Here is a 57,671-nt window from a genome sequence, read left to right on the forward strand (position 1 = left end):
TGGTTTCGTAGTAGTACATACCAATCAAACCGAATAAGAGAAGAATTACAGCAAATATTAAAAGAATGGGTTGGAATTTTTCTGGGTGCGTAAAGGCGTAGAGGCTGAGTGCTCCGAATATGTAGAGGTAGATGCTCCAGACCCAGGGTTCGGTGCGGGGGAGCCTTTTGACGAGGGCCCCGCTGCGTTTGTCCCGGGCGCGACGTATCTCGTCCCGAATAATATAGAGAGCTACGAGGATAGGGCCGATGATGAAGATGATAAAGGCGAGCATCTAACGGACAGCCTTTCTTATGCTTGATCATGTAATACTGCTTATTGGTAAGAACGTTAGGAGGGTTTACTTAAAAAGAGTGTAGCTTTTAAGTAAACCCTCCCCAGTCATAAGACTGTGTTAGCGTCCTGGGTTGACGTTCCTGAAGTCTTGAACCTGATCCTCAACTTGACGCCCTTTAAGATTGTCCTGGGCATTAGTATCTGCCTTTTTGCCTACGGAGGCTATGTCTTTGAGAGAACCTTGGGCGTTCTTCTGTGCTTCCTCCGACCAGGTTTTCCCCCAATCTTGATGGTAATTTTCATCCCCAGCATGGGTGATCTCGTTCTGTGCCACGGTTGCAACAGGTTTAACGGCGGTATTCACTGCACGGGTCCCAGCTTCGTCTACTACAGCTTTCTGAATGCCGCGAGAGACATGAATCTTGTCAAGACGCGTATGATATGTAGACTCATATCGTGCACCCCGATTTGCATACCCGGCTTTAAAGTAAGGCTTATCGGTGACCTTAGCCTTAAACCCAGCGGTTCCTGCACCTGTGGCGAGGCCACTTACAGTACCAGTGCCAAAGCTCAGAGCCGCTTCTACAGGGTTCCAATTTTTGGTATCTTTGGTGTAATTCAACGCGTTCGAGACGCCACCCGATAGACCACTATCCAAGATCTCTCCGGTGTATTTTTTAAATCCTTCCTTGCCAGCACCAAATTTGCTGAATCCAAGATTTTTGGATTTCATGATATTTACTTTGTCGAGGGCAAACCTGTTCCCCATCTTATCGGCTATTTTTTGCCCGTAGGGTCCGAGTTTCTTGGCAACACCTTGTATGGGTTTAAGGAACATCTTTCCCGAGCTAAAGACCTTACCGGCAGCACCACCGGCAAGACCTATAAGACCTCCCCAAAAAGCGCCACTACCGGCAGATCCCCAATCGAAGTTACCGTTTTCATCCAGCATACCTTCGGCGAACCCAGAAACAGCGCTACCTAGTGCAGCCACGCCTAGGGCTACTAGGGGACCGCCCGGGACGAACACGCTTGCAATCGCTACGGCGGTACCCACCCATGAAATCGCGGTCTTGAGAACCTGAAGGTCTTGCTTTTTAGAGTAGTCGCTGTATTCCTCTTGGCTCATAGGCCGTGTTCCCCAGGGGTCGATCATGCCTACAGGATCATGACCCAGGAAGGAGTACGAGTCCGCGAACCAGCCTGCACCCACGATGGGCGGTAGCGGGTCTTGGGAGAGGAATTTCTTCGACGAGGGGTCAAACACTCGTGCGCCCATCAGTGCGAGCCCGCCCACCGCGAGCGTGCCGGAACCGGTGAAGGACACACCTTCTGGCAGCCCTACACTGGTAAGCAGCGCGGACGCACCCGAAATGCCAGGAGCGCCGAGCGCACTGGGCAGACCCGGGATCTGTGACGCAGCAGCACCGGTAGCGCTTATGGTTCCTAAGCCGGGGGCGCTTAGAGCACCAAAACCGACCCCGGTGTTGGGTACCCCGGGGACGCTCCAGGGGTCAAACCCGCCCGGTACTGCCGCCTGGGAGAACCCGCCGTCAGCCCCTGCAGCCGGGATGCTTCCGGCCCCCAGCAGATGCGGGGCGGAAGAGGTCGGATCCCACAGCAGCGGCACCGTCACTTGATCGTTACCAGTGATCGCGGTGGCAACCCCGGTAGTATCGGCGTGCACCCGAAGACGTGAGCACAGCTCTGGAACCTCGGCACCGCGAGCGTCGGTAGTTGTATCGCTGACGGTAGTCAGAGCACCGGTGATACCCCAGGTATAGGTGCGTTCTTGGATAACACCATCCGAGGTTATGCTCTTCTGCCTGGTACGCTGCCCGGCGGCGTTATAGGTATAGGACACTTCGGTACTCACCCACGCGGCAGAAGCACCCTCAGGTGTGTGGGGCCGTTCAATCGTGGTGCAGTGCAGCAGCTGGTTGAGCCCGTTATAGATGAACTGACGCTCACCAAGCAGAACCCTGTCTGTGGCCTCATCCTCGGCGGTGTTGTGGTGGTAAAGGCGCTCGGCAACCATGAGCCCTCCCTCATACACCCAGGTGAGTTCATACCCGTCAGCGCGAGCACCGGTCAGCTGTCCGGCCTCGTCGTAGGAGTACATCACCAACCCGGTCGTCGTGGAATCAAGCCCGATAATCCGGCCGGTGTGGTCCCGGATCACCTGCACACCCTCAGCAGTGTTTTCATCGCCCTGCTCGCTGGTGTGTTCATAGGAGGACACCAATCCGTCCTGATCGAAATCCCAGGTCGAGATCGTCTCGCCGATCTGAGCACGTACCAGGTGCCCCATCATATCGTAGGAGAACTCCCCAATGACCGATTCGCGCTCACGCACGCCAGGGTCAGCGATCGAGGCGGTGTTGATTGAGCGGATCGGGCGTCCGGAACCATCAAGCACCCACTGGGAAGACCCGTAGGGGGTGAGCATCATCGTGCGGAACCCATCGGCATCATACGCATAGGTGAGCGTATACGAGCCTGTACTGGTGAAGGTATCCAGGGCCGCAGCCGTACCAGGCTCACTGGTATTTTCGGTCCCATCGATCTGGCGGGTGTACTCGATCAGGTTTCCGGTGGCATCAAAGACACGACGGTACGTCACCGGGGCATCCCCGGTGTGATCCTTCATCCACGTGATCGTCGATCCCGGCAGCGCGGGTGTACCCGTGCCGTACTCAGCAGCTAAGGAGCCGTCGATGAGCGTGCGGGTCAGATCCCCCGTGCGGGCATCGTACTCGAAGGAACGGGTACGCACCCCGTCATCTTCGGACAGCAGGCGCCCGGCGGCATCCCACGTATAGGTGGTGCGAATAGCCGGAGTCGTAACGGTGCTATCCGGGTGAGGCTTCTTTGCAACCTCAAGGATGCGCCCGGCGGCATCGTACTCGTACTCGGTGATAGCCCCGGTCGGATCCGTCACCGAGGTCAGTAGCCCGTCCGCGTCGTAGGCGAAGAATGTCCTATTTCCCAACCCGTCGGTAACCCGCACCAGCTGACCGAGCTCATTATAGGCGTAGCGGCGGGTACCAAAAGTGGAATCCTGCACCCGCACCAGCTGGTTGCACGCATCCCACGCATAGGTGGCAACGCGGCGGCCTGCTTGAACTTTAATCAGTCGTCCGGCGGCGTCATAGGTCATCTTTTCCACAAGCCCGTCGGGAGTGTGCCGCTCGATCACCTGCGAGGCAGCATCATACACTAGCGTCGTTACAGCCCACCGGGTTGGTTCCTCCCACGAGGGCGCCCCGGTGACGGGATCGGTCACCCGCACAGGCTCGTTAAGTCCCACACGCTCAGAGGACAGCCTTCCGCAAGTGTCGTAGGTGTAGTCGGTAAACCGGCCCGCAGCACTAATGATGCGGGTGACACGTCCGGCGGCATCACGCACATACTGCGTGAGTCCACCATTGGCGTCCAGGGCTTCAACGATATTCCCAGCAGCATCATACGTAAACATCTGCCGACCTGTTGGCTGTGAGGGGGCACCGGCAGTCTCAGCGGCGGCGATAGCCTCAGCAGAGGAGGATACCCCGTGCGGGATGCCCGTCCCGGCAGTACCGGCAATCCCCGCACCGGCAGCACCGGCACCCGTAGACGCCTTAGACGTATCGTGTGAGGAGGATGCAGACTTCGTGGAGGCACCGTCCTGCTGGCTGATTTCGGTCACGCGCCCGAGCACATCAACTTTGAAGAACGCCGACGAGAAAAGACCTTCACCAGTACCGGTAACGGACTCAACACCCTCATGCCGTTCGATTGACCGATGCGAAATAACTCCCGTCGCGTCGGTAACCTGAGTAATTTCCCCGGCGCGATCGTATTCAAACCGCGTGATAGCACCGGTAGGATCGGTCAGACCGACCAACTGGGACAGGCCATCCCACGAGTACTCCCACACCCGGTTCCCGGCGGTGATCATCTTCACCAGGTTCCCGAAAGTATCGTACTCATGCCGGGTTGTGCCCCCGACAGCATTCGTGACGGTCGCGATATCCCCACCGGCGGTATAGGTGAATGCGGTGGTATTTCCTGCCGGGTCGGTAACGGCCTCAGGCAGAGCACCGACCGAGGTATCACGGGATTGGGCGCCCTGCCGCTGTGCACGCACCATATATGGCGCACCGTCGCCGACCGGCTGCTGCGGGTAGGTGAGCGTCCACCGTGCCCCCAGCGGGTTCGTGAAACTTGTCAGAACACCAGCGGCATTGTATTCAAGCGTGGTGGTAGCCCCCAGCGGGTTCGAGACGCTTGTGACCTGCCCGGCGGCATCGCGCGTGAAACGGATTGCCTCACCGGCAGGGTTGAGCATCGCCACAATATCGTGGTGTTCATCGTACTCAAAAGCCGTAAACACGCCGGTCGGATCGGTAATCTTCAGGATATCGCCTTCAGGGGAATACTCCCACGTTGTGGCTTCCCCGGCACCATCGAGAACAGCTACCGGGTTCGGATTCACTACTAAGGTGCTTTCCTCGTAGTGGTACGAGTTCACCGGCATGGGATCGCTGAGGTTTTTCACATCCCGAGCATCACGCACACTTACCGAGAGCAGCCGATCCTGCTCATCCCAGGTGTACGTGTAATCGGCACCCTCGGGGGTACGCTCACGCTTAATATGGCCACGCGCATCGGAGGTGCGCACCAGGCGCGATCCGTCACGCTCGGTAATGCTGATCCGGTTGCTGAACCGGTCATAGCTCATCGACATGCGCGTACCGTCAGTCGCCGTGATGCTTACCAGGCGACCTTTCGAGTCGGAGACCCACAGGTTCTCATTCTCACCGGTACCGGCATCGGCAATAATCGTGGTTAGCGAGGGAGTATACGTATAGGAAATATCCCGCCCGTACTCGCTGATCTGACCGATCACACGACCGGAATCATCATAGGTGTTCGTGACCTCAAGATCGCCGCGCGCGTTAATCACCCGGTGAATCAAACCCCGCTCAGTATGCGTATACGTACGCGTTCCGGTACCGGTCGTTACTCCGGTGAGCAAACCAGATACCTGCACCGAGGCACTGGATTCAGCAGCTTCGGTATAGGAATAGGCAACGTTCTGCACCGGCTCTCCGGCACGCTCACCAATGGTGTTGTATGTGAATGCCGCCGCCGGGCGCACACCACCGGTTTCCTCGGCAGGCTCATAGTTCACATGAATACCGCGATGCGCCACCGGATGCACCAGATCCGTCACGGTACCATCCTCAGCCAGAATAAACACTGTCAGGCTGCTCAGGTGCCCCTGTCGGAGCGCCACCGGCGCACCAGAGGGGGCATAGAAATACGCTTCGTGTTGGTTGTTGTGAGCCATCCACACAAACGGAATCTCAGGAACCACAGCAGAACCACCCGTGACTTTAGCCTGTTCATAGGCCCGCATCTGCGCATCGCGCACCCGGGTAAACAGTTCATCTGTGGCGGGAACCTTCGTCAGCCACCACGGCTCCCGGGCGGCGCGGGCGAACCCTTCGCCTTCCCGATCAAAGAACACCGCGCGCCCGTCAGGCATAAACCACGAGGCCTGCTCGTCCCCAAAGCTCAGACGGGTATCCAAGGTCGAGAACCAGCCAAGCCCGAACACGCCCGACGGCACCTCATCCGCATGGGTGACCGCCAGACTGTTGTACATACGCGTCAGAGATAGCGTAGGCTCACTCACCGTCCCGGTGAAGACCAGATCAGTTTCCGGTTCGATAAAGTTACCCGTTGCCACGTTGACCGGGTCATTCGCAAACCCGGACGAAGGAACTGCTCCTGTGAGCTCAGAGGCAGTTGCATCAATATGCTGGATTTCAGGCGGTCCATTCCAACCACGATTTTGAAGTGTGAGATCTAAGAAAGCATCCGATGCTGTCACGACCGTGTCACCAGCGCTGCTATCAGCATCGCGAAAGGCTTGAGCTACCTGAGTAAGCCACGCCGTGAGATTTCCACTTTGAGTGTTCAGTGCTTGAAGCCCGGTTGTTGCTGGACGGATATCGAGTGTGCCATATTTACATCCTGCTTCGAAGCCTGACAAAGCAGAAACGATACTGTTGTAATCATTTTCATGAGTCGTAGTATCTGTGTTGCACATGGTGACATAGCTATCAACATCATTGGGTTTGGCAGATGAAGTCCCGTCTCCCCCAGAGGAGGCTACCGGTGCTGGTGCAGCTACAGAAGATGGTTCACTTGGTTTAGGAACATCGGGGTCTGAATGTTTAAGACCTCCGCCCCAGAGTTCATCCCATTTCTTTTGAATCCACCATTTCTTATCCCATTCGCGAGCTGCGGCACGGTTTTTGTTTTCGGCCTCTGCGCATGATTTAAGGTAATCAACAAGACCTGCTGCGTGATTGAGCATTGCCGCAATATTAATAGCGTTGACAGTGAGGTTATTGCGACCATTTTTGGCATCGTCAGCGTAGCGACCCTTAAAATCGTTCCATAGGTCATTGTTCTGCGTGTTACGGCTCCCCGCGGTGCTGCTAGCAGAAGCTCCATAGGAGGACGTTAGATTATTAGCCGCACTTCGTAGAGCTTGGCTAAGCGCATCAGAGGCAGCGTTGTCGTAGGGAACATCCTCCATCGCATGTACATCGGATGTTTCAGCAGCGCACTGTTGGCAACCACTATTGTCAACAAGCCCCGGTGCTTCACCCGGGTCAACTTGTCCTCCCTGAGCTCCGGTCGTCTCTACAGGAGAACCCGAATCGCCGTTTTCAGCATATGATGTAGTTGCGCCATCTTCCTCAGCGGACGAACCTGAGGTGTCAGCTCCGTCAATTTCTCCCTCGGAAGTAACTGGTGATGCGCTTCCAGAGCTTTGAGTAGGAGAGTTTCCTTCTTCTGCATCACTAGAATCAGCAGAACCACCACCGTTATACACGGCTCCGCTTGAAGCTGGAGGAGCCGCAGAATCAGTGTTTGTATGATGATTCCCTACGATGGGGGCTGCTTGTGAAGTCGTACCTTCCCCTGAAGATGAGTTTTCGGACTCACCACCCGCGAGAGTCCCACTTTGAACAGAACTTCCAGTGCCAGAAGAATCTGTATCGCTTGAACCATAATAATCTTGGACAGGCGCACCATTACCAGCACTACTCTGTGGAATATCATGGCTGTGATCGGCAACAATAGGTGAAGATTGTGACGATGTAATACCACTCCCATCACTGGAGAGCGGGCTACTTACCATCGAGGATGCGCTGGAACTCGCTTGTGGAGTGGGAAATTCATGATGGTCTTGGTTTTGCCATGCCTCATGCTGAGATAGATCAACCTTGTCGTGGTCGGGGTGGAAAGACCCGTACTGTGAGGTAGCTCCATCAACATTCTCAGATGCAGGAATTCCCTGTGCATCAGAAGAAGTAGCAGAATCTGGGTTTGGGAATGCGTGATTATTTGCTGTGTCCGAAGGCGAAGGATGTCCACGATGGTTATCACCAACGATAGATGAAGACTGCGATGCCTCTTGAGATGGGTGGTGAGGGTTGTTAGAAGAAAAGCGACCTTGGACGGAATGAGATTCAGGGGTAGGTGTGGGCATGGCAAAACCTTGTAGTAGAAAAAGCTTTAAATATCGGTGAGCACCATGAGATGTGTAGGCACATAACATGAAATCAATAAGATTTATATACGTGCCTATATAGATTCTCTAATAAGTTCTCTAGGGATAGAAAACTTCCCCCAAAGAATTGCTGTTACATAGCGGTAATCTTTGAGGGAAGTCTGAACTGGTAAAGCAGCGAAACCTTACGCTGCCCCACCACCGGCCTGGGAGATATCGCTATGGATAGTCTGGGAGTGTGCCTTAACTTCATTGATAGCGGCGGTAGCATCAGTAAGACGCTTGTGCACGGAAGGCCAAATTTCGTTGCGGAACTGCTCGGCATGGGGGCCGTCCCAGACGTTAGGATCTGCAAGAATCTGTGCCTGCTGGTTTAGGCTATTGATCTGGTCAGTCAGACCGCCATCGGTGATAGAGCCAATCTGGGTGTTGGCGTCTTTCGCTTCCTGGGTGACCTTAATAGTGCTGCTCATAGCAGTTCCTTTCAGTGATTGGTGCTCTATCGTCGGTAACAGAGCTACATGTGTAGTCTAGATTTAGATTCTGTGAACGGTCAAGATTGACGCGGACCGTTATCAAATCTTTACTTTTCTAGGAAACTTTTCTTCCCTTGTGCAGAAAGGGTTTAAGGCTGGAGTGGCTAGAATATACCTGATAAAAATCGGTGTTCATGAGAAATGGCAGCTAAAGAATTTAGATTTCCTAAAACCTGGGTTTGTGTCGTGATGTTACGAAAATATACGGATATATCGTAATTCGTGTGTGTAAAATAGCGAGCGAGAATATAAATTTATAAACAATACAACCAAAATAAAATACTTATACAGTTGGGCACTATAAGGCGTACTTGAGGAATGTGCAGTTGAACTCTCCGGGGCTGATCTTGGTAAATCGGATGGAAAAGCTGAGTATCCCTAGATGCGCGGGGATAACCTCGGCTGTTGGTAGTAGCTTGCATCTGTAGGTCACCTAAGGCTTTTGCACGGCCACACCCTCCTTTTCGGGACGGGCTATCGTGTCGGCTATGAAAAGCATCATGTAATGAAGGGGTATTGAGTATGGGTCCTGCGTTTTATGGTCTGCTCAGCGGATTTCTGGTGAACATCATGCCCGGGGCCAAACGTAAACAAGGACTAGAAACCCTGAATGTGGAACAGCATCGCCCGCCGATTGCCTATATCATCAGCTACGGGATACTCTTCATCGCGTTCATTGGACTCCCTATCTACTTTTGGATCAGATATGGGCTTACTGTAGAGGCTTACATCATTTCTGTGGTGATGGTCAGTCCTGCTGGTTTTATTTTTGTGGCTCATTGTCATAACTATTACCACTGTTTCACGGAAACTGGGATACGCTGGCGTAACTGGCGACGGAAAGTCCGGTACTTTGACTACCACAGCATCTACAAAGTCTCCTATGAACAGACGAGTAAGAACGGGTGGGTGAAGATCAGAAGTACCCAACTGCCCAAGCACATCAAGTTGGGGTTTGATACGAATCAGTTTGATGCCACGATTCTTTATGCTCAGTTGCAGTATCGTGTGGAGACTGGGGTTTGGGTGCAGGTGTGGGAGGATGAACGATTCCAGCAAATCCTCTCTGGTAGGCCGGGGGTACGGTTTTTACAGGATCATGCTTGGGTTAAACCCCTCGAATTCCCCCGTGAGAATGGGTAGGGTTCTTTGGGGTCTAGAGGAAGGTGGGCCTTGATGCCTCCTGCATTAATGGGGTCATTAGTTGGAGTGCTGAAAGAGTGGTTCCAAAGATGCCTAAGGGTGTTAGGAGAGGCATATGAAATACTCTGATGATACGGGCAATGAAAACATCAACGATCCTTCTGTCATGGATCGTTCTAGCGCACGTCAGTACCTTGTGTTTGGGTTGCTGTTAGGAATACCGTCGTGTGTGGCAGCCCTTTTAGGGCTTGTACTTTTGATAGCGGATACCAAGAATAACTTGGTCAGTAGTCTTTCCATGATAGGAGTTGGTGCTTTTAACACTGCGCTTGCTGTTTTACTGTTTTTGAGCGGTTATAAGGCTCTCAAGCCTCAGGAGGAGAAATAGTCCTGGTTTCTGATTCTCTGCAGATCGCGACGATTAAGGTGCAGAATTATGATTATAGTCAGTTGTTTACTCCCACAATACTGCGGTAGAAGCTCTAGGAGTTGTCATGGCACAGCAAGGTACCCAACGTACTAAAAGGCGGAAAGGGATGGTTAGCACTGTTTTATTAATTATTGCAGCCTTTTTACTTTTGTTTCTTCCGGGATATTTGGCACGTATTTTTGGTGATGATAGTGAGGGGAAGTACAAGTACTGCACGGTCGAGAAAGCCTGGGCAGAGTACCGTGCTGGCGGTGATCTCTCAGGCAATACCGACTATACCCGGGTAGGGTGGGTTGAGACTCGGGAGTGTGGAAAATTGGCGCTTTCAGAGTCCCCGAATAAGGATCAATCAATGGATGATTATATGGCCTCCATTGAACCGGGAGGGTATTACAAGGTGTACTTGAAGAATGTGCAGCTTGGTTCTCCGGGGCTGACATCGGTGACTCGGTTAGAAAAAGCGGAGCGCCCCTCGTAAAGGGGTAGGTTTGCCGGGTTCTAGGAGAAAGGTAGGTTGTGGTGCCTCCTGCGTTGATTGGGTTGTTGGCTGGTCTTTTCGTTCGGAATGTTCCCTCGCTGAAACGTACGATGGGTCAGCCCGTGCTCGGGGTCAAACAGCACCGACCTCGGATAGCCTATATCGCTGGCTATGCTCTGTTGGTAGTAACGCTAGTCCTTACCCCTATATTTTGTGGGGTCATGTTTGGTGATTTAGGCGCTTGCTTTATTATCATGTTTGTTCTTGGCGGACCCCTGGTAATTCCGTTTGTGAATCATTGTCATGCGTTTTATATCCAGCAAACCGAAATCGGAGTCTACTGGAGGAACTGGCGGTGGAAAACCCGGTATATGCCATATGAGAGTATAAGCGATATCCTGTTGCAGAATAATGGGAAGAACGGGTACCTGAGGGTACGCAGCCGCAATATCAAGCGAGTGCGGCTGAGTTTTGATCCGTGGCAGTTTGATGCCTCTATCTTATTTGCGATGGTTTTGTCTCGGGTGGAGCATAAGGAGTGGCCGCGGGATCTGACTCCTGAGCGGGTTGAGGAGTTGGTGTCTGGGTTTGGGTCGTATGAGAAGATGTTTGGGCGTATTGAGCGGTTGTGTTATGAGAGGAAACTCAAACTAGACTAACTGAGTTAGCGCCTATGACCCCGTTTTGTTTGGGGCGAGGTGGCAGATATTAATTGTGCGGGCACTCCGGTCTTGTCTCGGAGCGCCCGCATATGTCATGTACGATGAGATCCGGTGTGGGTTTTCGTAGGAAGGTAAAATCAGCCCTGATAGGTTCCGTCAGAAATATATCTCTGTGATAGCTCCCGTTTAGTAGATAATTTTTAAGTAGGGTTTTACATGATATGGGTTATATCAGGATAGAAAGATAGGTAAAATATCATGCTTGATAAGATTCTTATCGGTGCAGCAGCTGGGGCAGCTACCCAGGCGATGCCTGGTGTGAATAATCAAACAGGAACCCTGTCTCTAAATAGAATACAGGGCAGGCCCACCCTTCTTGGTGTATTCGGGTGGGCGGGTATAGCTTTATCCCTTGTCATCCTGCCGTTGTATTTTGATATCACCACAAAGTTTGATATTGCAAATCATGTTATTAGCCTTTTTGTGGGCATAATACCTGCTATTGCTCTTATTAATTATTATATTTTCTTTATATGCTACCAGAAAGATCGTATAATTTGGAGAAATTGGAGGGGCAAGAAGCGTTTTATTCGGTATGACAGTATCAAATATTTTAGTTTTGCAGATACTAATAAAGGAGGATGGGTACGCTTCAAAAGCTACGAGCATCGTGTGCTGTTTCGGTATCTAGTTTTTAAGTTTTCCCATGCTCAGTTTGATAGTGATGTTCTGTACGGACATATTATGTACAGGTCAAAGTGTGGACGATGGCCTATGTCATGGGAAGAACTCGAAGAAAGCGGATTTCTTGCGCCTGGGGTTGCTTGTGATTATGTGCGGTCACAGTTATATTTCAAATTCTAAAAAAATCTATGTGCAAAAAGGCAGTGGGAAAGGAGATAGATTATACCCGCGGCATATATAAATACATATGGTAATATTTATAATAGAATAAAAAAATTAAGAAGGTGATTACACAATGATAAAACTATTAAAGTCAAATCTTTCATGGTTCCGACAGAAATATATTATTGTGCTTGTGCCGTTGGGATTTTTATTATTTTTTGGTATATATTTTGGGGTTTCGGCTCACAATAAGAATAATCCAATCATTAAGGAATGCACTGTTACCAAAACCGAGGTCAAAAGACATGATTCGGTATCAGCCAACTCTCCAGAAACCACGTATAGCCTGTATATAGACTCATCGAACTGCCCTCAGATGGTATGGTCCGATATTGGTGAGAAAGACGCAAACTATTATCATAATCTACTAAAGGAAGGGAAGAGCTATAAATTTGGGCTTCCCAGGATTGTCCTTTTTCCTGGTACTGAAAATAGTATTGTGAGGATCTATGTCAACAGGTCTTAGAGATTTATGAGATGTAAGAATATTAAAGAAACACTGCTAACATGCATCATTGTTGTCGTTGCTGTAAGCTTTTATGCGTTTTTATATTTTCTTTCACGTAATGATAGTGCAGGGACTTACAAGTACTGCACCCTCGAGCATGTTGATGTGCACGATCGGGGTGGTCTGGTCTCGGGGAATACGGATTATAAGCGTGTAGCAGATTTTAAGACAAAAGAGTGCGGGAATTTACATATGTCGGATTCTCCTGATCCAAAGAAGTCTATGGACGAGTATGCGGGATCTTTGGAGGTCGGCGGGTACTATAAGGTGACACTGCTGGATTTTCAGGTTTTTAACTCTGGGTCTACGTCTGTGACGAAGTTTGAGAAGGCAGAACGTCCTTCATAAAAAGGGAGCAGGGATTTGAGGGAAGGTAGGTTGTGGTGCCTCCTGCGTTGATTGGGTTGTTAGCGGGTCTTTTCATCCGGAATGTACCCTCGCTGAAACGTACGATGAGCCAACCCGTGCTCGGGGTCAGACAGTACCGCCCTAAGCTTGCTTTTATAGCTGGTTATGTACTTCTAGTGGGAGGATTAGTTGCAGCACCTATATATGTAACCATCAAGTATGGTGACCCCATGGCTTCTTTTATTCTTGCGTTTGTTATTTGTGGTCCTTTGATGATTCCGTTTGTGAATCATTGTCATGCGTTTTATATCCAGCAAACCGTCTCGGGAGTCTACTGGCGTAATTGGCGGTGGAAGATTCGGTATATGCCGTATGAGAGTATCAGCGAAATCCTGCTGCAAAGTAATGGGAAGAACGGGTACCTGAGGGTACGCAGCCGCAATATCAAGCGAGTGCGGCTGAGTTTTGATCCGTGGCAGTTTGATGCCTCTATCTTATTTGCGATGGTTTTGTCTCGGGTGGAGCACAAGGAGTGGCCACAAAACCTGAACGCCCAGCGGGTTGAGGAGTTGGTGGTTGGTTTTGGGTCGTATGAGAAGATGTTTGGGTGTATTGAGCGGTTGGCGTATGAGAGAAAACTCAAACTAGATTAACTGAGTTAGCGCCTATGACCCCGTTTTGCTTGGGAAGAGCTCAAAGAAAGCGGGGTCCTTGCCCCTGGGGTTGGTCGTGATTATGTGCGGTCACAGTTGTATTTCAAATTCTAATCAGGGAGTTTTTGTGAGCCTCATTGATCTTACAGATATACTATCGGCAATACCAGACCTTATTGGCGATATCATATCCAGCCCAAGCAGTAAAAAGCGTAAACGCTCTGCCATTGCAAAGAATATCGAAAATATTCCTGGTGATAATATTAAAAAATTTGCAAAATCCATCATACCCAAGAAACGACGATCTTCCTTAATTTTATTCATAGCGGGAGCAGGTTTATCCTTGCTTTCTCTCACAATATTTATATTTACAATCTACTTATATTTTGAAGATAAAACCCTGGACTCTACAGATATAGCAGGATTAATCATGTATCCCATCCTTATAGCATGCGGTATTGTAGGAATGCGAGTTGGAGGCTGGCCCTATACGCATTTCAGGCTGCAAGGGTTCACCTACAGAGATAAACCGTTTAAGAGCACCCACTTACAATACGATGAAATACTGGGATACACTTACGTTCAAGAACCCAAAGAGAAAATAACCTTATATCACAAAAATAATAGTGTGACACTATCTATCGGCAGTCAAGATTTTTCATATCTGATGAGCCAGATAATCTTCCGTCAGACTCATGGAAGGTGGGCCGTGATGAACGCGCGGGAAGACCTGCGAGAGGTTATATACGCTATGGACGACAGTATTTATGCACCGTGGCTCATCAACCATCCCAAAGCTATGTTTTCCTGAGCATCCAGGAATACTGTCCAGAGGTGAGTGCCCACAGATTCATTGAGTATCTATGGAAACCTACGTTTACCCAAGTGAGAGTACTGTTCTTCTGAAAACCTGCTAGTTACACGCAGAAACTATACTGATACGTGTAACTATTGCGCACCTTCCACCCCTAAAAGGTATCTCTGATGGACCTTGAGACCAGAATCTATGAATACAGCCTCATGATCGGAGGGGCACTACTCACGGTATTATTTCTCCTTTGCACCATATTCTGCACCTTTATGGGTCCAGGGATAGGCTGGGGTGCGTTGATGTTTGTGAGTATGCTAATCAGCATCGGGGTGTTCTATATTGGTTGGGATACCGGCCGATCTCCCCGTTCGGATAACCAAGAACCTGAAGACCAAGAAATCACTGACGTAGAGCATCGTCAGGAATCATAACCAGCGTGAGGGGTGTGTTCGTGTATTCTGCACGAGCACACCCCTTCTTGCTTTATTTATGCCCTGATGAGGCCACCAAAGCTCTTTGAAAGTACATGATGAGCATATAAGGAAAAGGTACAGTTGAAAAGATGTATCAGCAGATATGGCGGGTTAGAAAGAGGGCTATGAGATGGAAAACGGTATTTTAGGCGGTCTGCTTGGCGGCCTACTCGTCGGAGCTATGCCCGGCATCCAACGTAAAGGTTCACATGTCTCCGTCGGGGTGAGGCAACACCGCCCACGCTTTGTCCTCTACCTCGGATGGGGAATTTTTCTCTTCTTCCTAATTCCATTCCCCATATTTCTAGATATTATGTACGGTTTCGATATCGGGATGCATATTTTTGTATTTATAGTAGGTTGCCCTCTGGGCTTGGTTGCAATCATTAACTATTACATGCTCTATATCCGGTTTGATGAGCACTCGGTCACTTGGCGTAACTCCCTCGGACGCACCTATACCGCACCGTATACCTCGATTGACAGGCTCACGTATCTAGATAACAACCGCAACGGGTGGATTCGTATTATTTTTCGGGATCAGGGCAAGCGTAAGCGGCTGAGTTTTGATCCGGGGCAGTTCGACGGCACGGTGATTTTTGGTCATATTTTGTATAAGGTGCGTACGGGGGAGTGGGCCTCTTCGGTGCAGCAGTTGTCGGAGTCTGGGTTTTTAGAGGGGCGGGAGTCGTTTGAGGCGTTACGAGAGATCCGATTCGTGCGCAACTTACAAGCCTCAGCACCTCATACCGCGTAATCCCCAGGCGCATCAGCAAAACCTGCAATCTCCCCGCACCCGCACCCGTGGAACATAGCTCGCCCTAAATGGGTTCTTCCGGTGTATACACTCTATAATAAATAGGCAATAATCACCGACTGAAAGATAACAACATGCTGACTACTTCTGTATCCCGCCGCGGTGCTCTAGGCATCTTGGGTCTTGGCTCTGCCGCGTTCTTGGCGGCGTGCTCCTCCTCTAACTCGAACGGCAACGGCGGAGATTCCGGCACATCGGCTTCCTCGACGAGCACCCGCAGCGACTACAGCGGCGAGGCTAAAATCGACAAGTTCGATACCTCAGCTGGCACCTACGAGCCCGCAACTCGCGAGACTCCCGCTAAGAATGTTCCCAAGCCTATCAAGCCTGAGAATATGAACGAAAACTCCGTCGCGGGTCTGTACTCTTCGATCGCATTCATCGGCGCGGCTTTGCAGTACGCACTGCAGACCGGTGATGCATCTTTGATCAAGGAAAGCGGCTTGAGCGATGAAGATAAAGAAGAATTCATTACGGCTGACTTTTTGAAGCAAATTGAAGAAGGAAAGAACTGGGTGGAAGACCCCAAGGTCGTGATAACCCTTGTGGATGCGCAGCCCAAGCAAGAAAACGGCACCTACACCTGGGCATCAACAATCAAAATGACTCCCGGAAGTTTCGTTGTCGTTGATGGGAAAGCGCAGGATGCTCCTGCAGAGTCTCCGGCTCGGAAAGTTACTTTCAAGGGAACCTACTCCAATAACAAGTGGAGTATCACGGGTAGTAATGACACCAGCGGTTCCGGCAGCTCCGCATCCCACGATACCCAGGACAGCTAATCACTAGCTCCGCATATAGAGCGGTGTCCCCTGGAATTTCTATATGTTCCAGGGAACACCGCTTTTTGCATTAGGCTTTCAGAACCATATCGCAGGAACCAGCGGCAACCCGCGCTACCGCAAAGATTCAGTACCTAACGCACCCGTGTGAGAAGCTTTCTTGCCTTACCACAGGCTTGCGAAATCGAGCACCATACGCCCGTTGATCTTGCCTGCGTTCATCTCCTCGAAGATCTGCGGGGCCTCATCAACCTTGCGCAGCTGCACTACGGGAACTACTAGCCCGTCTGCGCCGAACTGGAAGGCTTCGGCAAGATCCTGACGGGTGCCGACCAACGAGCCGAGCACGCGAATACCGTCAAGAACGATCTTTGTAATAGACAGTTCCATCTTCTCGGGCGGAAGACCCACAGCCACCACGCTACCCCCGGCACGCACGCTCTCAACCGCCTGGTTAAAAGCAACCCTCGATACTGCGGTCACCACGGCGGCTTGCGCCCCGCCGTCAGTTACCTCACGAACCTTCGCCGGTACATCCTCAACTTCACGACCGTTAATCGTGACATCGGCACCGGTTTCGGCGGCAAGCTGAAGCTTGTCATCGTTAATATCGACGGCAATAACCTTGGCACCGAAAACCTTCTTGGCGTACTGCACCGCCAGGTTGCCCAGCCCGCCAGCGCCGTAGGCGACCAGCCACTGACCGGGGCGTACCTGCGATTCCTTAATCGCCTTATAGGTGGTCACGCCCGCACAGGTAATCGAACTTGCCTGCGCCGCATCCAAACCTTCGGGGACCTTCACGGCATAGTCTGCCGTGACAAGGGCATACTCACTCATGGCACCGTCCACGGTGTAGCCCGCATTCTTGACGGTACGGCATAGGGTCTCCCTGCCGGAGGTGCAGTATTCGCAGTGCCCGCATCCCTGGAAGAACCATGCAATAGAAACACGGTCACCGGGCTTAAGAGATTCAACGCCTTCACCAACTTCGGTGACAATACCAATACCCTCATGCCCCAGGATACGCCCCGGAACCTCACCGAAATCGCCAGCCGCAACGTGCAGGTCGGTGTGGCAGACGCCGGAGTACTCTAGCTTCACGAGCGCCTGACCGTGCCCCACCTCGGGCACGGGAACATCGGTGACATTTATCGAGCCATCAACAACGTCAGGGACAACTACAGCCTTCATGGGAACCTCCCGTGTACTAGCTCACTATCAATGTTCGTTTAATCGTAAAGCTCGTATAGAGACTTTTCTACAGTCCGGTGATATATTCAACCGCTAATACGGAATGGTACTCATGAGCGATTTTATGCCGTGCCGCAGCGTCTCTCTAGGGAGTCCACATAGAGAGCAAATAGATAACGAAATGATGAAGACGTGTCCAGGAGTCCAAGGTTCAACAAAGCTCTAAGATACAATCGACATAATGTCTCTGGTATGGAGCAACAAACTGGGAAGTTGAGGCTTATCTTCCGCCCCTGACTGCGCAGTTTTGGGCAAAAAGATGTGCTGAGACCCGGAACCTCGCTCGTAACCGCATCCCTTGAGAGCACCGATGAAAGGGCAAACATGCCAACCCGTTTACCCCACCATATCTCCCGCCGCGCTGCCTTGGGTGTGCTGGGCGCAGGATCTGCCGCCGTCGTTGTCGGATGCGCTCCCGCCGTCAAACCTGCGGACCTCGGGCAGGGGAGCTCGTCCTCCGCGAGCTCATCGTCGTCAAGCGCTTCATCCTCCAGCTCATCATCGAGTGCATCTACTCTGCCCGGCAACTCGAAAAACACGGGCGAGGTAAAACTCGAAAAGTACGACACTTCCGCTGGCGAGCACCAGCCCGCAACCCGTACCGAGAAGCCGAAGAACGTTCCCAAACCCCTGCTCTCTGATAAAGCCAAAGAGAAAACCATAGACGGACTTTATGAAAACATCGCCTATATCGCGGCTTCTATGCAGTACCTCTTCCAGACTGGCGATATGGAGCCTTTCGAGAAATGCGCTCTGGTGTCATCCGAAAAGTCGAGTCTGTCCAGTAACACCAGTGCTTCAGAGATGCTCAAAATGATCAAAGAGGGGAATGCCTGGCTGGACAACCCGACCGTTGTGTTCTCGCTGAACACCTCAACCCCGAGCAGCAGCGGCAGCTCTTACTCGTGGGGCGGTACGATGAAGATGAATATGGGTTCCTTCGTCGTCGTGAACTCCATGAGTAAAGATGTGGAGTCCAGCAAACAACACGTTGATACGGATATTACCTTCGAGGCCCTCTATTCGGGCAGTTCGTGGACTATTCGCAGCAGCGGGGGTGCTGCTGGAAGCGGCGGATTCTCCATCTAAAACATTGTTGTTTTTGGAGAGGTCGGGGTTCTGAACCTCACTAGATTTATGCCTTGTTCGCTCTGAATAAGGCACATATGAAAGGAAAAAAAGAATACTATGTCATCGTTGATCGTGACTCGCCGTAACGCAGCGTTGGGCGTGCTGGGTGCTGGCACAGCGGCCGCGCTCGCAGCATGTTCTTCGTCGAACTCAAACTCAAACTCCAGCGGCGGCTCGTCAAGCTCCAGTAAGTCGGAACCCGCTAAGGATTACAAGGGCGAGGTCAAGTTCGACAGCTTCGATACGTCGGCAGGGGAGTACGTGCCCGCGACCCGCACCGAGCCCGCGAAGAACGTTCCTGTTCCGAAGCTGCCGGAGAACGCTAACGAAAAGTCCGTCGAGGCTTTCTACACGCATATTGGTTACTACGCTGCATGCATGCAGTATCTTATTGCTACGGGTGATGATACTCCCTTCCGTAACGGATCTTTTGGAGAGGCTGAAATTCAGGCATTTTCGAAGAATTCTGACATGCAAAAACTTCTACCCATTATTAAAAGTGGGGAGAGGTGGTTCGGTAATCCTAAAGTAATTTGCACTTTGGGAACTTCTCAGCCTGAAATCACTGGTGACCGTTATAAATGGTCTGTTCAGATGAAGATGGATCTAGGCGAATTTGTAGCATCTCCTGAAGGCTCCGTTGACCTGCCCGCTAACGAGCGAGTCACCACAGAGAACGCTAACATTAGAGGTACCTACGCCGATAATAAGTGGAATATCGTTAGCACCAACTAGTCGAATACGACACTATTGACTTGATGGTTTAAAGCCCCGCAAGATCGTAGAAATCTTGCGGGGCTTTTTGTATTCGCAAGAAAATAGGGAACACTGATGTGCAGCGCTGAAATACCCCGGCGCGGCGCATCGCGCGAAAAAACTACCGTATTCTAAGACCCTAGAACGGCAGATATGCGAGCTCCCGCAGCCCCGATACACTAGAGTAGAGAGAAACACCCATGGCGGGTTCATGCGCTCGCCACCCGTGCTTCCCGCAGCCGCCTGCCCGCGGCGTTACGGAAGCACCGAAAGGACCACCATGCCACCTCATGATGTAACCCGCCGCGCCGCCCTAGGCGTCGTCGGCGCTGGCTCTGTCATTGCTCTTGCCGGATGCGCTGCCTCCGTGAGACCCGTCGATGCCGCCGCTAGCGGCTCCTCAAGCTCTTCATCGTCCGCGTCAAGCTCATCGTCCTCATCCTCTGCATCGGCATCACCCTCGGAGAGCATAAAAGACTACGGTACTACTATCAAAAACGATAAGTACGATACGTCGGCTGGCGCGTATGAACCCGCAACGCGTGAACATCCAGCAAAGAATATCCCTAAACCTGTTTTAGATGATAAAGCTAAAGAGAACTCAGCAGATGGCTTCTACGCTAATCTAGTCTTTATGGCAGGTGCATTGCAGTACCTTTTTGAGACGGGAAGCGACGAAATGATCAATAAGTCTGCATTGGCACAAAGTGAAAAGGATGGTTTCTTAAAAAATGATCAATCCTCTTTCGATAGGATCAAAGATGGTGAGATTTGGTTTGGTAACCCTCAAGTAACGTTTGCCATGCGCTCTCCCCGTCCCTCAAAAGCAAGCGGTGGCGGCTACAATTGGGGCGGTATGATGGTCATCGATTTAGGAGAGTTTCGTGCCTTCCCTGATGGAACTAGCGAGGACTACACCGATGAAAAACAACGTAAGACAGAAACATCGGTGTATTTTCAGGGTAAGTATTCTGATGGTGCCTGGCAGATCAAAACATTCTAGGCGTCAGTAATTGAATGAATAATTGTGCTTTTCAGAGCATATAGCTGGTCCCGCGCACATCGTATTGATGCATGCGGAACCTTTGTGTATAAGCAAGATTTATCTGCTCACAGGATAAAGCCTACTTTTTACCCTCAGTATTCATCGCTTGTTCTACAGGCGCATTGTGAAGATTGGAGGCTTTGGGCAGAGACTTATCCAACCGATTTGCTCGTCGGGAGGAAATAATTGAACCGGCGATGAATACGATACCGGAAAGACCAATTACGAAATCGGGGATATCCCACTTGAGGGTTGCTAGGAGCATGAGCGCGAGAACACCGATAGCCCAGTGCGCGCCGTGATCCAGGTAGCGCAGCTCCTGGAGGGTTCCCTTTTCGACCAGGTAAATGGTCATCGACCGCACGAAGAGCGCGCCCACACCCAAGCCGAGCGCAATAATAATCGGGTCTGAGGTTACCGCAAATGCGCCGAGAACACCGTCGAAACTGAAGGAAGCATCCAGCACCTCAAGGAAGAGGAACATCGAGAACGCGGCCTTGCCGGTCAGCATGGTGACTTCTGCTAGAGACTCTTCTCGTTCTTCATTGCGGGCCTCCATAAATGTTGCAAGACCGTTGGTCGCCAGGAATGTGAGCATACCTAGAAGACCAGAGATAAGAATGCTGTACTGTTCATGATGCTCAGCGCCAAAAAGCTGAGAAGCCGTCACTAAGAGAACCCCGGAAACCAAGACCGGCATGGAATCGAAGTGCCCGGCTTTAGCGAGCGGTTTTTCGATCACGGAGAGCCAGTGAACCTCTTTACCCGCCTCGAACAGGAAGGACAGGAAGAGCATCAATAAGAACATGCCGCCGAAGGAGGCAATGGTGTGGTGCGCGGATTCCAGAATAAACCCGTAGGTTCCGGGCGTATGCGGGTCGCCGCGTTCCATCGCAAGGTTCCAGGCTTCGATCGGGCTTACATGACCCGCAAGGCACACGATCAGGAACGGGAAGATGAGTCGCATACCAAAAACAGCGACCAGCACGCCGACTGTCAAGAAGATATTGCGCCATGCGTGCGACATTTTATTCAGATATTTTGCGTTCACACCCGCGTTATCGAATGAGAACACGATCTCAAGGACAATCAGAATAACGGCGGAGACCAAACCTGATACACCACCATAAACGGCGGCTGCGGCAAGTGCCACCAGGGTAATCAAGAGATCGTATTTGAAGAATTTTAGTAAAGCCATGAGGGCAGAAGGCTCTCCTTTGTGATGAACCATGTCAGGAACCATCTATTCTTGACATCAAGCCAGCGAATGCGGCTTCCCCGCGCATATTGCGGAAAGCGCCATGCTCCCATCTATAGTACTTAGCGGCATTCTATGTGCGCGCCTCGCACAAGGCGATATCGCATAGAGGGAAATTGCGGGTTTACCTAGAACTGCACAGGACTTATGAGTATACAAGAATGCGTACGTGTGAACCAGCAACTCTATAGAGAAAGCGTATCGAGCGAAATCTCACAGAGCGCATACCGCTGAAATCTGCTATAAACCTCTACTTAAGGTGGATAATGAAGGGACTTCCCGTATTTTGATGCCGCGCGAAAGGGGATTCACGGTGGAATATGTGCTAACACGTCGTTCCGCGCTGGGTGCTGCGGGTGCCGGTGCGGTGCTTTTTACGGTTGCTTCATGCTCGAATGAACGCAGTGACTATGCCGGAGAAGTCAAGCTCGAAAAATATGATAATTCTGCCGGCAGTTTTGAAGCCGCCACACGAGACACCCCTCCCAAGAACGTCCCCAAACCTATCAAACCTGAGAATGCAGATGAAAAGTCCGTTGCCGGATTTTACGCGAGCCTAGCCTATATCGCCGCCGCTATGCAGTATATGTTCGCCACCGGTGACACCGGTCCCTACGATGACAGCGCGCTCACCGAGGACGAGAAACACTATGTTCATAATTCCTCAAATGAGCAAATACTGGCGCGCATGAGGGAGGGACAAAACTGGTATGAGAACCCGCGCGTCACTATCTCCCTGAATACCGCGCAGCCCGCGATGGAAGGTGATACATATACGTGGGAAGGGAAGTTTTCTATGGAGTTCGGGAACTACCGTGCCGATCGTGGGCAGGTAAACGACCTAACGGAACGGCAAAAAAGCAATACCGAAGACATGGTTTTCAAAGGAACATATACCAACGGGCGCTGGAGCATTGAAACTCGGTCAAAGACCGTAGCCTCACAGAGCTCCACAGCTACACCATAGCGTTGTACCGTGCTTGGAAGGGATGCGCTCGGTGCTGGTTCTTGGGTGTGTGCAGGGATGATGAGAAAAATATAACAGCTTATGATGACGTCATATAACGCATGTTCGCACGGGTTAACGGCACAATAGTAAGGTACCCAGCCACATCACAGGGGTTTTAATCGTTGACGATTAAGACGCCGAAAGGAATGAAATATGTCAGAAAGATCCTATGATTTTTCGCGCCGAACCGCTCTTGCGGCAGCCGGTGCGGTGGGCTCGGCGATGGTGCTGAGCGCCTGCGCCCCGAAGGTGAGAGGAATCGCATCCGAGCAGCAGAGTGCGGGGGCAACCGCATCCAGCTCTAGTTCCAGCTCTCCATCTAGTTCCAGTTCAAGTTCTTCATCTAGTTCCAGCAATTATGCAGGCGAGGTTCGCTTCACGAGTTTCGATACCTCGGCGGGCGCCTATGAGCCTGCCACGAAGGAGCACCCGTCAAAGAACGTGCCTAAACCGACGAAACCCTCAGATATAAACGACAAGTCGGTGGCAGGGTTCTATGCGGCGATTGGCTATACGACGGCAGCCATGCAGTACGCCATGGAAACACTGGACTTTAGCCTTGTAGCGGATGCGTTTCCACCAGAATACAAAGATGTCCTGGAATCTAAATTTAACCAGCTGAAACAACAAACCACGAGCAGTAAATCATGGTTTGGCGGCCCCAAATTTAAGGCGACTCTCAAGAGCCCGGAACCGACGATGAACGGTACGAGTGCCACTTGGGAGGGAACAATATCGTTTTCGCTGGGTACCTTTTACGGGCCGAGTGGAGTAAGCCGAGAGTCTGAGACAGAGACATCAGATACCCTCTACCGCGGAACCTATACGGAAGGGCGCTGGTGGGTTATCTACGGCAGCTCCTCGGGTTCGTCAGGATCTGGATCGTCTCAAGAATTTTCACTCTAGAAACACCACACAGATATTCGGGCTAAGAAGTCCGCACCATGAAAGGAAAAAGAATGTCCGCTCTACATGTCTCACGTCGCACCGCGTTTGGTCTGGCGGGTGCAGCCTCTGCGACCGTGGCGCTTGCCGCGTGCTCTGGAAGCGTTAGCGGAGTCAGCTCCCCGAGCGAGCGCACCGACTTTAGCGGCGAGATCAAGTTCGATAGTTTTGACACCTCTGCGGGAGAATACAAGCCCGCGACCAAGGATCATCCCGCCGAAAATGTGCCGAAGCCGAAGAAGCCGGATAACGCTAACGATAAGTCGGCGGCAGGTTTTTACTCGTCTATTGGCTACCTTTTCGCATCCGTGCAGTACTTCCTCGAGTCTTTTGACCCCGAGCCCATGATGGAGGTTATTGCAGACAATACCGGGCAGAAGGTGCCTGCAGCACAGTTTGAGCAGCTCAAGCAGATGGGCGCCGGGGGAATCGTGTGGTTTTATGACATAAAAATTACCGGCAGCCTCAAGACCCCGCAGCCGAAGATAGACGGCGACACCTACACCTGGGATGGAAGCGTTACCATGAAAGCTGGTGGTATGGGCGGCCGCGGGGGAATGGGCCGGGAACTGAACCAGGAACAGAGTCAAGACGTTACGTTCAAGGGAATTTATAAGGACGGCAAATGGATGATTACGGACCCAAATCAGGATTCGGCCGCCTCCGGTAGTCCTAGTTCGTCAAGCTCCAGCAGCTCCGGTTCGCTGTTTGGCATCTAGCGAAATTTTACGGCGAGAGTATTCTTTTCTCGTTATCGTGATGGATAGCGGGTATATGCATATGCTGTACCTCCGATGATCGATACCGCCCGAGTGTTAGGGCTTGGGTTCCGAAAGGACTAGCATGTCTTCATTGAATATCTCTCGCCGTTCCGCGCTTGGGTTCCTTGGTGCCGGTTCTGCGGCGGTGGTTCTTGCTGCCTGTTCAGGGGCAAATAATGCCGGCGGGTCAGGTTCCTCCGCATCCGGTGGCCAAGACCAAAAGGACTACAGCGGTGAGGTGAAATTCGACAACTACGACACCTCTGCGGGTAAGTACGAGCCCGGCACCAAGGAACAGCCCCCGAAGAACTTCCCCAAGCCCCTCAAACCAGAGCAGATGGGTGAGAAATCCGTTGCTGGTTTCTATGCGGCTATCGGGTACATGGTTGCGGCATGGCAGTATTTTAATAACGCCAATGATCCTGCCCCATTTATGGAAGTTGCTCTCGATCCTCAGGGGAATAAGCTCCCTGCCGATCAGGTTCAGCAAGCTGTTGAAGAACGGAAAAAGCAAAAAACCTGGGCTGAGGACCATAAGCTGACTGCTATTCTGGATTCCCCGCAACCCAAGACTGACGGTGACACCTATACCTGGAACGGAAAGATGAAGGCTACCAACGGCTCCTTCGTCGTGATAGGTGGTCAGGCAATGGATATCCCCGAAGAGCAGCGGACAGAAGAAGTGCCTGCGGTCTTCAAAGGAATCTATAAAGACGGTACCTGGTGGTTGTCCTATCCTCAACAAAACAGCGGAGGTTCTTCAGACGCTCAGGGTGGCTCCCAGAATCAGCAGCAGGGACAGAACCAGGGGCAAACCCCGCAGCAGCAGGCTCCGCAGGAAGGAGCCGGGGAAGGCACATCCGGCAGCGGCGGGGCACAGTAGCAATACCGCACAAGCTTGTCTAGGAGAACCGAGTGTAGGTTCCTACTTAAAGAAAACCCGCAGGAAGCACGATGTTCTTGCGGGTTTTCCGCGCTCTTAGCTGAATCTTTGTTCAGGGAACACTTAAACCTCGCATGAATTTCTACATCATGTACACAATGGGAATACATCCAACCACAGTTTGCGCCTTGATGCACGGGTAAAAGGCGCTGAAAGGACACCATTTCGATGCCCTCCCACACCTCCCGTCGTTTTCCCCGCCGTTCCGCGCTCGCGTTGTTGGGCATAGGCTCAGCGGGATTTATTGCCTCCTGCCTATCAAGAAACCAAGGATCTGCCACAAACTCTGACGAAACCCGCACCGACTTTGCGGGTGAGGTCAAATTCGATACATATGATGAATCTGCAGGAGCCTTTAAACCCGCAACTCGTGATCATCCGGCTCAGAACGTGCCTGTGCCCGTCAGACCCGAGCATATGAACGATAAATCTGTGCAGGGGCTTTACAATACGATCGCCTATATTTCCGCCGCCCTCCAATATATGAACGCCACCGGCAACACCCGACTTTATGACGAAAGCGCCGCCGCAGAACCGGGACATAGCGTCATGCGCGGCGAAAAAGACGAAAAAGCGTTCTCTTTAATGCGTGAAGGGCGCGTCTGGTTCGATAACCCCGCAGCAACAGTAACCCTCAAAACCTCCGAACCGACTATCAAGGGCGATACCTACACCTGGGAAGGAAAGACCACCCTCGATTACGGAACCTTTCAGGTGGGCGAGAAAGAGACCGTGAACCTTTCTCTCGCGAAACGGTACGAAGTTGCCCAGACCACCTTCACCGCGGTGCATCGTGACGGCCGCTGGTGGTGTAAGGTGAGCGTTCCCGAAAAGATCGTGGGAGCCCCCGAAAGAACTGATCTTTTCTCGCATTTTAGGATGCGTGTAGAAGACCTAACCCCCACGCCTGTGCCTACACCGGAGGCAAAGAAATAAAGGCGCTGAGGGTTTTCACGATTACGAATGCGCGTACCAGCAAATATTCAGCGGGGCGACCTCAACCTGAGAATATGCAGAAATACCTGCGGCAATCCCAAGCATAAATCATGACGCATGGCAGGATAGTTAAAGGTAAACCAACCACAAGGAGCGCTCATGCTCTCTGCCCTAAACACGGATATCTTCATTATTATCCGGGCATAAGCAAGGCGTCGAAAGGAATACTATGAATATCCCAGCGCATTATCTGACCCGCCGTTCCGCTCTTGGGGTGATCGGCGCCGGTTCTGCGGCGGCTGCTCTTGCCGCGTGCTCGACCAGTAGTTCTAATGGCGGCGGCGGTTCTGATTCGTCGAAGCGTGACGATTACAGTGGCGAGGTCAAGTTCGAGAAGTTTGATACTTCCGCCGGGAACTATGAACCTGCAACCCGTGAGCATCCGGCGAAGAACGTTCCGAAACCTATTAAGCCGGATAACCTGAATGATAAATCGGTGGAGGGCTTCTATCAGAATATCGCCTTTATTATTGCTAGTTTCCAGTATTTCTATATGACGGCAGACGGCAGTGCTCTTATGGAAAGCAACCTTAAAGGCAAAGAACACGTCTCAAAGCTTGAAGAACAGGTGAAATCTTCTGGGGTACCGGATAAGTCTTGGTCTGAAGACCCCACTATCAAAGCTTCTCTTGATACTCCGCAGCCCAAGATTGAAGGCGACACCTATACATGGGAAGGAAAGGTATCAATAAATATGGGTAGCTTTACGGTTGAAAACGGTCAGGTGACGGATATCCCCGAGAAATCGCGGCATCAGGAATGGTTGCAAACCTTTACAGGTACCTATAAAGATGGTGTCTGGGAAATTGACCTTGGAATGAGCAGCTCCGCAAGCCCCAGCGCCAGCGGTGGCGCATCCACCGGTTCCGGCAGCGGCGGAGGACTCGGGTTCTAAACCTCTTTCGGGCTGAACCGCATCGGACGTAAATATAGGACAAGCCCGCAGAAACACGTGCGTTTCTGCGGGCTTAATCTATGTCTGCGGGGCTTGTATGTGGCAGGAGTGTCATAATTACCTGTACTGCGGCTCTACTCCGGGATAATAGAGGATGCGCCCCTCAGGTAACATCACTCCCCGAACGAAAATACCGGTAACGACGCCGTATTTTCCGCTTCCATGAGAAAGGTACCCGCCCATGACTTCCTCATCCATATCTCGCAGAGCCGCCCTCGGCGTGCTAGGTGCCGGTTCCGCGCTTGCCTTCGCCGGATGCGCCTCCCGCGTGCAGCCGCTCTCGGCGGACGCCTCCGCAAGCTACCGTGCCGACTATTCGGGTGAGATCACGTTCAACAGCTACGACACCTCCGCAGGAGAATACGTGCGCGCAACCCGTACCCAACGCGCGAAGAATGTGCCGAAACCGGTGAAAACCGCCATGATGACTGAGAAAAGTTCCGCCGGGCTGTACTCTCTGTTTGGATTTCTTGGGGCAGCCTTCACCTACGGAATTATGACCAACGATTTCTCTCCCTTCAAAGAAATTACCTTTGTGGGAGGAATAAACGGAGCCGAAGCCTTTGAGGAAAGCAGCGTGAAGGAGCTTGAAAATATGTGGTTTGAAGACCCTAAAATGACGTTTACGCTCAAAGATCCGACTCCCACCCAGAACGGTGACGTCTACATATGGGCGGCAACGACCACATTCTCAACAGGTAATTTTGTAGTGTATGAGGGCACTGCGGTAGATATTCCCAGCGAGGCAAAGAAAGACGTTCACGACGGAGAGTTTAAGGCGCGATATAACAACGGACGCTGGTTGCTGATCGATATTCCCACCAATACCGACTTGTCTTCTAGCTTTGGCTCAGCGGGTAACTTGAGTGCCTAATTCCAGGGATAGTACTGGCCGGGAGTATCCGGGATAATAGTGTTAGAACAATAGTCGCCATCGATGAAAGGTCTTTTTTTATGGCACAGTCGTTTGTATCCCGCAGAACCGCCCTAGGCATGTTGGGCGCAGGTTCCGCGCTCGCTTTTGTCGGATGCGCATCCAACGCCGGCAGCGTGAAACCGCTCCCGACGGATGCTACGGCAAGCTACCGCAGCGATTTCAGTGGCGAAGCGAAGATTGACGAATACGATACCTCGGCGGGGGAGTATCGTAAGGCGACCCGCACCGAACGCGCGAAGAATGTGCCCAAACCCATCAAACCTAAGAACGCCGACGAAAACTCGGTGGCAGGGCTGTATTCCAGTATCGCGTTCTATACTGCGGCGACCCAGTACATGATGGAGAGCGGTGACGACAGCCTGATCGAGCAGACCGCGCTGAATGATACAGATAAAAGCTCCGTTAAGTCGTCCTCGTACCAGTTTTCAACGATCTGGTTTGAAGACCCCAAGGTGACGGTCAACCTCACCACACCGAAGCCCAAGGAATCCGGCGGGGAATACACCTGGCCTTCCCGATTCACCATAGGGTTGGGCAGCTTTATCGCCACCTCAGGAAGGGATGCTGATGTTCCCTCAAGCTCCCGCAGCACCACGATCGACGTCGATATAACAGGGAAGTATGAAAACGGGCACTGGGTTATTGGCGGGTTTGCCGCAGCCTTCCGCAGCCAGGTAGGTTCAGGCTCTAGCAGCAGTAGTGGATCGAGCATCTAGCCTTCTGCTCTGAGGTTTTGCGGAACATGGTGAGGTACAGCAGAGCGTACTATCTCATCCCGGCGACGGCGCTTTCACGCATAGGCACCGTCGCCTACACCATTGTGGTGACCTGGTATATCAGCCAGCACGCCGGTCAGCAGATGGTTGGGGTGATGAATGCGTGTAGCGGTGCGGGCATATTCCTCGCCAGCATTCTTGGATTTGTTGTCATTGACAGGTTTAAGAAAAAGTCTCTGCTGATTTTCTACGATATTTTTAATAGCCTCTGCTGCCTATGCGCTCTTATTCTTTTATTGTCAGCACACGGAGAATTTATCGTTTATATACTGATTATTCTTTCGGCTCTCATGTCTTTAGCCGCGACCGCATACAGCCCCACAAGCCGCGCTATTATTCCTGAAATTCTTGGACATCGAGAATTTGAAAAATACAATAGCACCTATTCGATGGTGGGAGAACTATCCCGTGCTGTGAGCCCCCTCGTGGGAACCATGATTCTCATGCAGAATTTTGCGAATGCCCTAGAGCTTTCAATCATCGTCAATCTGGTGTCATTTATTCTGTCTTTGGTACTCACTTTTATGGTGCCCGCTGGGTCTGTCGCTACCCGACGCTCGGAGGGTTCCGAAGTATTCCAAAAAACGCATATAGTTCACGATTTATGGTTTGGACTAGTATATATAGCCTCTAGTGCATATTTTAGACGCGAACTTATCTTCGCCGCCCTCCTCAATATGTGGGGTGCCTCAACCCTTTTCCTGCTTCTAGGGCGAATTGCTTACTTGGGGTTAGGGCAAGAAGTTTACGGTCTTGGTATGTTTATGGGAACTATGGGCGCCGTGGCTGCATCTTTTATTCTCAACCGCATACCTGCGCTGAGGCGATGGGCGCATCCACAAATATTACTGCTGGTTATCGGTGGCGCGTATGTATTGGCACTTATACCCGGAATTATCAGCGTTATTACTGCACAAAGTATAGTGAGTGGAATTATTGTTATCTATACTATTGGTCTTTTCTCGGATTTGCAGAAGAAGAGCGACGCTGGGCATATTGGAAAAGTAATGTCTGTCTTTAGTTTAGCGGCAGCGCTTTTTACATCTCTGGGAAATTTGCTCTTCTCACATCTAAGTGCGCGGGTAGATACCGGAGCATATGCGTTCGTATGTGCCGCATCCTTAGCCCTCACAGCTGCGGTGCTTTGGGTGATGCGGCGCTTCTTAACTCCCACGAGCAGATAGCAATTCGCTATCTGCTCGCGCTATTGGGAGCTGGCAGGCGGTTACCAGATACGCACGCGATCCTCAGGCGCTAGGTACAGTTTGCTGTCCTCAGGAACATCGAACGCATCATAAAACTCGTCGATATTGCGCACCACGCCGTTCACCCGGAACTCGTCGGGGGAGTGCGGATCCACCGAAATCATCATCTCCGCATGCTGCGGGCGTGACTTAGTGCGCCATCCCTGCGCGGTAGACCAGAACAGGCGCTGCGCGGCCGTCATACCGTCAATGACCGGCGCATCCTCCAGCGAGGTGATGCCCTGCTCGGCAAGCGCAATCTCATAGGCCCTCAACGCAATCGACAGACCCGAAAGGTCGCCGATATTCTCGCCCAGAGTTAGTTCGCCGTTCACCCGGAACTTTTGCGGGTCAAGGTTCGCCGGGGTGTAGGCGTTATACTGCTGCACCAGCGCGCTCGTGCGCTTGGTAAACTCGGCGAAATCCTCCTCGGTCCACCAGTTATTCAGCGCACCGTCGCCATCATAGAGCGCACCCTTATCGTCAAACCCGTGGCCGATCTCGTGACCGATCACCATGCCGATGCCGCCGTAGTTCGCTGCGTCGTCGGCCTCAGGGTCGAAGAAGGGCGGGCGCAGAATAGCCGCAGGGAACACAATCTCGTTAGCGGGCGGCATATAGTAGGCGTTCACGGTCTGCGGAGACATCAGCCATTCGTTCTTATCAACCGGGTCGCCAGCGCGATCGATCATGAAATCGCTGTTAAAGGCGGCGGTGCGGCGCAGGTTCTCGAACAGGTCACCGGGCACCAGGGTCAGTTTCGAGTAGTCGCGCCACTCATCCGGGTAGCCAATCTTCGTGACAAACTTCGAGAGCTTTTCCAGCGCCTTCTCGCGGGTGGCTTCGGTCATCCAATCCAGGTTTGTGATGGAGCGGCGGTATGCTTCCAGCAGGTTATTGACCAGCTTGAGCATTTTCTCCTTGTGTTCCGGCGGGAAATGCACCGCCACGTACTCCTTGCCAAGCTCCTGATCGAGTGCGTTCTCCACAGCCGCAACGCCGCGTTTCCAGCGTTCGCGCAGCTCTTCGGTGCCTGAGAGGGTGCGACCGTAGAAATTGAAGTTTTCCTGCACGAACGCATCCGGTAGGTAGGGCGTGCGGGAACGGATAGCGCACCACAGGGCCCAGAGTTTCCAGGTCATCAGTGGGGTGGACTGCCACATGTTCGCCATGCCCTCCAGGAAAGACGGCTGAGAAACAATGACCGTGCCCAGCTCTTTGGGGTCTGCCCCCAGCGCAAGAAGCCACTGCTGGAGCGGGAAACCGGGGAACTTCTCGTCAAGTTCGGTGGCTTTGACGGGGTTGTATTTCGCCTCTGCATCACGGTTTTTCACGACATCCCAGTGATGCGCGGCGATCTCGGTCTCATGCGAGAAAATGAGCTGTGCCGCCTCCATAGGGGTCAGGTTGAAGCTCTCGGTAAGACCGGTCAGCTCGAACATGGTGGCGATATGCTCGATATATGCGGCGCATACCTGCTCGTACTTCTCTTCGCGGTAGTATGCCTCATCGGGCAGACCCAACCCGGCCTGGGTGAGGTAAAAGACGTAATGTTCGGGGTCTTTCTGATCGATGCTGGTGTACCACCCGAGAAGCTGCGCCAGCCCAGCCCGTGAGAGGAGCGCTAGAGTGACGGCGAGCTGCTCGCTCGTGGCGGCGTTGAGAATCGGGGCAACCTCGCGCATAAGCGGTTCCAACCCGTCGGACTCGATCTTTTCGGTATCCATAAAAGAGTTGTAGAGCGCGCCGATGCGGGATTCAGGCTGTTCCTTGGCGATACGCTCAACAATCTCACGCACATGCTTTTCGGCATCATCGCGCAGAGTGTACAGCCCGCCGTCTTTGGAACGGTCGGCGGGAATTTCATAGGTATCGAGCCAGCGGCCGTTCACATGGCGGAAGAAATCATCGCCCGGTTTAACCGCCTTATCGACCCATTCGGTCGTAATTCCAGAGTTCTTTGCATTATCCATGACCCCATTCTAGGGGCTTTATGGCGCGAGAACCTTGAAGATAACACCTCTTCGGCATATTCCCTCAGGGGCGTAATTCGGTGAACGCTGCCACCCTTTGCCCCTTAAAGGCAACCGCGAGCAGGTAGGATTTTGCCGACAAGGTAGGATTTTCCTACCTGCTCGTATCAAAAACCACCTGCTCGCGGAAGCTGAAATTACGCCTGTGCGTTTTCTGCAGCGAGTTTCTTATCCCTCTCAGCCATCATGCGTTTCTCGGCCCCATTAACAAGCCAGAGGAAAACAATTGCCAGTCCCGAGCACACGATCATGAAGATGAAGGCGGTGCTCCAGCCCCAGTGATCCACAATGATGCCGATACCGGTAGAAGCCAACGTAGCGCCCAGAGCATACCCGAAAAGACCGGTAAATCCTGCGGCGGTACCCGCGACATGTGAAGGCGACAGGTCGATAGCCTGCAAACCGATCAGCATCACCGGCCCATAAATCAGACCGCCAATCAGCGCCAACGCAATATAGGCGATAATGAGCGGAGCATCGGCTGAAGGCAGCCAATACAGCAAAATAGCGCCTACGGTAGCAATCAAGAAGAGAATACCCGCGGGTGAACGACGTCCCTTGAAGACATAGTCAGAGACGAAACCGCAGAGAATAGTGCCGCCAATACCGGCAAGCTCCAGGATTGAGAACCCAGCGATACCGCCTTCAAGGGAGGCGTGGCGCACATCGTGCAGATATTTAGGAGCCCACACCAGCACACCGTAGCGCAGCGTGTACACAAAGACATTAGCAAGAGCCAGATACACCATGGTCGAATTAGTCAGCACATGCTTACGAATAGTCGTCCATGTTGATTCAGAACGGTCTTCGTCCGTGGACTCAACCTTGTGGGGATCGTTGCGATACACGTCAATAGTGGGCAGACCCTCAGCCTCTGGATTATCGCGAATCAGCAGCCACGCCACAAAAGCAAGCACAAAGCTAATCACGGCGGGGAACCAAAAAGCAACCTGCCAGGTTTTACCGAAGAGCGTGAAACCCCAGGCAACCAAAAGACCCGAGAGCGCGCCACCAACGTTATGTGCAGTGTTCCAGAGAGAAACCTTAGACCCGCGCTCGCTCGTTGAGAACCAGTTCACGAGCACGCGGCCTGACGGCGGCCACCCCATACCCTGGAAGATACCGTTGAAGACCATAATGGCGGCCATAGTGGATGCGATTGCGGCCCCGTATCCTGCAGCTGCCGCACCGGATCCCATGTACCCGGCGATAGCGAGCAGAACGTTTGCAATACCAGAAAGTACTAACCCTATGGGGAGGAATAACCGCGCATTAGAGCGGTCAGAAATCATAGCGGTAAAGAATTTGCTGAAACCATAGGCTAAAAGCAACGCCGTAGAAAGCGCACCAATAGCCGCATTACTAAAACCGAGTTCATGAGTCAGAATCGGCGTAACAAGCGGAACGTTATTGCGAATCAGATAAAACGTTGCGTACCCGATAAAAATACCCATAAAAACCTGAAAACGTAGGCGTGGGTACTTCGATGCGACCTCTGCTGTGTTCAGTTGAGGTTTTGCTGTCGGGATAGCAAGCCAGCGGGGTACAGAACCCTTCTTCTTTGGAGAATCTGTAGTAGTCATGCTCGCATTTTAGGAATAGGTACCTATAGAAATAGTAATTTTAAGAGCATATGTACAGGTTACTTAAACTAGAAGTGAACATATGTTCAGAATGATTATTCTGTGAATAACAATTTTAGGCTGTAAAAACAGTAAATTTTTTATTTATGTGAGATAGGACTATGTCTTAGGGACCATAAATGCCTATGTTGGATGCGCATGCCCTCTATATAACCGCGAGCAGGTAGGATTTTGCCGATAAGGTAGGAAAATCCTACCTGCTCGCGGAATTATTGTGATTGTTTAAGCCTGTAATTAAGGCACTTTATAGGGGTAGGGGAGAGGCTCCGCGCCAGAGACTACAGGCTCGCCCGAACCTTCTTCGCTGCGGCCACCACGTTCTCCAGCGTCCTCTTCGTCTCCTCGTAGTCGCGGGTCTTCAAACCGCAATCCGGGTTAACCCACAGGTCAGAGATGGTTCCGTACCCAATCGCGGCACGGATCAGCTCCTCAACCTCGGACTGCGAAGGCACACGCGGCGAGTGAATATCCCACACGCCCGGGCCCAGCCCCGAAACATAGCTTTCGGGAATATCCGCCAGCAGCTCCATATGCGAGCGCGCCGCCTCAATACTGGTCACATCCGCATTCAGGGCATTAATCGAATCAATAATCTCGTTGAACTCCGAGTAGCACAGGTGGGTGTGAACCTGAGTTTTATCCTCGACCGCGCTCGTCGCCAGGCGGAACGCATTCACCGACCACTTCAGGTACGCGGGCTGCTCGTCACGGCGCAGCGGCAGAAGCTCACGCAGTGCCGGTTCATCCACCTGAATAATGCGGATGCCCGCCTCTTCCAAATCGGCGATTTCGTCGGCGAGCGCCAATGCAACCTGATTCGCGGTTTCCTCGCGCGGCTGGTCATCACGCACGAACGACCAAGCCAGAATAGTCACCGGACCGGTCAGCATGCCCTTAACGGGACGATCGGTGAGCGACTGGGCGTAGGAAATCCAGGGCACGGTCACGGCCTCGCCGCGCAGCCCTTCACCTGAGCGTTTCACATCGCCGAACAGCACCGACGGGCGGGTGCAGCGTGAACCATAGGACTGCACCCAGCCGTGCTTAGTCGTGGCGAAACCATCGAAGTTTTCGGCGAAGTACTGCACCATGTCGTTACGTTCGGCCTCACCGTGCACGAGCACATCCAGGCCCAAATCTTCCTGGAGTTTAATAACGGAGGCGATCTCTTCACGCAGGAACTCGTCAAGTTGCTGCTGCGTGATTTTACCGGCACGCGCCTCTGCACGGTGGCGGCGAATATCGCCGGTCTGCGGGAACGAACCAATGGTTGTGGTCGGCAGCTTCGGCAGATTCAGATCGGCTTGGGCATCCCGGCGGATCTTCAGTTCGGGACGCTCAAAATCCTGCGGTTTCACGGATGCGGCACGCTCGCGGATTGCGGCATTATGCTTACGCGGGTCCGCCGTGAAACGTGCCAGCGCTTCGTCGGCGGTCTTCAACTCTGCTTCAACCGCAGACTCACCGTCGGCAAGACCGCGGGCAAGAGTCACGACCTCGGCGACTTTCTGGTCGGCAAAAGCCAGACCGTCTACGGGCACATCGGCGGGGTCTTCAAGGTCGAGATCGTGCGGCACATGCTGCAGCGAGGTTGAGGACGCAACCGCCACCGCGCCGCCGTTAATGTTCTGGAGCGCGTGCAGGAGCGCTCGCAGGTCGGCACGCCAAATATTGCGCCCGTTAATGGCACCCGCCACCAGGGTTACGCCGGAGTCTTTGAAGGCGGTCAGCGCCTCGGCATCGTAGAGGGTGGAAACCAGGTCGAGATGCAGCGCCTCAATACCGGTGTCTAACAGCGCGGGCAGGTTCTCGCGCAGATTGCCGTAGGGGCTTGTCACCAGGATTGCGGGACGGTTCGTTTCGGCTGCCAACGCGGTGTAAGTTTTACGCGCCAATTCGGCGATTTTGGCGTTGGGAATGTCGCGGTCCACGGTCAGGCCGGGTTCGTCGAGCTGCACCCACTGCACGCCGCGTGCCGCCAGCTCGGCGAGCACCTGCTGGTAGGCTTTCACGAAATCGTCCAGGCGATCCAGCGGTGTGAACCCTTCGGGCGAACCCTGTTCGGCTTTTGCCCCGAGAAGCAGGGTGAGCGGGCCGACCAGCTGCGGGCGCACCGTCACCCCATGTTCCTTGGCGACTTCAAGCTGCTCGTCAATAGCCTCAAGATTCAGCTTGATCTCGGTATCCGGACCGATCTCGGGCACCAAGTAGTGGTAGTTCGTATCGAACCATTTCGTCATCTCCAGCGGAGGCAGCGTCTCGGTGCCGCGCGCTAGAGCAAAGTACCCGGGCAGATCGAGCAGGCCGCGCGCATCCTTGGCGTCGGCAAGACGCTTGGGCACGAGGGTGAAAAGGCGCACGGCATCGAGCACCTGATCGTAGTACGAGAAAGTCGCCGGGATAGACGAATCGGTTACGCTAAGACCGCGCTCGATCACACGGTCATAGTAGGTGCGCTGCACATCTGCGGCCGCCTGGTGCAGTTCATCCTGCGTGATTTTGCCTTTCCAGAACGCTTCCTGTGCCTTCTTCAGCTCACGGAAACGGCCCACGCGGGGGTAACCGACGATGGTTGCTGCGGGGAATGGGGTGCGGGTCATCCTAGTTCCTTACTGTGGGAGGGTGTCAAATAAAAGGGGAGTTTAGAGGTATTGAAGATCGCTTAGGGGGAGTTTGAAACGGTTCGAGTAGCGCGGAACGTCGAGTTCTTCGAGGACGTCCAGCACAGCCTCATGCTCGTTAAATGTGAAGAAATGCAGGCCGGGGGCGCCAGCATCAAGCACCTTGCGACATTGGTCGAGTGCATGTTCCACGCCGATGCGGTGCATTTCGCGCGAATCGCTCGCGGTTTCTAGGCGATGCGCCAGCTCGCGCGGTACTTCAAGCCCGGCAAGCTCGCACAGCTTCGTCAGCCGAGTCAGCGAGGTAACGGGCATAATACCGGGAATAATGGGCATCTCCACCCCGGCAAGGCGCGCAGCATCCACCAACCCCGAATAGCGCTCGGTCTCAAAGAAAACCTGGGTGATGGCGAAATCCGCCCCGGCACGCTGCTTTGAAAGCAGAATCTCAATGTCTTGAAGAAGCGAGGAAGACTCGGGGTGCTTATGCGGGTATGCCGCAACCCCAATCGACACCTTCCCCGCGGCAAGATGCGCGAAATCCTCACGTTCCACCCTGCGAATCAGCTCCACCAGGTAACGAGCAAAAGGCAGCTCAAGCGGGCGCGTGTTTTCGGGTGGAATATCGCCGCGCAGCGCCAAGAACCCGCGTACTCCAAGCCCCAGAATCAGACGAACCGAGCGTTCCAAATCGGCCACGGAATGCCCCACGCAGATTAGATGCGCCAGGGGGTTCAGCGAGGTTTCATGCACCAGGTGATCGAGCAGAGCCAGCGTCTTTTGGCGGCGCTGCGCATCGCCCGAATAGGTGACGGAAACGTAATCCGGGTTGGTTTGCTCAAGCTCGGCAATGGTTTTGAGCAGGGAATCGCAGCTTGCGTGCGACCGTGGCGGATACAGCTCGTAAGAAAGAGCCGGGTGAACTGTCGTCATTTTCATTCCTCCGTGTTCACCCGATAGAAGCGTGCCCGAAGGTACGCCGAATCTTAGCAAGACGCGAAGGGAATTCACTTCTATCGGTTCTGGCGGGAGCACCTTGTCCGTCCACCCAATGGGTGGAGGCTGGCGAGGTTGCTGCGACGTCTAAGAGCCAGATCTCTCGGTCGCTCTGGATAGATAACGTTCCTATTCTAGGCAGGATGCGCGGTGTCAGCAAGAATATGTCGGCACATGTCGTCGAGCGGTCATAACCGCTTAATATTGTGGGATGCGGCGAAACAATACGTCATACGGGCTCGCGGCAGCTCGGATCGGCGAATTGAAACCTCCACCTGATTTGGCCGCAAGTTTAGCCGCAAGCAGATAATATGTCGACGAGCAGATAGCGGAATGTTATCTGCTCGTCACAAAACTATCTGCTCGCGGGAGAAGGCATTCTACAAGGAAAAAACCGGGTATTGTTCTGAGAAAACATGTCGTGTAAACTATGTGTAAGAGTCCCCCGACCGCCTCTACCCGTGAGTCTGCAGGTTCACAGGATATGCGCATATGTCGGGGCCCTTCTTTATCTGCTTCCGGTCTTACTCTAGGGAGTTGCAGGGTGCCGTGAACTTCATGTTGCGACCACGTACTGTCAAACACGGTAGAGTAAATGTATGGAACGCATCGAATCTCCCGCATATGCACGCCTGGGGAACTCCGGGCTGGTCGTGCCCTCCGTTGGTATCGGCTGCAACAATCTGGGACGCCCCGGTACCCCCACTCAAACTCAGGAAGGCACCAATGCCGTTATCGCCGCCGCAGTCGAGGCGGGTATCGGCTTCTTCGATATTGCCGACCTGTACGGTGCCGAACCCGGGCTGTCAGAAACCATGTTCGGTACCGCGATGCGCAAACTCAACCTCAACCGCGATGACCTGATCATCGTCACCAAATTCGGGCTCCCTACTGGTACCCTCAACGGCAACGACTGGGATGCACGCGGCTCACGCCGATACATCATGCGTGCCGTCGAAGGTTCACTGCGCCGCCTTGGAACCGAGTACATTGACCTGTATTTCTACCACAGCCCCGACCCGAACACCCCGCTGGAAGAGACCCTGTCTGCGCTCGACACGCTCGTGACCAGCGGAAAGGTGCGTTACCTGGGGCACTCCAACTTTGCGGGGTGGCAGCTTGCCCACGCCGAGCATCTCGCCCGCGAGCTCGGCACTGAGCGGTTTATCGCCGCCGAAAACCACTACAACCTGCTGGACCGCCGTGCCGAACTCGAAATTCTTCCCGCCGCCCGCCACTTCGGGCTCGGGGTTCTCCCGTATTTCCCGCTCGCAAACGGGCTTTTGACCGGGAAATACCGCCGCGACGGCATCCCTGCAGGGTCACGTCTGTCGCACTCCAAAGCGCAGGTACTCGCGCAAGCCGATTGGGAACAACTCGATGCCTACCACGAATTTTGTGCCGATCTGGGGATCTCTGAGGTTCAAGCCTCCATCTCTTGGCTCAAACAGCAGAATCCCGTCGCCAGCGTGATCGCCGGGGCAACCACCCCCGACCAGGTACGCGCAAACGCGCAGGCCGCAAGCGTGCGTTTCAACGATGACGAACTGGTGCGGCTCAACGAGATTTTCCCGGCGCCCGAAAGCATCGCGCTTTTCTGAGCAGCCGTGAATATAGCCAGCTGGAAATATAACTAATCCGGAATATACCCAAGCCAGCAAGCGTTTAAAGACTGTGCGGTCTCTCAACCTGTGCCGTACAAGACCCGCATGAAAGATAAAAATACCCGCATGAGCATCACCACCGAGCCGCCGAACCGCGCCAGTGCACTACCCCCGCTCGGGCAGGGCGCGCACACCCGCCGTCTAGGGGTTATCGCGCTGGTGGCAACCTTCGGTGGGCTCCTCTTCGGGTACGATACCGGCGTTATCAACGGCGCCCTCGACCCCATGAGTCGCGAACTCGGCATGGACAACACCATTCAAGGCTGGGTCACAGGCTCCCTCGCCTTCGCTGCCGCCCTCGGAGCCATGGTCACCGGGCGCATCTCAGATGCCATCGGACGACGCAGAACCATCATCGGACTCTCAATCCTCTTCATCGCGGGCGCGCTCGCATGCGTCTTCACTCCCAGCATTGCTGTACTGTTGATGGGTCGTACGATGCTCGGGCTCGCTGTGGGAGGCGCATCCGCAGTCGTACCCGTATTCCTCGCCGAACTTGCACCCTACGAAATTCGCGGCTCACTCTCCGGGCGTAACGAACTCATGGTCGTCGGAGGGCAGCTAGCCGCATTCATCGTGAATGCCATCATCGGCAACCTCTGGGGCGAACACGATAGCGTATGGCGGTGGATGTTCGCCGTCTGCGCCCTGCCTGCGCTCGCGCTTTTCATCGGTATGCTGCGCATGCCCGAATCCCCACGCTGGCTTATCGCGCAGGGGCGCACCGAGGATGCGCGCGCTATTATGCGGCGCATCCGCCCCGCCGAACGTGCTGATGCCGAAATTGCGGACATTGCGCGTTCACTTGAGGAAACGCGCATCCAAATCGGCACGGAGACTAGGGGTAGCACGGGTAAAATCCTGCGTGAAAAATGGTTTGTGCGGATTTTGCTGGTCGGTATTTTGGTGGGTGCCGGGCAGCAGCTCACCGGTATTAACTCCATCATGTACTACGGCATTAAGGTGCTCAAAGAAGCTGGGTTTGACGAGGGCTCGGCGCTCATTGCGAATATCGCGCCGGGCGCTATCGCCGTGGTCGGCTCAATCTTTTCGCTGCGCATGATGGAACGCGTGAACCGCCGCACGATGGTGATCGCTGGGTATTCGCTGACCGCGTTTTTCCACCTGCTGATCGGGGTAGCGTCTATGCTCCTGCCGGAGGGCAGCCCCGCGCGTCCCTATATTATTCTGGCGCTTGTGGTTGGGTTCGTGGGGTCGATGCAGACCTGCCTGAACGTTTCGACATGGGTGCTGATGAGCGAGCTGTTCCCGCTTCGGGTGCGGGCGGTAGGCATGGGCCTTTCCGCATTCTGCGGGTGGATGATGAACGGTCTGCTTTCCCTCGTATTCCCGGTCATTCTGGGTGCACTGGGACTGACCGGCTCATTCTTCGGGTTCATGGTAGTGAACGTGCTGATCGCCGTGCTTATGTGGCGTAACCTGCCCGAGACCCGCGGCAAAACCCTGGAAGACGTGGAGGCGGGCGTTATCTCAGGCGCCGCCTATCCGTTTGCGGCTACTCGGTAGACGGCACCCCTCTTAGCTCGCGAGCAGGTAGGATTTTGCCGAACAGGTAGGATTTTCCGACCTGCTCGTACCGAAAACCACCTGCTCACGGAAGAATAAGACCGCTGGATGCGGTTTACGGATTCTGTTTTAGAAAGGCTTCAAGAGAGATGCGATAACCATCATCTTCGGCACGGGCTTTACGCAGAGCCTCAATATCAAGTAGCTCTTCGTATTCTTCTACGGGGTCTAGACCAGTCATATGTCCTACTCAAGGTGATGTTATTGATAGAGAATGCTTGTGTTAGTCTTAACATATCTTCGCAAAGTTACCTGCGTACAGCGGAAGACTCAGCAGCGGCAACTACTGAGCCTTCCTGGTAGGTAGAGCACTATTTCAGAAGCTTAATGAGGCTTGAAGCAAAGCTCATGATGTACGAGACGACCTGAGCAGCTCCATCGGTAAGGGCAAAACTTACCAGGAGCGCTTGGGTCGTTTCTACGTAGTCGTAGAAAGACATCGTATCCCACCGCCTTTCCGCCCTGGGAATCTCCACAGGATATTCTTCGCAAAGTGGCTGTGGGATTACCCTGCAGAAAGGGCATTTCTAACTTTACTGTACGCATATGTCAAATTCTGCAAACGTGCGGTATATGATCGTCTTACGGGAGTAAACCGGCGATAGCTCTAGGCTTTGCAGACCCACCCAGCAAAGGCACTCCTATCCTGCGAGGGCGCGGGTTAAGTGATAGTGTCAAATATGTTATAACTATCCTTCGGTTGTGGTGCCGTCGCGCGATATTCCCGCTGCCGACTCCACGGATAGCGCACGGTCGCGCATACTTGACGGCACCCGCATACCTGTGACTTTTAGAAGGCAGAAAGTCGTGGCAGACAACGTAAAAAATGATTGGGATTTGCGCAGCGAAAAGGTTCAGAAGAACCAGGTAGCCGCTTATGACGAGATGCGCCGCCGCTGTCCCGTAGCGCACGACGAGTTCATGGGCTACTCCGTGTTCAAGAACGCCGATGTGCAGCATGTGCTCGATCATCCCGAAATTTACTCGAATGTCGTCTCGACTAGGCACATCGCCGTGCCAAACGGTATGGATGCGCCCGAACACACAACGTTCCGTGCCGTGAACGACAAATACTTCACCCCCGAACGCCTGAGGGAGTTCGAGCCGAAAATTCGTGAGGTCGTCAAGAACCTGGTGGCCAATCTGCCGCGCGGCACCGAGGTTAATGTGATGGACGGATTCGCGCAGGCTTATGCAATGCGCATTCAAAATGCGTTCATGGGCTGGCCCGTAAGCCTTGAGAAGCCGCTGATCGAGTGGATTGAGAAGAACCGCGAGGCTACGCTGCGCCGCGACCGTGAGCAGATCGGCAAGGTCGCCCTTGAATTTGACACCTATATTCGTGAGCTTCTGGATGTGCGCCGCGAGCAGGCTGCCGCAGGGAACCCGCAGGATGTGACCGCCGAGCTGCTGACCGACACCGTGCAGCTGCCCGGTCAGGAGCCGCGCACCATGACCGATGAAGAGATTGTGAGCCTGATCCGTAACTGGACGGTAGGGGAGCTTTCGACCGTTTCGGCGTGCGCCGGGATTATCGTGAACTTTTTGGCACGCAACCCGCAGGAGCAGGCACGGCTGCGTGAGTCACTGGGGGAGGGGCATACGGAGATCGCCGCTGCGGTTGAGGAGATTATGCGCCTTGAAGACCCGCTGGTGACGAACCGCCGCGTGACTACCGAGGATACCGTGTTGGGTGGGCGTACTATTCCGGCTAATTCGCGGGTGACGATTAACTGGTCGAGTGCCAACCGTGACGAGGACGCGTTCGAGGATGCGCTCGCCTATAACCCGCATCGTAACCAGTCCCGTAACTTGGTGTATGGCGACGGTATTCACGTCTGCCCAGGTGCGCCGCTGGCCCGCCTAGAGTTGCGCCTGCTCATGGAGGAGCTGCTGAAGGCGACCGAGAGTATTGTTCCTGGTGACGAGTCTGATGCCCCCGCCACCGAGAACGCGACCTACCCGATCTCGGGTTACTCGATGGTTAGGGTGGTGTTTGGTTAGGGAACTATAAAGGTTAGTCCGAGACCATATTTTATGGTCTCGGACTAACCTTTTGCTAAAGATATTTAAATAACTATCTAGAAACTTTTTGACAAAGAACCTTGCTGCTATTAGCAGTTAAAATAATAATAAACGGATTCTGCAAGAGTAGCCGGAGGCCACATCTTCCCATCTAGACGAGCTTTTAGGTTCTCGCAGGTTCCTGCTCCATTTACTTGCTCAAGTTCTTGTTCGCTGAGCTCTTGCAAGGTCATAGTACTTTCCTCCCGTTGATGATAACTTTTGAATCTACACACATTATATACATGATTGACTGCTTTAATGAACCTTATACATGTATATATTAGCTCATTAGGATTATTTATTCTTGTCTAAAATTTATAGCGTACCTTAATTAGGTTATGAAAGATGGGTAAGGCTCTTAATGATTTTATTAATCAGATAGCTGATATGCCACAGTTAGAGAAAAATTTTTAAAAATATTTTGTGCACACATATTCGTCTATAAACACTATTCATTTTCATGTATTTGAACATAGTTATTTATTTATGAAGGTGGGTTATTAATTTTCATCCTACCTTGATATCTCGATGTAAATGCTAATTTCGATCAGTGTATAATATATTTTATACATAAAATATATTATACACTGATTTCACCACAGATTCTCTTAAACTATCGTATGGATGGTCTTGAAACCAGTTATCGAGGTTGCTAGGTTTAACGTATCGGCTAACTTAGTCTGTCTGAAAGTTAAATAAAAATTTCAGGTTATTCTATGTTACTGATATGCCAGTGGGGTATTTTGTAGGTGTTGCCATATGAGTGCATGCCTTATTTAAGGTTGAGATCCTCTCATCTAATACCTATTGCCCTGAAATTTTTAATAATTGAAAGGAAATTCCAGTGCACAATGATAATATCATCCTGGAGGAACTCACTGACCAAGAGCTTAATGGCGTAAATGGTGCGGGTTACTGTGAGAATATGAAGGGTCGCGTTGAAGGTTCTGAGTGGCCTCCGGCTGGCCTTCTCGAAACCTTTTGGTACTACCGCAAATGCAAATAGTGTATAATAATTATTAATAATCATAGAGCATTTCTAGATATTATAAATTAAATGCCCGCTATACCTTCTTTCTGAAGGTGTAGTGGGCATTTAATTTGATAGTTTTTAAATAAAGTGTTTGTACTGTTCATGTCGAAAAGATAGTAAATATATACGGTTAAAATTTGTGTTAGGCATTTTGAAATTTGGAGATGTCTATTTTTCGAGGCTCTATACCCTCTCTAGTCGTGCGTCATTAAGGTCATCCCTAATGTTGTATCTAGCTTTTGAACGGATAATTTAACCTATTTCATAGCAATATGCCCTGCCCGGCAGATCGTGGTGATGGAACACGGACGGGTGGTACAGGTTGGCCGTCACGAGGATTTGATCTCGACTGATGGCCGATACTGGGAGTTATATTACCAGGAAGAAAAAGCAGCCGTGAGGAGTATGCATGAAAACCCTAGCCGTGATGAACGGACCTTGAAGTGGCTTTAGAGGCTGTAGCGGCGAAAAAGTTCCATCCAGTGATAGATTCGGTGTATTCCCCGGATCAAGCAGAGGAATTCCTGCGGCGTAGTTTCGGTGCAGAACCGCGGTTTGGGAAAGTCGTTATGGATATGCGCAGCGGCTCGCACAAGTAAATAATCTGAGCCGTAGAGCAACCGAAGAACGTGGATGCTGTCGCACAAGCGTGCTGCCTGGGCGACAGCATCCAAATTTTTTTGGTGCTTCTTCAAAAACCAGCGCGGCAAGTTCTCTATAAACCGCATAATATTTCACCCATAAAGTTTAAATTTCTAAGCAACAATACTCAGATTTCTCGGGAATTTTTAATGATTTTGTTATCTTAAAAATGATACCAAACCGTTACAAAAACTTTTTCAAAATTATTTTTCTAATAAAAAAACAAAAGTTATTTTAAATAATAAAAAACTTTCTAGGCGCTTTATTTTCTGAGTAAACTAACCTAATCCCTTGAAATTACAGCTTAAAATCGTAATGATTATTGTTTTGAATCACGTTTAAAATGCTTGACATCAATATTATTTACCATTTTAAAGAGTGCACAATAAATTTTTGACCCCTAGAGTACATCTTGAAACACGTTTATCAAGTTGTTACTGTAGAGTCACCGATTTCAATAGAGAGAAAACCGACTCTGATAAGGACTTTTGTTCCATGACCTTGCCGCATGATGAGAATAGAAGATATATCTCACCACCCCTATATGTCGCAGCCCGCGACGAAAGTTCATAGTCAATGAAGATGTGAGGCTTTTGTTGCTTGGCACTTGTAGCACACGCGGCATCCCCACATAATTCTGATGACATAGCTCTGGCAGCCTGTGTCTAATAGCTATGTTTACAGTGCTACAGAAATAAGTAACAAATTTTACAAACTTCCTTTCCTTGAGGCGTTAGCTCGCCGTAAGGAAGGGTAGTGGGTTCCAGGCGAATACTGTGGAAAAGCAAACACCTGGAACCCAGTCAGAGAATAGTTTGATGTCTTCAGCATCAAACTAAACACCGATAATACTATTCCTGAACGGATCAGGAATATTTAAGGAGGATAACCATGGCTAAGGATATCACGCTCCTGGAAGAGATCTCGGACCTCGACCTGGACCAGGTTAACGGCAGCGGTCACGGCGGCGGCTACAGCGGTGGCGGCTACAGCGGTGGCGGCTACAACGGCGGCGGCAACTACTGCGGTAACGGCTGCGGCAACTACAACTTCGGCTTTGGCTTCTGGGGCGGCAGCTCTTCCTAAGTCCGGGGAATAAGTAAATACGATAGATAAGGAGATACCAGGTGTTAATCAGGGAACTTCTTCCTGAACTGGATGATGAGCAATTCCGACGCCTAGAAACGTATGTATCTAGCACTTCGTTGTTAGAACGTTTGGGTACCGCATCCAATACTCCCGACTCCGAGTCTATCGTACGGTTGTCGGCTCCGGTGCTCAAAGCACTGGGGCCGACGGCCGAACCCTCCATGTTTCACGCGCTCATCGCCCAGCTTGCCGAGAGTGAGCGTGACAATGTTGAACGTGCTGTTGCCGCATCGGGCTACGCCGCACCGTCGCGGCTTCCCCTCCTAGTTAGTCAGTTTTTGGAGAACCTGACCGCGCGTTTGACTAATTTCTACCTCAGACCGCTGGTTGCGCACATCAAAAAGATCTCTTCGCAGGGGCTTCTGCACGGGAGTACACCCGAAGAACGGTATGAAGACTACTGCCGACGTTGGGGCGAAGAATTTAGTGACGACTTTTATGCAAGCTACCCGCTTCTGCCCGGCGTTCACGGCAGGACTATTGAGCAGTTTCATGCGATGATTGCCGAAATTTTTGAGCGTGTGAGCGCTCGTGAAGATGATATTCGCGAGCTTCTTAATGTCAAAGATGACGAACCCCTCAAACTCGAATCCTTCGGTCTGCCCAGAACCCGTTACGGCGGCGGACGCGCCGGTTGCCTTCTCGAATTTACCCAGGGCATGGTGGTCTACAAATCCCGCAATGTTGAAGGCGAATGGGTCTTCTGGAAAATCGTTCAAGACCTCGCCGCGCAGGGGGCTCCTTCGATGCGTGCAGCCCGCGTGATTCGGGGTGACGGCTATGGCTTCATGGAGTTTATTAAACGTGAAGACGCAGACTTTTATGCCGAAGATTTCCTTGGGGCTTGCGGGCGGCTGGCGGCTTTGCTCTACACCCTGCAGGCTAAAGACCTGCACGCTAAGAATTTGATACCCCTGCGCACAGAACCCGTTCCGATTGACCTTGAAACGATCCTCCACCCCGTACATATTTTGACGGAGGATATTCAAAGTCCCCCCGAAGGCAGCGTTTACCTGCGCTGGCTGCGCGGAATCGCATGCAGCGCATTTCTGCCTACCCGCCGCACACGCCGCGATATCTCGCTAGGGTTCCGCGACGTAGGCTTCCTGCACGGCGAACAGGGGACGAACCCCTTCCACGAGGTAACCGTCGCAAATCCCTTCCGTGACGATGCTGTGGCACGCATCAACCGCGAACCCAGCCCAGAGAACCCGACTACGGAAGACACAGATCGCGCCGAAGAAGCTAACGCCAGCACCCCGAAGGACCGGCGTATTTCTGAGGCAGCCCGCGCCCGCGCCTTCGAACGCGGATTCACGCAGATGTACCGGTGGGCTTGCGAGCACCGCGAAATCATGACCGAGGTGGTCCGCACGAATTGCTCCGGGCTGACGCTGCGTGCCCTGCTGCAATCCACCAGGTACTACACCCGAATCCTCAAAATGCTCAGCAGCCCCGAAGCGCTGGCCTCCGAAAAAGTCTTCGCCACGATCGCGCTGCGTGCCGCAACGCTGAGCAATAACCGTCCCCTTGAGATGATCGGGGCCGAAGTAGAAGCCCTCTGGCGGTTCGACATTCCCTTCTTCATGCATCGCACAGATGGCTCCGAGATCATATCTTTCGACGGGCACGCCGTAGGACTGACCATCGACAGCAGCGCGCTCGATGAAACCCTGGAACATATTGCCGCCCTCGACGAAGCAAACCTTGAAGAGCAGATTCAACAGATCTGGTCAGCCTTCGTATCGCCTTACCCGCCGGATCGCATACTCGCGGACGCATCGGCAGAGCTACTGTCAAACAGGCAGAGCGTGCAGCGTGAACGAGAACTCTGCGAGAGTATTGCCGACCGGCTAACAGCGACGAACCATCCGGGCGGCAGAGAGGAAGACGCCTGGACCTGGCTGGCGCCCACCCCCGGCCTGTGGCAGCAGCACCTTAGCGTATGGAACACCGAAGTCCTCGGCATAGACCTCTACACCGGCTCAACCGGGGCTGCACTCGCCCTCACCCAGGCCGCGCGGATGCTCGAAAAACCGGAATACACGCAGACGGCCCGTCGGGTACTAGACCCCATCGTGCAAGACGTCTTCGCTGACAGGCTTTTCAGCATTCCCCCCGAAACCTGCGACGGCATATCCTGCGGCGAAACAGGCATCGCCTTCGTACTCGCCGCTGCCGCAGAAAACCTTCAGGATACCCGTTTTGCTGAGGCAGCCGTCAAGGTTGGCGACCGCACCGCCGCACGCCTGGCGCAGGTTGAGCATCCTATGCCCGGGTACCTGGATCATCAGGTAGGGGCTGCCGCCCTGCTCTTAGGTTATAACCTCGCCACCGACCGCGCGGCTCTGCTGGCGGTATTAGACAGGCATGCCCAAGACATTATCGCCGGTATGGCAGAAGAAAACTGGTGGCACCGCAGTGGATTCGCCTACGGAATCAGCGGATCAATCTTCGCGCTCGCCCGCTGGAACCGCCAGATGCCCTCACCCGAACGTGCTCGCGAAGCCGTCGAAATTCTTCTGCGCCGCCTCAACGACTTCAACACCAGGGACGAGTGGCGTGCCCAGCTCACCGAGCATGCCAGCGGCGAAGAGCATGCCAGCGGCACTTGGTGTTCCGGCAGCGCGGGCATCGCCCTCGCGTTCGCGGCACTGCACCTGTGGATGCCCGAACTCGCCAGCCGCACCAACCTCGACTGCGCGGTACAGCATGCGTTCCGCACCGGAACCCGAAGCAACCTCACCCTCTGTCACGGCGACTTCGGCACCCTGGATGTACTCGCCTGGATAGCCGACCGGATCCCCGACGTGCCGTGTGCAGAGGCTATCCGGGATGCCATCGAGAACGGTTATAGCGCATCGGATATTCGGGCAGTCCTCGACGATAAATCCGTGCGCTACTCGCTGACTCCCTCGTTCATGGTCGGCACCTCCGGCGTGCTGTCCTGGCTGGCTCGCCGAGCAGACAATGCTCGCCCGTACAGCCCTCTTATCCCCGAGCCGTTCGAGGTTCGATAGTATGGGTTTTCCTGCTGTTCTTCAGGCGGCGAAGACCGAATGCGGGCTGGGCGTGGGGGCATCCGTCCTGCAGCACTACGGGCGCTATCAGACTATTTCAGACCTTCGCCTGATTGCCGAACCCGGTCGTGAAGGCCTCTCGATGCGCCAAGTGCGCGACCTTCTCGTTGAGGAAGGTATGGAGGTCAAAGCCTTCAGGGCGCCCTCTCTCGAACATCTTCGAGATATTGGCAAGCCGGTCATTCTGCACTGGAATAACTCCCACTACGTGGTTTTGGTGCGCATCCGTAAGGATCGCGTGCATATTATGGACCCCTCCACGGGAATGCGGGTGATGGACCTTCAGGAGGCTGAAGAGTCTTTTTCCGGCAGTATTCTGGTGCCATCTCCGCGGAAAGATTTCAAAAAGAAATCCCGCAGTGTCTTTCAAGATTGGCAGTTGGGCACCTTCTTCACGAAGAAAATGTTCGGTCAGTACGCGCTGTTCCTGCTGCTTCTCATCATCACCTACAGCGTTACCTTCGCCGTGCCCATGGTGATCCAAACCGTGGTGGATGCGCAGCTCAGGGGTGCAAGAAACACCGTCGTGGAAACAACGGTCGGTGTGGTAGTCGGTGTTATTGGCTACTACCTGGTTTCCATTGCACGCGCCGCAACGCTGGCGAGTATCGTCTCGTCCATCGGATATAAGCTCTTGGGCAATATGTTCGACAGGCTGCTGAGGCTGCCGTTGACCTATTTCGCGCTGCGTTCTCCGGGCGATATTCTCTACCGCCTTTCAAGCGTGAACACGCTGCGCAACTTCTTGTCTACAAGCCTGACCGAGTTCGTGATTAACATCGGCACGATGATTGTGATTCTCATCTTTATCGCCCAGCAATCGAGCCAGGTTTTGATAATCACCTTCGTGGTTCTTGCCGTGCTGATGCTGATCTGGTTCGTCACGGCGCGCCCCACCTCCCAGGCGCTCGACGCCGAGTATGCGCACGCCTCCGAAGCGCAGGTGGTTGAGCTTGACGCTATTAACACCATTGCAGCCATGAAGATGACGGGTTCCTCAACGCCCACCTATAACACCTGGCGCGAAGCCTATATGCAGTCGCTGGCGTCAATGCGCCGCCGCATGGTGCTGCAGCAGGGCGTGCTCGGATCTGCCGCATCCGTGGTGCAGCTGGGCGGTCCTCTGATTCTGCTGTTGGCGTCGATACCGCTGGTGAATGATGGAACGCTCACGCTCGGTCAGGCTATTGCGACCGAGGGTATTTCTGCGCTGCTGTTTTCGTCGGTCGCTTCGACGATGTTCGGCATTATGAGCATTATCGCGGTGGACCGCGCGGTTGCGCGTATCGTGGATATTCAGCGTTATGAACCGGAGAAGAGCACGGGATCTGTCACCGATATTGCTGATGGTGATCTTGACCTTGAGAACGTGAATTTTACCTATCCGGGTGGTAATAAACCTGTGCTGACAGATATCTCGCTGCGCGTGCCGGAGGGCCACGATGTTGCTCTCGTGGGTTCGTCAGGTTCGGGCAAGAGTACCTTGGCTAAGCTGTTGTGTTCGTTGTACAGACCGGTTTCTGGCACGATTCGTGTGGGCGGAATCGATGTTAAAGATTATTCTTTGGACGAGTTGCGTTCCCATATTGGGTATGTGCCGCAGCAGCTGCAAACCAGGTCGGGAAGTCTCTACGATAACCTCACGGCGGGTCTGGATGACGGGCGTAGTCGTGAAGAAATCGAGGAGAGTATTCTCGCGATGGGCATCCTGGATTTTGTGAAGGATTTGCCGATGGGCTTCGATACGATCATGGCGAGCGGCGGCGAGAACTTCTCGGGTGGTCAGCGCCAGCGCATCGCGATTGTTACGGCCCTGTTGCGGTACCCACGGATTTTGGTGTTGGATGAGGCGACCAGCGCGCTTGACACCGCGACTGAGCGGCAGGTGACGGAGCTGATTGCGCAGTATCAGTGCACGAAGGTCGTGGTGGCGCATAGGCTTTCAACGGTGCGCAATGCCGAGAATATCGTGGTCATGGAGGATGGGCGCATTATTCAGAGCGGACGCCACGATGACCTGATGATGGTTGAGGGACGTTACCGGGAGCTTTATTCTCAGGAAGAGCAGAGCAGCCAGGCGGGGTACATTTGGGCGCAGTGGCCCCCCACGAAGGTTTCTCGCCACGGCTTCGGTTTGGGAATGTTCACCTCGTAGCTCACGACTCTGTTGGATGCGCGGTGCACGCGGGGGTTCTGTGCGAGTGTTTCAACGGCACTGGTAGAACTGGAAGCGATTGCCCATCATCTCCTCTTGTGTGAACGTCCTGCAAGGGGCGTGCTGGACTATCCTGTGACTACTACAAAGCCGCGCCTGCCGCCGATGTAGTGGGAGAGCACCATGAAAGCAGCCAGAACAAGCTCTTGGAGATTATCATCGAGAATTTCGAGGGCGTAGTTGTATTTCAGAACAAAACCCGGGCGAGTAATTTTGGCGATGATCTTATCTTCCTGGGTTATCGTGAATTTGCCGGATCCGCTGCTTCCTTCCAGAAGGAATTCTGCATCGGCTGTTTTAATGCTGATGCTCGGGTGGAAAGGTTTCCACTCTAGCCTTTCTAGAGAAGCGCTGCTTCCCTCGGCAAAGTCTGCGGTGTAGTGGTGTTTGGCGTCTGGTACACGGCTGACCGTGATAACTTTTTCTTCGGTATCTGCCTTAGTGAAGACGACGCTTTTTCCACCGAGTCGGAGCCTGCCGTCGGTTTCATAGACTGGTTTGAAATCAGTGTTGAGGATGTTGTACCGGTATTCGGGGTAGGCCATCTTTGATTTGGCGTAGAAAGTAGTCATGGGTTGTGTCTTTTCGTAGAAAAATTAGTGGTCGTGGGGCTTACTTTTTCTGCGCGGAAGATTTTTTGTGTTCGCGGTACATCATCCAGAACCCGCAGACGATAAGAACCGCGCCGAGTATAAAAGAAGTCGTGAGATCGAGCGGCAATATACGACCGTCACCAATACGGGGTAGCGCTAAAACGAAAGTTGCTAGGGCAAAGACCCAGAGCGAAGACGAAATTTCTTTACGTTTTGGCTGTTTATCTTGGTGATCATTATGCACCATGTTCGCTCCTCTCATAGGTTGCCGACTAGGGGTTATGACATGTTGAGAGAATACGCTCACTAAAACATTATACTGTTCAAATTTATAGAGAACAAGCAATTTATGCATCATTTACGTTCATTGTTGTGCATAAAATATGTTCATTTATCGACTGTTTATAAAGATTGTCTGTACGTGTATTCAGTGGCTGATTGTCTTTATATGCGTGCTAGGTAGGGGTCGTCTGGGGGAGGGCTATCTCTAATAGGTAACTCTCAGTGATATTTATTTTAATGTTTACCCTGAGAAACTTTATCAAAATGTTATCTCATAGGTAATTTACGTTGCTCGTAGAAGATGTTAGCGTAAGAAACATAGTAAAAGTTGAATATAGTTCACTTATATTTAAATATAGTGTGTAGGTGATAAAAAACATTATTAAATTCCCTTTGTTTTCAGTGCTTGGTTGCTCTAGTATGTGAAGGAAAAGAAATGAAACAGGTTAATAATATTTTAATTTTTTCGTCTGCTGTCGTTCTAGTTCTATCAGGAGCTACACCTCCCGTGTACGCAGGAACTACAGAATCTCAAGATTTTGATGAGATCGTCTCTAGCGCTGGTTTGGATCCCTCCCAGGAGCGTGACCGCGCCTTGATCAAACAGGGTCTTGAAAAGGCAGCGCAGGAACGAAATGTTAGCTACGATACTGCGGTATCACAGGTGGCTCAAGAATCACGAGAGCATGATCAGGCTGATAACAGTTCGGGCGATAACGGGGGTGCCCTGGTTCCTCAGATTGTAAGCAGTAGTTCGGACGGCGACGGTCATAAAGTTGCTATGGGACGAGCAAGGTATAGGGGAGATGTTTTTTACTCTTCCAATAGTACATTGGGTTATGAACATGGGCACAATGGTATCTACGTTTCTAAAGATGAGTACATAGAGGCTACTACACCTGAGGTGCATCGTGTCGACTCTGAGTCTGAAGATGCGCCAGCTCCTGCTCATAAGTATTATGTGGGTGATGACGCAGACAGTTCTGAGAAAGATAAAGCTGCTGCTTTTGCCGAGGAACAGGTTGGTAAAGGATACAACTGGATATTTTTCGTTAATAAGTCGGTAAACTCAGACAACTATAACTGCTCGCAGTTAGTGTGGGCTTCATATAAGAGTGCAGACTCCAACATAGATCTTGATGCCGATGGTGGGTCAGGTGTATACCCGAAAGATATTGCTGATTCTCCATTGACGCATGAATACGAGACTAAGGAGTAGGCTTTCATATGGGGACTAGGGAAAAGATAACGGCAGCTTATCCGGGTACAAAGTTTGCCGCCCTCGGGGTGTTGCTCGCGTTATGTCTTACGACGTGTGGCACGCCGAAGGCGCAGGAATCTACAAGTCCGGAAGAGTCGTTGAAGAATAGCGCCCTAGCGGTCTCCGTTGCTGGTGACTACCGAGAAAGCAAGGACCCTGGAGGAGGTGTGGGCTTCTACGATCCGCACACCAACTCGTGGACTAAGCTATCAAACGAAGGCTCTCAGACCTCAGAAATTGACTACTATAACAACAAGCTATATTTCGGGGATAAAAAGAAGGATTATATTTTAGGAGACTCACTTCAAGGTTATGACAGGAATTACGAGTCTGTTTATAACGATGAAGTGTGGGGCTTGGATAATGGTGGGTTTGTAGCGGTCAAAAATATTGGCTATACCGAAGATAAAACCTCCTATATTTATAAAATAGTCACCCATGATGGGCAGAATACCGAAGTTCATACCTCGAATCGTAGTATTAGGAAGCCTGCGCGGTGCGCTAATGGCAGTGTATGGACTGTCAATAAAGAATCAAGTAATTCTCTTGGGCAGAAAGAGAACCAAGGAGACACAAAAGAGAAAAACGAACCGACTAAGCTGATTCGCCTATACCCCAACTTTTCCGATAATCCTGTCACCGAACATGCGCTTTCTCTTCCAGAGGAGGGGATGGATGGTATCACGTGTGTTGGGAATAAAGTCGTTAGCATAAGGGATACCTATCCTCCCGGCAGCGACCCGCAGAGGAGCAGCTCAAAAGATGTTACGGGATCGGTTCTTGAGGTGTTCGATACAGATACCGGCCAGGCATATGAAGTTCCTATAAGCGGTGACCATGCAGTGCGCGTGAACAATGACATGTGGGAGTCGAAGCAGGGGCGTTACCGTGCAATCGGTCGCGAAATATGGTGGCAGTCGGGCGATGGGACTATTATTTCTACAGATGTAGAAACCGGGAAAAATACCCGCCATTTCACCCTTAAAGACTATAAGAGGTCGAAAGATCAGGGTCTCTTTTATTGGTCTGATAACTACCTCTACAACATAAACTCAACGGACAATAAGGATACTCTGCGTATATACAGTCTTCACGAGAATAAGCTGATTAAAGAAAAAGAACTCCCCGACATGAAATCCATCTTGTCGAAGCATCAATTTACATATGCCATGGTGGTCACAAACGAGGAAGAGCTTCTCAAGCTATAAAAATAAGAAGGCTTATCCATAGGGTCTGTGAGCCCCAAACCCTGCCTTCGCGCGCCGCAGGTACTTTAGCCTAAGCCTGTTGGGCGGCGGAATTCTTCCGCAAAATCTATGAATAAGAATCTTGCGGTTTTAGCTTTCCTTAGACCCGGCGCGCGAAGACGGCACGACAGTAGGTATGGAGTCTGCGGCGAGAGCATCCGGCGCGGTAGAGTCTTGCTTGGAAGCCTGAGCTTCAATACGCACAATCTGCGACTGTTTAAACCGGTGATCCGGCGTGCAGGTCAGCTTATATTTTGTCTCGGAAAGATCGCGAATCTTCTGCACATAGTTCTGCGTCTCGGGGAAAGGCGGAATGCCCTTGTACTTCTCGACCGCGCCGGGGCCAGCGTTGTACCCGGCAAGCGCCAGGTCGAGCACCTCGTCGTCATTGTGGGCGTACTTACCCAGCCGTTTCTTAAGCGATTCCAGGTAGCGGCCCTGCGCATCAATTGAATTGTGCGGATCGAGAATATCGCCGCCGTTACCCCAATCCTTCCAAGCCTCATCGGTGAACTGGGCTACGCCTCGGGCACCCGCGCTCGAAGCCGCATTGATGCGCCAGTGGCTCTCAGTTTCAAGCTGTGCCGCGATCACACCCGGGCGGATATTCGCTGCCTGACCGGCCTTGCGGAGATCCTCGTGCACCTCCTCCGGTGCTTAGGTCAAGTCGGTCATACCACAGTAGTCGTCGTAGGTGGCGGCGAGCCCCACCACACCCGTACCCAGGAGCAGCGCGGAGGCAATAATCTGCCAATGCGCCAGCGCCCCGGCGGTCACTTTCGTGAAGATGTTCTTGCCGGATGCGGTCTTGAGTGAGCTCTTCTTCGCCATTCCTCTAGCCTAGCACCCCAGCAAGCCTGACTGGCGCGGTTTTCACGGATCGGAAAGCAAAATTCCTGTCTCCATATCGTCCCTTGATCTAAGCGCTAGTATCCGCACAGGAACGAAGGGGTAGGCAAGAACCGACAGACAGAACCTACCGAGCCTCAATACCGTCGGGGAGGTCATCGCTGGTGAGATAGTAACCATTGGGCCAGATAACGCTCCAGGTGACGGCTCCGCTGCCGCCTTGATCCCCCGAAGAACGTGCGACCGCGCGAACAACAAATACACTCTGTGGCTTATCCATACCCGGAATCTTGACCTTAGCCTCGCGGTAATCCCGCACCTGAATATAGGTGCCGGGTTCGGGGTAGAGCCATTTACGTGCGTACTGCTCCGCCTCCTGCATGGTCTTCAGGCGCACCTTGGAATAGTCAAATGTGCAGTCAGCCTCTCCATCTGCCACCTGCTGGTAGGATACGTCCTCCGGGCATGTGGGTTCTTTCCCCGGGGATGCGCTGGCAGACCCACTGGCACTGGGGGCGGCGCTTGTAGCATCGGCTTTATGTTGTTCCTGCCCAGCGTCAGATGAAGTGCTCGGCGACGGTTTGGCGGTATCTGTTGCGGAGGGCGAAGCAGATTCCGAGGGCGAATCCTGCGCTCCCTGCGACTGCTGCGGCTGTTCCGGTGCGGGTGCCGCCTGCGCGCTCTGCTCAGAAACCTGCGGGGTCTGTACCGGGGCGCTTGATGCTGGCGCGGAACTTGTGGATACGCTGGGCGTCGCCGTTCTGTCGGGTGTCGCCTCGTTCCGCTGTGTGCCTTTATAAAGCAGGAACATTAGGGTCAAGAACGCTACAATCGCTAGTGCTATGAGAGCGTATTTACGGATTTTTGCCACGGAGTCTACCTCGTCATCGGTGTTAAGCACTGAGGGTTTTTCTTTAATGGTATCCGTGGAAACTATAAATATGTAGGGGTTTTCCCCGCTGGTATAAATACAGGGTTTTGCGGTGGGTAACTGCAACAATTAAGAATATGACTACGACAGAAACCACCGCTGAAACTCCAGCCGTGTCCACCAAAAACCTGTTCAAAACCTACGGTCGGGGTGAGGCAACTGTGCATGCCCTGAATAATGTCACTATTGATTTTGAGCGGGGTAAGTTCACCGCGATTATGGGTCCTTCGGGCTCGGGTAAATCAACGCTGATGCAAACCCTCGCCACGCTGGATACTCCCGATCATATTCCAGAGACCAGCATCCGTATAGGTACCACCGAACTGTACGGGCAGAGGGATAACCAGCTGACCGAGTTCCGGCGTGAGCACGTGGGTTTTATCTTCCAGGCGTTTAACCTGGTGCCTACCCTGACCGCTGGGCAGAACATTGATTTGCCACTGGGGTTGGCGGGTAAGAAGCCGGACCCGGCCTGGCGTGAATACCTGGTCAAAACCCTCGGTCTGTCAGACCGGTTGGGTCATCGCCCCGAGCAGCTTTCAGGTGGTCAGCAGCAGCGTGTTGCTATTGTGCGTGCGCTGCTCTCGCGCCCGGAGGTGGTGTTTGCTGATGAGCCCACCGGTAACCTCGACTCAAATTCGGGTGCTGAGGTGCTCAGGCTATTGCGGGATGCCGCCACTGAACAGAAGCAGACGATTCTGATGGTCACCCATGATGCGCATGCTGCTTCGTATGCTGATCGTGTGGTGTTTTTAAAGGATGGTGCGATTGCTGGGGAGATGCTGAATCCTACGCATGATGCTGTGCTGCAGGCGATGGGACAGCTGGAAGGGTAAAGCATCCGCACATCTAACAGGAGGGGAAATAGCCGCATGTCTACTATGTCTAAACGAACTAATACATCTCTGAATACGGTGGCGCGCTCTAACTTGCGCGCTTCTAAAGGTAAGTACGTTCTGACTGGCATCGGCATAGCGGTTGCCTCATTCTTTATTGCCGCCATTATTGTGCTCCTCGGCTCGCTACAGGGAACTATAGATGCCGCGATAGGAGATGCGCTCTCAGAGGACGATAACGTGGTCCTCTCGGCTGGAACTAACAACCCAAATAATTACACGGCGAACCATTACCTCACGCCCGAAAATCTCGACACGATCACCAACGACCCTTCGGTTCAGCGCACCTGGGTCATATATGACGGGCAGGGTAAACTCGGCACCGGAGAAAACTCAGCAAAGGTGCGGTATACACCGGCTCCCACCGACACCGAGCTCTTCCCATTCCCCATTGACGGCAAACTGCCGGGCACAGACACCGAGCTGTTGATCTCAAAAGAATTCGCCGAAAAACACAACCTGCACCTTGGCTCAAC

Annotated in this window: 48 protein-coding genes, 1 pseudogene and 1 riboswitch (1 of these 50 running past the window's edge); of the genes and pseudogenes, 33 read left to right on the top strand and 16 right to left on the bottom strand. The window is 52.6% G+C overall.

Annotated elements, in window-relative coordinates; all coding sequences use genetic code 11:
- The 3 genes and pseudogenes from HMPREF3164_RS11255 to HMPREF3164_RS06760 all read right to left on the bottom strand — a co-directional run.
- Nucleotides 1–274, bottom strand: a pseudogene (locus tag HMPREF3164_RS11255) (hypothetical protein); the annotation flags it as partial.
- A 120-nt stretch (nucleotides 275–394) separates the two neighbouring features.
- Entirely contained in the window at nucleotides 395–7,831 is a 7,437-nt protein-coding gene (locus tag HMPREF3164_RS06755; protein WP_246822629.1) for a DUF6531 domain-containing protein, read from the bottom strand.
- Between the two features lie 206 nt (nucleotides 7,832–8,037).
- Nucleotides 8,038–8,325: a hypothetical protein gene (locus HMPREF3164_RS06760; protein ID WP_048754673.1), complete on the bottom strand. Its 288-nt coding sequence runs from the start codon at nucleotides 8,323–8,325 to the stop codon at nucleotides 8,038–8,040.
- Nucleotides 8,326–8,910: 585 nt separating this feature from the next.
- Here HMPREF3164_RS06760 and HMPREF3164_RS06765 point away from each other — a divergent pair.
- From HMPREF3164_RS06765 to HMPREF3164_RS06820, 11 genes are all read left to right on the top strand, one after another.
- Nucleotides 8,911–9,531, top strand: coding sequence for a hypothetical protein (locus HMPREF3164_RS06765; protein WP_048754672.1), 621 nt, complete (start codon nucleotides 8,911–8,913; stop codon nucleotides 9,529–9,531).
- A 115-nt stretch (nucleotides 9,532–9,646) separates the two neighbouring features.
- Nucleotides 9,647–9,919, top strand: coding sequence for a hypothetical protein (locus tag HMPREF3164_RS06770; RefSeq protein WP_048754671.1), 273 nt, complete (start codon nucleotides 9,647–9,649; stop codon nucleotides 9,917–9,919).
- Nucleotides 9,920–10,025: 106 nt separating this feature from the next.
- Entirely contained in the window at nucleotides 10,026–10,439 is a 414-nt protein-coding gene (locus tag HMPREF3164_RS06775) for a hypothetical protein (RefSeq protein ID WP_048754670.1), read from the top strand.
- 38 nt (nucleotides 10,440–10,477) lie between these two features.
- Nucleotides 10,478–11,098: a hypothetical protein gene (locus HMPREF3164_RS06780; protein WP_070449841.1), complete on the top strand. Its 621-nt coding sequence runs from the start codon at nucleotides 10,478–10,480 to the stop codon at nucleotides 11,096–11,098.
- Nucleotides 11,099–11,359: 261 nt separating this feature from the next.
- Complete coding sequence (locus HMPREF3164_RS06785; protein ID WP_048754668.1) at nucleotides 11,360–11,965, top strand: hypothetical protein; 606 nt, start codon at nucleotides 11,360–11,362, stop codon at nucleotides 11,963–11,965.
- Between the two features lie 742 nt (nucleotides 11,966–12,707).
- A complete protein-coding gene (locus tag HMPREF3164_RS11365; protein WP_239664722.1) occupies nucleotides 12,708–12,863 on the top strand; it encodes a hypothetical protein in 156 nt (51 codons plus the stop codon).
- A gap of 230 nt (nucleotides 12,864–13,093) precedes the next feature.
- Nucleotides 13,094–13,516 (top strand): hypothetical protein, encoded by a 423-nt coding sequence (locus tag HMPREF3164_RS06800; RefSeq protein ID WP_246822630.1) that lies wholly within the window; start codon nucleotides 13,094–13,096, stop codon nucleotides 13,514–13,516.
- A 127-nt stretch (nucleotides 13,517–13,643) separates the two neighbouring features.
- The gene (locus tag HMPREF3164_RS06805; protein ID WP_070449851.1) at nucleotides 13,644–14,327 is read left to right on the top strand and encodes a hypothetical protein; all 684 of its coding nucleotides are present in this window, start codon (nucleotides 13,644–13,646) and stop codon (nucleotides 14,325–14,327) included.
- A 305-nt stretch (nucleotides 14,328–14,632) separates the two neighbouring features.
- On the top strand, nucleotides 14,633–14,758 hold the full coding sequence (locus tag HMPREF3164_RS11510) for a hypothetical protein (protein ID WP_256387503.1): 126 nt from the start codon (nucleotides 14,633–14,635) through the stop codon (nucleotides 14,756–14,758).
- Between the two features lie 172 nt (nucleotides 14,759–14,930).
- Nucleotides 14,931–15,557, top strand: coding sequence for a hypothetical protein (locus HMPREF3164_RS06815; RefSeq protein ID WP_048779534.1), 627 nt, complete (start codon nucleotides 14,931–14,933; stop codon nucleotides 15,555–15,557).
- 134 nt (nucleotides 15,558–15,691) lie between these two features.
- A complete protein-coding gene (locus HMPREF3164_RS06820) occupies nucleotides 15,692–16,396 on the top strand; it encodes a DUF6318 family protein (protein ID WP_070449857.1) in 705 nt (234 codons plus the stop codon).
- A 165-nt stretch (nucleotides 16,397–16,561) separates the two neighbouring features.
- Here the strand turns inward: HMPREF3164_RS06820 and adhP are convergent, their stop codons facing one another.
- Nucleotides 16,562–17,590 carry an alcohol dehydrogenase AdhP gene (adhP, locus tag HMPREF3164_RS06825; protein WP_070449860.1) on the bottom strand — a complete coding sequence of 343 codons (1,029 nt, stop codon included), beginning with the start codon at nucleotides 17,588–17,590 and terminating at the stop codon, nucleotides 16,562–16,564.
- 384 nt (nucleotides 17,591–17,974) lie between these two features.
- Between adhP and HMPREF3164_RS06830 the strand changes: the two genes are divergently transcribed.
- From HMPREF3164_RS06830 to HMPREF3164_RS06840, 3 genes are all read left to right on the top strand, one after another.
- The gene (locus tag HMPREF3164_RS06830) at nucleotides 17,975–18,739 is read left to right on the top strand and encodes a DUF6318 family protein (RefSeq protein WP_246822631.1); all 765 of its coding nucleotides are present in this window, start codon (nucleotides 17,975–17,977) and stop codon (nucleotides 18,737–18,739) included.
- Between the two features lie 99 nt (nucleotides 18,740–18,838).
- Complete coding sequence (locus HMPREF3164_RS06835) at nucleotides 18,839–19,516, top strand: DUF6318 family protein (RefSeq protein ID WP_070449866.1); 678 nt, start codon at nucleotides 18,839–18,841, stop codon at nucleotides 19,514–19,516.
- Nucleotides 19,517–19,817: 301 nt separating this feature from the next.
- Nucleotides 19,818–20,540, top strand: a complete 723-nt coding sequence (locus HMPREF3164_RS06840; RefSeq protein ID WP_070449868.1) for a DUF6318 family protein — start codon at nucleotides 19,818–19,820, stop codon at nucleotides 20,538–20,540.
- A 121-nt stretch (nucleotides 20,541–20,661) separates the two neighbouring features.
- Here HMPREF3164_RS06840 and HMPREF3164_RS06845 read toward each other — a convergent pair whose 3' ends face one another.
- Complete coding sequence (locus HMPREF3164_RS06845) at nucleotides 20,662–21,780, bottom strand: DUF475 domain-containing protein (protein ID WP_048754657.1); 1,119 nt, start codon at nucleotides 21,778–21,780, stop codon at nucleotides 20,662–20,664.
- 373 nt (nucleotides 21,781–22,153) lie between these two features.
- On the opposite strand from HMPREF3164_RS06845, the gene HMPREF3164_RS06850 reads away from it, so the two are divergent.
- From HMPREF3164_RS06850 to HMPREF3164_RS06890, 9 genes are all read left to right on the top strand, one after another.
- Nucleotides 22,154–22,807, top strand: coding sequence for a DUF6318 family protein (locus HMPREF3164_RS06850; RefSeq protein ID WP_246822632.1), 654 nt, complete (start codon nucleotides 22,154–22,156; stop codon nucleotides 22,805–22,807).
- A 195-nt stretch (nucleotides 22,808–23,002) separates the two neighbouring features.
- Nucleotides 23,003–23,755 (top strand): DUF6318 family protein, encoded by a 753-nt coding sequence (locus tag HMPREF3164_RS06855; protein WP_048754656.1) that lies wholly within the window; start codon nucleotides 23,003–23,005, stop codon nucleotides 23,753–23,755.
- Nucleotides 23,756–23,808: 53 nt separating this feature from the next.
- Nucleotides 23,809–24,513, top strand: a complete 705-nt coding sequence (locus tag HMPREF3164_RS06860) for a DUF6318 family protein (RefSeq protein WP_239664719.1) — start codon at nucleotides 23,809–23,811, stop codon at nucleotides 24,511–24,513.
- A gap of 124 nt (nucleotides 24,514–24,637) precedes the next feature.
- On the top strand, nucleotides 24,638–25,438 hold the full coding sequence (locus HMPREF3164_RS06865) for a DUF6318 family protein (RefSeq protein WP_048754654.1): 801 nt from the start codon (nucleotides 24,638–24,640) through the stop codon (nucleotides 25,436–25,438).
- A 228-nt stretch (nucleotides 25,439–25,666) separates the two neighbouring features.
- Nucleotides 25,667–26,434, top strand: a complete 768-nt coding sequence (locus HMPREF3164_RS06870; RefSeq protein WP_048754653.1) for a DUF6318 family protein — start codon at nucleotides 25,667–25,669, stop codon at nucleotides 26,432–26,434.
- A gap of 229 nt (nucleotides 26,435–26,663) precedes the next feature.
- Nucleotides 26,664–27,389: a DUF6318 family protein gene (locus HMPREF3164_RS06875; protein ID WP_048754652.1), complete on the top strand. Its 726-nt coding sequence runs from the start codon at nucleotides 26,664–26,666 to the stop codon at nucleotides 27,387–27,389.
- A 241-nt stretch (nucleotides 27,390–27,630) separates the two neighbouring features.
- Complete coding sequence (locus tag HMPREF3164_RS06880) at nucleotides 27,631–28,323, top strand: DUF6318 family protein (protein ID WP_048754651.1); 693 nt, start codon at nucleotides 27,631–27,633, stop codon at nucleotides 28,321–28,323.
- Between the two features lie 80 nt (nucleotides 28,324–28,403).
- Nucleotides 28,404–29,102 carry a DUF6318 family protein gene (locus HMPREF3164_RS06885; RefSeq protein WP_070449874.1) on the top strand — a complete coding sequence of 233 codons (699 nt, stop codon included), beginning with the start codon at nucleotides 28,404–28,406 and terminating at the stop codon, nucleotides 29,100–29,102.
- A 26-nt stretch (nucleotides 29,103–29,128) separates the two neighbouring features.
- Nucleotides 29,129–30,346, top strand: a complete 1,218-nt coding sequence (locus HMPREF3164_RS06890; protein ID WP_070449877.1) for an MFS transporter — start codon at nucleotides 29,129–29,131, stop codon at nucleotides 30,344–30,346.
- Between the two features lie 41 nt (nucleotides 30,347–30,387).
- On the opposite strand, the gene HMPREF3164_RS06895 is transcribed toward HMPREF3164_RS06890, so the two are convergent.
- The 4 genes from HMPREF3164_RS06895 to HMPREF3164_RS06910 form a co-directional block, all read right to left on the bottom strand.
- Entirely contained in the window at nucleotides 30,388–32,379 is a 1,992-nt protein-coding gene (locus HMPREF3164_RS06895) for a M13 family metallopeptidase (RefSeq protein WP_048754648.1), read from the bottom strand.
- 197 nt (nucleotides 32,380–32,576) lie between these two features.
- On the bottom strand, nucleotides 32,577–34,022 hold the full coding sequence (locus HMPREF3164_RS06900) for an MFS transporter (RefSeq protein ID WP_070449880.1): 1,446 nt from the start codon (nucleotides 34,020–34,022) through the stop codon (nucleotides 32,577–32,579).
- 338 nt (nucleotides 34,023–34,360) lie between these two features.
- Complete coding sequence (metE, locus tag HMPREF3164_RS06905) at nucleotides 34,361–36,682, bottom strand: 5-methyltetrahydropteroyltriglutamate--homocysteine S-methyltransferase (protein WP_070449884.1); 2,322 nt, start codon at nucleotides 36,680–36,682, stop codon at nucleotides 34,361–34,363.
- 42 nt (nucleotides 36,683–36,724) lie between these two features.
- On the bottom strand, nucleotides 36,725–37,636 hold the full coding sequence (locus tag HMPREF3164_RS06910; protein ID WP_070449887.1) for a methylenetetrahydrofolate reductase: 912 nt from the start codon (nucleotides 37,634–37,636) through the stop codon (nucleotides 36,725–36,727).
- Between the two features lie 77 nt (nucleotides 37,637–37,713).
- Nucleotides 37,714–37,822, bottom strand: a riboswitch (SAM riboswitch).
- Nucleotides 37,823–38,298: 476 nt separating this feature from the next.
- On the opposite strand from HMPREF3164_RS06910, the gene HMPREF3164_RS06915 reads away from it, so the two are divergent.
- Nucleotides 38,299–39,300 (top strand): aldo/keto reductase, encoded by a 1,002-nt coding sequence (locus HMPREF3164_RS06915; protein WP_070449890.1) that lies wholly within the window; start codon nucleotides 38,299–38,301, stop codon nucleotides 39,298–39,300.
- Nucleotides 39,301–39,408: 108 nt separating this feature from the next.
- Nucleotides 39,409–40,890 (top strand): sugar porter family MFS transporter, encoded by a 1,482-nt coding sequence (locus HMPREF3164_RS06920; RefSeq protein WP_070449893.1) that lies wholly within the window; start codon nucleotides 39,409–39,411, stop codon nucleotides 40,888–40,890.
- Between the two features lie 115 nt (nucleotides 40,891–41,005).
- Here the strand turns inward: HMPREF3164_RS06920 and HMPREF3164_RS06925 are convergent, their stop codons facing one another.
- Complete coding sequence (locus tag HMPREF3164_RS06925) at nucleotides 41,006–41,131, bottom strand: antitoxin PHD (RefSeq protein ID WP_070449898.1); 126 nt, start codon at nucleotides 41,129–41,131, stop codon at nucleotides 41,006–41,008.
- Nucleotides 41,132–41,261: 130 nt separating this feature from the next.
- The gene (locus HMPREF3164_RS06930; RefSeq protein ID WP_246822633.1) at nucleotides 41,262–41,390 is read right to left on the bottom strand and encodes a cell division protein FtsL; all 129 of its coding nucleotides are present in this window, start codon (nucleotides 41,388–41,390) and stop codon (nucleotides 41,262–41,264) included.
- Nucleotides 41,391–41,652: 262 nt separating this feature from the next.
- Here HMPREF3164_RS06930 and HMPREF3164_RS06935 point away from each other — a divergent pair, with 262 nt between their 5' ends.
- From HMPREF3164_RS06935 to HMPREF3164_RS06955, 4 genes are all read left to right on the top strand, one after another.
- The gene (locus HMPREF3164_RS06935) at nucleotides 41,653–42,954 is read left to right on the top strand and encodes a cytochrome P450 (protein WP_246822634.1); all 1,302 of its coding nucleotides are present in this window, start codon (nucleotides 41,653–41,655) and stop codon (nucleotides 42,952–42,954) included.
- Between the two features lie 2,629 nt (nucleotides 42,955–45,583).
- Nucleotides 45,584–45,778 (top strand): hypothetical protein, encoded by a 195-nt coding sequence (locus HMPREF3164_RS06945; protein ID WP_070449908.1) that lies wholly within the window; start codon nucleotides 45,584–45,586, stop codon nucleotides 45,776–45,778.
- A gap of 41 nt (nucleotides 45,779–45,819) precedes the next feature.
- Nucleotides 45,820–48,861 carry a type 2 lanthipeptide synthetase LanM gene (gene lanM / locus HMPREF3164_RS06950; RefSeq protein ID WP_070449911.1) on the top strand — a complete coding sequence of 1,014 codons (3,042 nt, stop codon included), beginning with the start codon at nucleotides 45,820–45,822 and terminating at the stop codon, nucleotides 48,859–48,861.
- 1 nt (nucleotide 48,862) lies between these two features.
- The gene (locus tag HMPREF3164_RS06955; protein WP_070449914.1) at nucleotides 48,863–51,076 is read left to right on the top strand and encodes a peptidase domain-containing ABC transporter; all 2,214 of its coding nucleotides are present in this window, start codon (nucleotides 48,863–48,865) and stop codon (nucleotides 51,074–51,076) included.
- Nucleotides 51,077–51,204: 128 nt separating this feature from the next.
- On the opposite strand, the gene HMPREF3164_RS06960 is transcribed toward HMPREF3164_RS06955, so the two are convergent.
- Nucleotides 51,205–51,708 (bottom strand): LURP-one-related/scramblase family protein, encoded by a 504-nt coding sequence (locus HMPREF3164_RS06960; RefSeq protein ID WP_070449917.1) that lies wholly within the window; start codon nucleotides 51,706–51,708, stop codon nucleotides 51,205–51,207.
- 40 nt (nucleotides 51,709–51,748) lie between these two features.
- Nucleotides 51,749–51,976, bottom strand: coding sequence for a hypothetical protein (locus tag HMPREF3164_RS06965; RefSeq protein WP_070449920.1), 228 nt, complete (start codon nucleotides 51,974–51,976; stop codon nucleotides 51,749–51,751).
- Between the two features lie 543 nt (nucleotides 51,977–52,519).
- On the opposite strand from HMPREF3164_RS06965, the gene HMPREF3164_RS06970 reads away from it, so the two are divergent.
- Entirely contained in the window at nucleotides 52,520–53,230 is a 711-nt protein-coding gene (locus HMPREF3164_RS06970) for a YiiX/YebB-like N1pC/P60 family cysteine hydrolase (RefSeq protein WP_168160758.1), read from the top strand.
- A gap of 8 nt (nucleotides 53,231–53,238) precedes the next feature.
- Nucleotides 53,239–54,480, top strand: coding sequence for a hypothetical protein (locus tag HMPREF3164_RS06975; protein ID WP_070449926.1), 1,242 nt, complete (start codon nucleotides 53,239–53,241; stop codon nucleotides 54,478–54,480).
- Nucleotides 54,481–54,609: 129 nt separating this feature from the next.
- Here the strand turns inward: HMPREF3164_RS06975 and HMPREF3164_RS06980 are convergent, their stop codons facing one another.
- The 3 genes from HMPREF3164_RS06980 to HMPREF3164_RS06985 form a co-directional block, all read right to left on the bottom strand.
- Entirely contained in the window at nucleotides 54,610–55,164 is a 555-nt protein-coding gene (locus tag HMPREF3164_RS06980; RefSeq protein WP_246822635.1) for a lytic transglycosylase domain-containing protein, read from the bottom strand.
- Between the two features lie 12 nt (nucleotides 55,165–55,176).
- Complete coding sequence (locus HMPREF3164_RS11370) at nucleotides 55,177–55,350, bottom strand: hypothetical protein (protein ID WP_246822636.1); 174 nt, start codon at nucleotides 55,348–55,350, stop codon at nucleotides 55,177–55,179.
- A 145-nt stretch (nucleotides 55,351–55,495) separates the two neighbouring features.
- Nucleotides 55,496–56,269 (bottom strand): peptidoglycan-binding protein, encoded by a 774-nt coding sequence (locus HMPREF3164_RS06985; protein WP_239664717.1) that lies wholly within the window; start codon nucleotides 56,267–56,269, stop codon nucleotides 55,496–55,498.
- Between the two features lie 107 nt (nucleotides 56,270–56,376).
- Here HMPREF3164_RS06985 and HMPREF3164_RS06990 point away from each other — a divergent pair, with 107 nt between their 5' ends.
- Together HMPREF3164_RS06990 and HMPREF3164_RS06995 are read left to right on the top strand one after the other, a co-directional pair.
- The gene (locus tag HMPREF3164_RS06990; RefSeq protein ID WP_048754632.1) at nucleotides 56,377–57,135 is read left to right on the top strand and encodes an ABC transporter ATP-binding protein; all 759 of its coding nucleotides are present in this window, start codon (nucleotides 56,377–56,379) and stop codon (nucleotides 57,133–57,135) included.
- Nucleotides 57,136–57,171: 36 nt separating this feature from the next.
- A protein-coding gene (locus HMPREF3164_RS06995) for an ABC transporter permease (RefSeq protein ID WP_083297357.1) crosses the window boundary here: on the top strand, nucleotides 57,172–57,671 show its beginning. 2,284 nt of this gene lie beyond the right edge of the window; the window shows 500 of its 2,784 coding nt (coding positions 1–500); it begins with the start codon at nucleotides 57,172–57,174; its stop codon lies beyond the right edge, outside the window.

This window comes from Rothia sp. HMSC08A08 (assembly GCF_001808385.1).
GTDB classification, from domain to species: domain Bacteria; phylum Actinomycetota; class Actinomycetes; order Actinomycetales; family Micrococcaceae; genus Rothia; species Rothia dentocariosa.

What these genes read in the sequence shown, in the direction of transcription:
- HMPREF3164_RS06910 (WP_070449887.1), bottom strand. Translation starts at nt 37,636, where the DNA reads ATGACGACAGTTCACCCGGCTCTTTCTTACGAGCTGTATCCGCCACGG.
- HMPREF3164_RS06855 (WP_048754656.1), top strand. Translation starts at nt 23,003, where the DNA reads ATGTCAGAAAGATCCTATGATTTTTCGCGCCGAACCGCTCTTGCGGCA.
- HMPREF3164_RS06955 (WP_070449914.1), top strand. Translation starts at nt 48,863, where the DNA reads ATGGGTTTTCCTGCTGTTCTTCAGGCGGCGAAGACCGAATGCGGGCTG.
- HMPREF3164_RS06785 (WP_048754668.1), top strand. Translation starts at nt 11,360, where the DNA reads ATGCTTGATAAGATTCTTATCGGTGCAGCAGCTGGGGCAGCTACCCAG.
- HMPREF3164_RS06930 (WP_246822633.1), bottom strand. Translation starts at nt 41,390, where the DNA reads ATGTCTTTCTACGACTACGTAGAAACGACCCAAGCGCTCCTGGTAAGT.
- HMPREF3164_RS06840 (WP_070449868.1), top strand. Translation starts at nt 19,818, where the DNA reads ATGCCACCTCATGATGTAACCCGCCGCGCCGCCCTAGGCGTCGTCGGC.
- HMPREF3164_RS06945 (WP_070449908.1), top strand. Translation starts at nt 45,584, where the DNA reads ATGGCTAAGGATATCACGCTCCTGGAAGAGATCTCGGACCTCGACCTG.
- HMPREF3164_RS06915 (WP_070449890.1), top strand. Translation starts at nt 38,299, where the DNA reads ATGGAACGCATCGAATCTCCCGCATATGCACGCCTGGGGAACTCCGGG.
- HMPREF3164_RS06890 (WP_070449877.1), top strand. Translation starts at nt 29,129, where the DNA reads ATGGTGAGGTACAGCAGAGCGTACTATCTCATCCCGGCGACGGCGCTT.
- HMPREF3164_RS06845 (WP_048754657.1), bottom strand. Translation starts at nt 21,780, where the DNA reads ATGGCTTTACTAAAATTCTTCAAATACGATCTCTTGATTACCCTGGTG.
- HMPREF3164_RS11370 (WP_246822636.1), bottom strand. Translation starts at nt 55,350, where the DNA reads ATGGCGAAGAAGAGCTCACTCAAGACCGCATCCGGCAAGAACATCTTC.
- HMPREF3164_RS06925 (WP_070449898.1), bottom strand. Translation starts at nt 41,131, where the DNA reads ATGACTGGTCTAGACCCCGTAGAAGAATACGAAGAGCTACTTGATATT.
- HMPREF3164_RS06800 (WP_246822630.1), top strand. Translation starts at nt 13,094, where the DNA reads ATGGCTTCTTTTATTCTTGCGTTTGTTATTTGTGGTCCTTTGATGATT.
- HMPREF3164_RS06755 (WP_246822629.1), bottom strand. Translation starts at nt 7,831, where the DNA reads ATGCCCACACCTACCCCTGAATCTCATTCCGTCCAAGGTCGCTTTTCT.
- HMPREF3164_RS06765 (WP_048754672.1), top strand. Translation starts at nt 8,911, where the DNA reads ATGGGTCCTGCGTTTTATGGTCTGCTCAGCGGATTTCTGGTGAACATC.
- HMPREF3164_RS06895 (WP_048754648.1), bottom strand. Translation starts at nt 32,379, where the DNA reads ATGGATAATGCAAAGAACTCTGGAATTACGACCGAATGGGTCGATAAG.
- HMPREF3164_RS06885 (WP_070449874.1), top strand. Translation starts at nt 28,404, where the DNA reads ATGGCACAGTCGTTTGTATCCCGCAGAACCGCCCTAGGCATGTTGGGC.
- HMPREF3164_RS06820 (WP_070449857.1), top strand. Translation starts at nt 15,692, where the DNA reads ATGCTGACTACTTCTGTATCCCGCCGCGGTGCTCTAGGCATCTTGGGT.
- HMPREF3164_RS11365 (WP_239664722.1), top strand. Translation starts at nt 12,708, where the DNA reads ATGTCGGATTCTCCTGATCCAAAGAAGTCTATGGACGAGTATGCGGGA.
- HMPREF3164_RS06860 (WP_239664719.1), top strand. Translation starts at nt 23,809, where the DNA reads ATGTCCGCTCTACATGTCTCACGTCGCACCGCGTTTGGTCTGGCGGGT.
- HMPREF3164_RS06875 (WP_048754652.1), top strand. Translation starts at nt 26,664, where the DNA reads ATGAATATCCCAGCGCATTATCTGACCCGCCGTTCCGCTCTTGGGGTG.
- HMPREF3164_RS06770 (WP_048754671.1), top strand. Translation starts at nt 9,647, where the DNA reads ATGAAATACTCTGATGATACGGGCAATGAAAACATCAACGATCCTTCT.
- HMPREF3164_RS06990 (WP_048754632.1), top strand. Translation starts at nt 56,377, where the DNA reads ATGACTACGACAGAAACCACCGCTGAAACTCCAGCCGTGTCCACCAAA.
- HMPREF3164_RS06815 (WP_048779534.1), top strand. Translation starts at nt 14,931, where the DNA reads ATGGAAAACGGTATTTTAGGCGGTCTGCTTGGCGGCCTACTCGTCGGA.
- HMPREF3164_RS06775 (WP_048754670.1), top strand. Translation starts at nt 10,026, where the DNA reads ATGGCACAGCAAGGTACCCAACGTACTAAAAGGCGGAAAGGGATGGTT.
- adhP (WP_070449860.1), bottom strand. Translation starts at nt 17,590, where the DNA reads ATGAAGGCTGTAGTTGTCCCTGACGTTGTTGATGGCTCGATAAATGTC.
- HMPREF3164_RS06880 (WP_048754651.1), top strand. Translation starts at nt 27,631, where the DNA reads ATGACTTCCTCATCCATATCTCGCAGAGCCGCCCTCGGCGTGCTAGGT.
- HMPREF3164_RS06865 (WP_048754654.1), top strand. Translation starts at nt 24,638, where the DNA reads ATGTCTTCATTGAATATCTCTCGCCGTTCCGCGCTTGGGTTCCTTGGT.
- HMPREF3164_RS06835 (WP_070449866.1), top strand. Translation starts at nt 18,839, where the DNA reads ATGTCATCGTTGATCGTGACTCGCCGTAACGCAGCGTTGGGCGTGCTG.
- metE (WP_070449884.1), bottom strand. Translation starts at nt 36,682, where the DNA reads ATGACCCGCACCCCATTCCCCGCAGCAACCATCGTCGGTTACCCCCGC.
- HMPREF3164_RS06760 (WP_048754673.1), bottom strand. Translation starts at nt 8,325, where the DNA reads ATGAGCAGCACTATTAAGGTCACCCAGGAAGCGAAAGACGCCAACACC.
- HMPREF3164_RS06830 (WP_246822631.1), top strand. Translation starts at nt 17,975, where the DNA reads ATGCCAACCCGTTTACCCCACCATATCTCCCGCCGCGCTGCCTTGGGT.
- HMPREF3164_RS06870 (WP_048754653.1), top strand. Translation starts at nt 25,667, where the DNA reads ATGCCCTCCCACACCTCCCGTCGTTTTCCCCGCCGTTCCGCGCTCGCG.
- HMPREF3164_RS06920 (WP_070449893.1), top strand. Translation starts at nt 39,409, where the DNA reads ATGAAAGATAAAAATACCCGCATGAGCATCACCACCGAGCCGCCGAAC.
- HMPREF3164_RS06965 (WP_070449920.1), bottom strand. Translation starts at nt 51,976, where the DNA reads ATGGTGCATAATGATCACCAAGATAAACAGCCAAAACGTAAAGAAATT.
- HMPREF3164_RS06960 (WP_070449917.1), bottom strand. Translation starts at nt 51,708, where the DNA reads ATGACTACTTTCTACGCCAAATCAAAGATGGCCTACCCCGAATACCGG.
- HMPREF3164_RS06975 (WP_070449926.1), top strand. Translation starts at nt 53,239, where the DNA reads ATGGGGACTAGGGAAAAGATAACGGCAGCTTATCCGGGTACAAAGTTT.
- HMPREF3164_RS06900 (WP_070449880.1), bottom strand. Translation starts at nt 34,022, where the DNA reads ATGACTACTACAGATTCTCCAAAGAAGAAGGGTTCTGTACCCCGCTGG.